The following is a 56,211-nucleotide window of genomic DNA, read 5'->3' as shown; positions in this document are numbered from 1 at the left end:
ATCAGGCTGTTGATGTAGCCCGAGTACCAGGAGGCGTCGGTGAAGATGGTTTGGTAGTTGGCCCAGGTGAAATGCTGGGGCCACAACGAGAAGCTCGACAGGATCTCCTCGTTGGTCTTGAAGCTCATGTTGACCATCCAGTAGATGGGCAGCACGGCGAACAGCAGGTAGGCGACGAGGAACAGCGTGCGCTTGTGGAAACGGCGGTCTTCAGTCATGTCCGGCCTCCCGCAGGGCCGCCCCAAGGGAGGCCGAGCCCCCTCGGGGGGCAGTGAACGAAGGGAGCGTGGGGGTCATTCTCTTGCCCCTTCCTTGTCTGCCGTGCCCACGCGCTGCATCCAGTTGTAGAGGATGAAGCACAGCAGCAGGATGATGAGGAAATAGATCAGCGAGAAGGCCGCCGCCGGCCCCAGGTCGAACTGGCCCACGGCCTTTTGCGTCAGGTACTGCGACAGGAAGGTGGTCGCATTGCCGGGCCCGCCGCCCGTGAGCACGAAGGGCTCGGTATAGATCATGAAGCTGTCCATGAAGCGCAGCAGCACGGCGATCATCAGCACGCCGCGCATCTTGGGCAGCTGGATGTAGCGGAACACCGCGAACTTGCTGGCGCCGTCGATGCGCGCGGCCTGGTAGTAGGCGTCGGGAATGGAGCGCAGGCCCGCGTAGCACAGCAGGGCCACCAGCGGCGTCCAGTGCCAGACATCCATGACCAGCACGGTGAGCCAGGCATGGGTGGCATTGCCCGTGTAGTTGTAGTCCACGCCCAGCGCGTTGAGCGCCGCGCCCAGCAGTCCGATATCGGCGCGGCCGTAGATCTGCCAGATGGTGCCGACCACGTTCCACGGAATCAGCAGCGACAGCGAGACCACGACCAGCACCGCCGAGGCCTTCCAGCCCTGGGCCGGCATGGACAGGGCCAGCGCGATGCCCAGCGGAATCTCCACCAGCAGCACGGCCAGCGAAAAGCCGATCTGGCGCAGCAGGGCCGAGTGCAGTTCCTCGTCGCGCATGACCTGGGCAAACCATTCCGTGCCCACGAACACGCGCCGGTCGGGACTGATGATGTCCTGCACCGAGTAGTTCACCACCGTCATCAGCGGGATGATGGCCGAGAAGGCCACGCAGATGATGACCGGCAGGATCAGCAGCCAGGCCTTCTGGTTGACGGGCTTGATGGTCTGGCTCATGCCTGCAGCTCCTCGTTGACGTAGTAGCAGGTGTGGGGGCCCTGCAATTGCACCCAGACGGTCTGCCCTGCGGCGGGCAGGAAGGCGTCGGCGCCGCAGCGCAGCTTGAGAAGCCGCTCGCCCAGGCGCGCCACCAGCAGCTGGTGCGTGCCCACGTCCTGCACGCGTTCCACCGTGCAGGCCACGGCGCCAGGCGCGTCGGCCGAGGCCAGTGCCAGGTACTCGGGGCGTATGCCCAGGCTCAGGGGCAGGCCGGGCGCCACGCTGGCCAGTGCGGCGGGCAGGGACAGGTACTGGCCCTCGGCCAGCAGCCGGCCGCCGTCCTGCTGCAGCGGCACGAAGTTCATGCCCGGCGAGCCGATGAAGTGGCCGACGAAGGCATGGCTTGGCCGCTCGAAGAGCTGGGCCGGCGTGCCCACCTGCACGGCACGGCCACGCGTCATGACCACGACCTGGTCGGCAAAAGTCAAGGCTTCCACCTGGTCGTGCGTCACATAGATCAGCGTGAGCCGCAGCTCGTGGTGGATCTGCTTGAGCTTGCGGCGCAGCTGCCACTTGAGCTGGGGGTCGATCACCGTGAGCGGCTCGTCGAACAGCACGGCCGAGACATCGGGCCGCACCAGGCCCCGGCCCAGCGAGATCTTCTGCTTGGCGTCGGCCGACAGGCCCGCCGCGCGCTGGTCGAGCTGGCCGCTCATCTCCAGCATCTCGGCGATCTGGCCCACGCGGGCGCGGATGCGGTCGGCAGGCATGCGGCGGTTCTTCAGCGGAAAGGCCAGGTTCTCGGCCACGGTCATGGTGTCGTAGATCACCGGGAACTGGAACACCTGGGCGATGTTGCGCTCCTGGGGCGTGGCGCGCGTCATGTCGCGGCCGTCGAACAGCACCTTGCCCTGCGAGGGGACCAGCAGGCCCGACATGATGTTGAGCATGGTGGTCTTGCCGCAGCCCGAGGGGCCCAGCAGCGCGTAGGCGCCGCCGTCCTCGAAGACCATGCTCAGCGGCAGCAGCGCATAGTCGCTGTCCTGCTGCGGGTTCGGCTTGTAGGAGTGGGCCAGATCGAGTTCTATGCGGGCCATCTCATCGTCCTCCGGGCCGCGCCGGCGCCAGCAGCAGCGCGCCGTCCGTGCCGAACACGTAGGCATGGGCCGGGTCCAGGTGCAGCGTGACCGCGCTGCCCAGGTCCAGGTGGTGCACGCCCGTGACCTGGGCCACCAGCTCGCCCCAGGGCGTGGTGGCATGCACGAAAGTGTCCGACCCCGAGATCTCGGCCAGTTCCACCACGCCTTGCAGCGCCACATCCCCGGGCCGGGCCTGCAGGCGCAGCGCGCTGGCGCGCAGGCCCAGGGTCAGGGGGCCGGCAGCGGCCAGGCCCACCGGCAGCGCCATGGGCAGCCGCGCGCCGCCGGGCAGCTCCAACCCGGTGTCCACGGCCTGCGCGGGCACCAGGTTCATGGGCGGATCGCTGAAGGCCCGCGCCACACGCAGCGAATTGGGTCGGTGGAACACCTCCGCCGTGGGGCCGTACTGCAGCAGCTCCCCCTCGTGCAGCACGGCCGTGTGGCCGCCCAGCAGCAGGGCCTCGCCGGGCTCGGTGGTGGCGTAGACCACGGTGGAGCTGCCGGTGGCGAACAGCTGGGTCAGCTCCTCGCGCAGTTCCTCGCGCAGCTTGTAGTCGAGGTTGACCAGCGGCTCGTCCAGCAGCATCAGCGGAGCGCCCTTGGCCAGCGCCCTCGCCAGGGCCACGCGCTGCTGCTGGCCACCCGACAGCTCGGCCGGATAGCGGTCCAGGAACATCTCTATGTGCAGCCGCTCGGCCAGGGCGCGCACGCGCTGCGCCACGTCGCGATCGCCGCGCAGCTTCAGCGGCGAGGCGATGTTGTCCGCCACCGTGAGCGAGGGATAGTTGATGAACTGCTGGTAGACCATGGCCACATTGCGCTCGCGCACGGGCATGCCGGTCACATCGACGCCATCGACGCGCACCCGGCCTTCGGTGGGCACGTCCAGGCCGGCCATGATGCGCATCAGGCTGGTCTTGCCGGCCTGCGTGGCGCCCAGCAGCACGGTCACCGCGCGGCTTTCCAGTTCCAGGTGCATGGGGTGCAGCCAGGTCTGGCCACCCACACGCTTGCTGATTCTCTCCAACACCAGTTCCACGACTGCCCTCTTTTGGCGAGGCCGCCACCGGGGCAGCATTTGAACAAGGAGAAAGGCGGGCCTCCAAAGCGCGTTTGAAGGCCCGAACGTCTTCATTTTTGTTCTTTCCGGATCGCAGCCCATCAACACATACCCTAGGTGCTGTTCCTTTTTCTTCGTTTTAAAGTTCCCCAGCCCACGGCTGGCCGCGTCAAATGCGCTATAAACCCGTCGCCCGGCCCGATTGACTGCCCGACCATCCACCCGTCCCCCCGATCGCCCCTCCGATGGATTTGCCGTGAACACCAACCCCCGCCAACTACAGCTGCTGGACGAAGTCCGCAGCCGCCAGTCCACCACGGTGGAGCAGCTGGCCGAGATCCTGGGCGTGACGCTTCAGACCGTGCGCCGCGACATTCAGAAGCTGGCAGATGCCGGGCTGATGGTGCGCTTTCACGGCGGCGTGCGCGTGCCCAGCGCCACGGTCGAGAACCTGGGCCACCCCCAGCGCCAGGTGCTGCATGCCGAAGGCAAGTCGCGCATTGCGCGCGCCGTGGCCGAGGCCATTCCCAACGGCTGCTCGCTGATCCTGAACATCGGCACCACCACCGAGGCCGTGGCCCAGGCCCTGCTCAAGCACCGGGGCCTGCGCGTGATCACCAACAACCTCAACGTGGCGGCCATCCTCAGCTCCAACGCGGACTGCGAAGTCATCGTGGCCGGCGGCGTGGTGCGCACGCGCGACCGGGGCATCGTGGGCGAGGCCGCCGTGGATTTCATACGCCAGTTCAAGGTGGACATCGCCCTGATCGGCATCTCGGCCATCGAGCCCGATGGCAGCCTGCGCGACTTCGACATGCGCGAGGTCAAGGTGGCCCAGACCATCATTGCCCAGTCGCGCGAGGTCTGGCTGGCCGCCGACCACAGCAAGTTTCACCGCCAGGCCATGGTGGAGCTGGCACGCCTGGACCAGATCGACCGCCTGTTCACCGATACCGCGCCCCCTGCGCCCTTCGACGCACTGCTTCGCGAAGCCGAGGTGCAATGCGTGGTGGCGCAATAAGTTTTCCGCAGCCGCTGCGCCACCGCCCGCACAGGACACGCGCACCGGCCCTGCTTTTCCTGGATACCGCACCATGACCTATCTGCTTGCCCTGGACCAGGGCACCTCCAGCTCGCGCAGCATCGTCTTCGACACCCAGGGCCGCATCGTGGCCTCTGCCCAGCTGGAGCTGCCGCAGATCTATCCCCGCCCCGGCTGGGTCGAACACGATCCGCGCGAGATCTGGCGCACCCAGCTGGCCACGGCGCGCGAGGCCCTGGCCAAGGCCGGGCTGGCGGCGGCCGACATCCGCGCCCTGGGCATCACCAACCAGCGCGAGACCACCGTGGTCTGGAACCGCGCCACAGGCCAGCCCCTGCACCACGCCATCGTCTGGCAGGACCGCCGCGCCGAGCCGCTGTGCGCCCAGCTGCGCGAGGCCGGCCATGCCGACACCATCCAGCGAAAGACCGGCCTGCTGATCGACGCCTATTTCTCGGGCACCAAGCTGCGCTGGATCCTGGACAACGTCAATGGCGCACGCGCCGCCGCCGAGCGCGGCGAACTGGCCTTCGGCACCGTGGACAGCTGGCTGATCTGGCAGCTCACGGGCGGACACCGCCATGTGACCGATGTCTCCAACGCCAGCCGCACCATGCTGTTCAACGTCCACACCAACCAGTGGGACGACGATCTGCTGGCGCTGCTGGAGATTCCGCGCGCGCTGATGCCCGAGGTGCTGCCTTCCGCCGCCGATTTCGGCCGCACGGCAGCCGAGGTGCTGGGCGGCGAGATCGCCATCGGCGGCGTGGCCGGCGACCAGCAAAGCGCCCTCTTCGGCCAGGCCTGCTTTTCCGCCGGCATGGCCAAGAACACCTATGGCACGGGCTGCTTCATGCTCATGCACACGGGCGGCGTGTTCCAGACCTCCGCCAACGGCCTGCTGACCACCGCTGCGGCACAGCCCAGCGCTGCGCCGGCCTATGCGCTGGAAGGCAGCGTCTTCGTGGGCGGCGCCGTGGTCCAGTGGCTGCGCGACGGGCTGCGCGCCATCGAGCACAGCGGCCAGGTGCAGCAACTGGCCGAGAGCGTGCCCGACTCGGGCGGCGTGATGATGGTGCCGGCCTTCACCGGACTGGGCGCCCCCTACTGGAAGCCCGATGCGCGCGGCACCATCACGGGCCTGACGCGCGGCACCACCATGGCCCACATTGCGCGGGCCGCGCTGGAATCCATCGCCTTCCAGAGCGCCGCCCTGCTGCTGGCCATGAGCCGCGATGCGGTGGCCAGCGGCGGCGCGCCGGTGAGCGAACTGCGCGTGGACGGCGGCGCCTGCGTCAACAACCTGCTCATGCAGTTCCAGGCCGACCTGCTGGGCATTCCTGTCGTGCGCCCGGCCTGCGTGGAGACCACGGCCCTGGGCGCTGCCTACCTGGCGGGCCTGTCCTCGGGCGTGTACCAGAGCACCGAGGAACTGTCGGCGCTGTGGAAGGCCGAGCGCCGCTTCGTGCCCACGCTGGACAAGCACCGCGCCGACGAGCTGATGGCGCGCTGGGAGCATGCGGTGGCCCAGACCGCGCTGGCGGCCTGAGGCTGACTGTCTTGCGCCGGCTTGCCAGCCTGGTTGCTTGCGGCCTGTGGCTGGCAGGCTGTGCCGCGCCACCGCAGGCGCTGCCGGTCCCGCAGCCCACCGCCTGCGCACGCCTGCAATGGCTGGGCAGCACCACGATTGCGCGCGATGAGCCCATCCATGGCGCCACCACCGGCGGCATCTCGGGCCTGGACTACGACACGCAGCGCGGCGACTACGTGGCCATCAGCGATGACCGCTCGGCCCGCGGCCCCGCGCGCTGGATGCGCCTGCGCATAGAGCCGCTGGACGCCGGCCAGCGCGCCGGCCCCAGCCCCTGGCAGGCGCAGGTCACCGAAGTGCACCCGCTGCTGGATACCGAAGGCCACTGGCTGCGCCCGCGCCATGCCGCGCCCGCCACCCAGCCCGTGCCCGACCCCGAAGCCATCCGCCTGCTGCCGGACGGCGGCCTGCTGTGGACCGACGAAGGCGACCCGGGCCGGGGCTTTGGCACCTCGCTGGTGAGGACCGACGCCACGGGCCGCCAGATCGCGCGGTGGTTCTACGCATTCAAGGACAAGGACGGCAGGCCGGGCCTGCGCTCGAACTTCGGCTTCGAGGGGCTGGCCGTCACGCCGGACGGACAGCAGGCCTGGCTGGCCCTGGAGGCGCCGCTGCGCCAGGACGGACCGCGCGCCAGCGCCGCCACGGCAGGCGCGCCCGTGCGCATCAGCCTGGTCAGCCTGGACGACGGCCGGCTGCTGCGCCAGATCGCCTACCAGCCCGATGCCGTGCCGGCCGCCAGCTGGGCCCTGCCCCAGCGCGAGGTCAACGGCATCAGCGAAATCCTGCCGGACGGTCCCGACCATCTGCTGGTACTGGAGCGCTCCTACAGCCCGGGCCACGGCTTTGGCGCGCGGCTGTACCGCATCGGCCTGCAAGCGCCCGATACGCTGGCCATGGACAGCTTCATGCGCAACCCGCCGCAGGTGGCAGCCAAGCAGCTGATTGCGGACCTGTCCACGGTTCAGCGCGGGCGGCTGGACAACATGGAGGCCATGTCCTGGGGCCCGCCGCTGCCCGATGGCACGCGCGTGCTGGTGTTCGCCAGCGACGACAACTTCAACCCGGCGCAGGCCAACCAGATCCTGGTCACCGCCTACCGGCCCTCGACGCCCTGCGCCCCCTGAAGGCGCTTCAGGGCGTGGCCTGCACCTGCTCCTGCGGCAGGTAGATGCGCGTCAGACCGCGCGCAATCGCCTCCACGATCTGCTCGCGCCGCAGGCCGATGTGCTCGGCCATCAGGCGCTCGCTGGCCTGGGCGTCGCGGTCGCTCAAGGCCTGCAGGATTTCCAGGTGCTCGTGCTGGGTGGAGGCGCGCCCCACGTTCTCCATGTCGATCCACCGGATGAAGCGGATGCGCTCGTTCAGGCTCACCAGCATGCGCCGCAGCTCGGCATTGCCAGCCATGTCGGCAATGCGCAGATGGAATCCCTCGTCCAGGTCCACCAGCTGCCGCACCGGCGTGTCGGAGGCCACGCGCTGGCTCTGCTCCAGATAGGCCCGCGCCTCGTCGATCTGGGCATCGGTGGCGCGCTCCACGGCCAAGCGCACGCATTCGCGCTCCACGGCCACGCGGGCCTCGTACAGGTCCAGTGACTCCTTCACGTCCAGCTCGCGCCGCATGTAGCCGCGGCTGGCGGGCAGCAGAAAACCGTCGGCCACCAGCCGCGTCAGTGCCTCGCGCACGGGCGTGCGACTCACGCCCAGGCGCAGCGCCAGTTCGCTCTCGCTCAGGCGCTCGCCCGGTTTGAACTCGTAGGAAATGGCCATGTCACGCAGCGTGCTGTAGACGCTGGAGCCCCGTTCGTGGCGGATGTTGGAGATTTTCATGGCGCCATTGTGCCCTCTGGCGCTTTGGATACTTTTAAGTATACTGAAATGGTTTCTTAAAAACCCCTCAGCCAACCTGCCCGGAGACTCCCGACATGACCACCGCTTTCAATGGCGCCGACGCCATGGTCCGCATGCTTCAGCTCAACGGCGTCAAGCACATCTTCGGCCTGTGCGGCGACACCAGCCTGCCCTTCTACGACGCCATGGCGCGGCTGGACCACGGCATGGACCACATCCTCACGCGGGACGAGCGCAGCGCCGGCTACATGGCCGACGCCTATGCGCGCGTCACCGGCAAGGTGGGCGTGTGCGAAGGCCCCAGCGGCGGCGGCGCCACCTACCTGCTGCCCGGCCTGGCCGAGGCCAACGAATCCTCGGTGCCCGTGCTGGGCATCACCTCGGACGTCTCCGTGGGCGCACGCGGCAAGTTCCCGCTGACCGAACTGGACCAGCAGGCGCTGTACAGGCCGCTGACCAAGTGGAATACCACCATCGACCGCGTGGACCAGATTCCGCATGCCGTGCGCAGCGCCTTTCGCGCCATGACCACGGGCCGGCCGGGCGCCACCCATATCTGTCTGCCCTATGACGTGCAAAAGCACGCACTGGATCCGGCCGATGTCTGGGCCCAGCCCGGCCATGACCGCTATCCCGCCTACCGGTCCGCGCCCGATCCGGCGGCCGTGGCCGAGGCGGCCGACCACCTGGTGGCGGCACGCTCCCCCGTGCTGATCTGCGGCGGCGGCGTGCTCATCGCGGGCGCCGGCGCCGCGCTGGATGCGCTGGCCACCCTGCTCAACGCGCCCGTGTGCTCCAGCGTCAGCGGCCAGGGCAGTCTTGCCGGCAGCCATCCGCTCAATGCCGGCGTGGTGGGCACCAATGGCGGCGTCGAGGCCACGCGCGCCGTGGTGGCGCAGGCCGATCTGGTGATGTTCATCGGCGCCCGGGCCGGCTCCACCACCACCGAGCACTGGCAGATGCCCTCGCGCAAGGTGACGATCGTCCATCTGGACGTGGACGCCATGACCATAGGCACCAACTACCGCACCGACGTAGCCCTGGTGGGCGACGCCCTGCTGGGCCTGCAGGCGCTGCACGCGGCCGTGCAGCAGCGCATCGCCCGCCGCCCCGCCGATGCCGCGGACGGCGCCGCGCTGGCAGCCACCGCGCGCGCCGCCAAGCAGGCCTTCTTCGCGCCGCTGGCCGCCTCGCTGGAGCGCCCCATCAAGCCCGAGCGCGTGGTGGACACGCTCAACCGCCTGCTGCCCGCGCGCGCCATCGTGGTGGCCGACCCCGGCACGCCCTGTCCCTACTTCACGGCCTATTTCGACGCGCCCCAGGCCGGCCGGCACTTCATCACCAACCGCGCGCACGGGGCGCTGGGCTTTGCCATGTCCGCCGGCTTTGGCGCAGCCATCGGCCAGCCCGATTCCGTGGTGGTCGCGGTCATGGGCGACGGCAGTTTCGGCTTCACCTGCGGCGAGCTGGAAACCATCGTGCGCCGCAACGTGCCGCTGAAGATGATCGTGTTCTCCAACAGCGTGTTCGGCTGGATCAAGGCCAGCCAGAAGTCCGGCTACGATGAACGCTACTTCTCCGTCGACTTCAACCGCACCCACCATGCCCGCGTGGCCGAGGCCTTCGGCGTCAAGGCATGGCAGGTGCATGACCCGGCAGACCTCGAAGCCGCGCTCAAGGCCGCGCTGATGCACGACGGCCCGGCGCTGGTGGATGTGATCTCGCAAGAGCTCCAGGACACGGCCGTGCCGGTGAGCCAATGGATGGGTTGACGCCAGCCCCACGCACAGATTCCCGATTTCCTGCCCGCCAATGCGCTTGAAAAGGAGCCTTACCATGCCCCATCCACCCTCACGCCGCCAGCTGCTGCTGGCCATGGCCGCCGCATCCCTGCTGGGGCCGTCCGGCACGGCATCCGCGCAGGGCGCCGCCCCGCTCAAGCTGGTCATCACCTTCCCGCCGGGGGGCAGCACCGACATCGCCGCCCGCATACTGCAGCCGCGCCTGGGTGAGGTGGCCGGGCGCCCGGTGATCGTGGAGAACCGCCCCGGCGCCGCCAGCCAGATCGCCACCCAGTACGTGGCCAAGTCCGCCCCGGACGGCAACACCCTGCTGTTCAGCTTCGACACCCATGCCATCAATCCCATCGCCAAGTCCCGGCTGCCCTACGACACCTTCAAGGACTTCACGGGCGTGTCGCTGGCGCTGCGCTTTCCGCTGGTGATCGGTGCCTCGGCCTCGGTGCCCGCCAGGGACCTGGCCGGCTTCCTGGAGCTGGCGCGCCGCAACCCGGGCAAATACAGCTACGCATCGACCGGCCTGGGGTCCATGAACCACCTGGTGATGGAGGACATCAAGCGCCGCTCGGGCACCTACGTGCTGCATGTGCCCTATGGCGGCGGCGGCCCGGCCGTGCAGGCCGTGCTCGGCAATGTGTCCGACCTCACGCTGCTCAGCTACGCGGCGCTGCGCGGCCAGATTTCGGCGGGCAAGATCAAGCCGCTGGCGGTGACCGGCCTCAAGCGCCTGCCCGAGCTGCCCGACGTGCCCACCGTGGCCGAATCGGGCTTTGCGGGCTTCGAGGCCTATTCGTGGATCGGCGTCTTCGCGCCTTCCGCCACGCCGGCCGCCACGGTGCACAAGCTCACCGAAGACTTCCAGGCCACGCTGAACACGCCCGACATCCGCAGCAAGCTCATGCAGTCGGGCTTCGAAGTCATGGCCACGGACGGACCCGCCCTCGACCGCTGGGTGCGCCAGGAATATGAGCGCTGGGGCCGCTTCGTGCGGGACAACAAGATCCAGCTCGAAGACTGAGAATCCGGACGGCCCCCCCTTACAACACAGGAGCATTCATGGCACTTCCGCTGGACCACATCGTCATCGCCGTGCAGGACCTCGAGGCCGCCGTGGCGGACTACCGCGCGCTGGGCTTCCAGGTCGCCATCGGCGGCCGCCATCCGGGCCGCACCTCGCACAACGCGCTGGTCGTGTTTGCCGATGGCGCCTACCTGGAGATCATTGCCTGGACCGCCCCGGCGCCCGAAGAGCGCTGGTACCGCACGCTGCGCGACCATGGCGAGGGGCTGGTGGACTTCGCCCTGCTGCCCGGCAGCACCTCCCAGGCCCTGGCCGAGGCGCGCGGGCGGGGGCTGGACACCCTGGTCGGCCCCGTGGATGGGGGCCGCGTACGCCCCGACGGCGCGCAACTGCTGTGGCAGACGGCGCGCCACGCCACGCCCGACCTGCCCTTCCTGTGCGGCGACGTCACGCCGCGCGCGCTGCGCGTGCCCGAAGGCAGCGTGCGCGAGCATCCCAACGGCGCGCTGGGCGTGGCCTCGCTGACCGTCGCCGTGCACGATCTGGACGCCAGCCTGGACCGCTACCGGGCGCTGCTGGGCCCGGACCTGCCGCTGCAGAGGCTGGACAACCAGGGCGCACGGCTGGCATTGCCGGGGTTCGACCTGCTGCTGCAAGGCGCGCAGGCACTGGCGACCTCCGACGCACTGCGCCAGCGCCTTGCCACGCGCGGAGAGGGCCCTTGCGCGCTCACCCTGCGCCAGCGGCCCGGCGCCCCGGCACAGCCCCTGGACCTGGCCGCCAGCCATGGCGTGGACATGCGCTGGCACGGTGGGAACACGCTCTAAACTCTTCGTTTTCCTTCTCCACCGCCACCAGCATGAACACCGTTTCCACAGCCTCTCCTGTCATCGCCTTCATCGGTGGCGGCAACATGGCCAGCGCCATCATCGGCGGACTGATCGGCCAGGGCCAATCCGCAGACCGCATCGTCGTCGTCGAACCCTTCGAGGCTGCACGCGATGCGCTGCGCACGAACTTCGGCATCACGGCCCATGCCGATGCCGCGGCCGCCGCCAGCGCGCTGGACGGTGCCGGCATCGTGGTCTGGGCCGTCAAGCCCCAGACCTTCAAGGAAGCCGCCCAGGCCGTGGCGCCGCATACCGCCCAGGCCCTGCACCTGAGCGTGGCCGCCGGCATTCCCACGGACTCCATCGCCCAGTGGCTGGGCACGGGCCGCATCGTGCGCGCCATGCCCAACACGCCTGCCCTGGTGGGCAAGGGCATGACGGGCCTGTTCGCATGCGCCCAGGTCGATGCCGCAGGCAAGAGCGCCATCGAGCAGGTGGTGGCCACCACGGGCCAGTTCGTCTGGGTCGACCAGGAAGCGCACCTGGACGCCGTGACCGCCCTGTCGGGCTCGGGCCCGGCCTATGTCTTCCTGTTCCTCGAAGCCATGACACAGGCTGGCGTGGACATGGGCCTCACGGCCGAGCAGTCCTACCGCCTGGGCGTGGCCACCTTCCAGGGCGCCTCGGAACTGGCCGCCCGCTCCACCGAAAGCGCCGAGGTGCTGCGCCAGCGCGTCACCAGCAAGGGAGGCACCACCCACGCCGCCATCACGCACCTGCAGGCGCAGCAGGTGCCCGAGCATTTCGTGGCCGCCATGCGGGCGGCGGAAACACGGGCCAAGGAGCTGGCCGCCGAATTCGGCCGCTGAGCCAGGCGCAGCGCGCCCCAGGCACCATGCAAAAGGGAGGCACCGGCCTCCCTTCTTTTTTCAGCGCTGAGCCCTCAGCGCAGCGCAAACCCCAGCGCCACACCCGCGAACAGACTGGCACCGATCCAGTGGCTCTTGCTGAATGCCACGAAGCAGCCTTCGCGCGTGCGGTGGCGGATCAGGGTGAAGTGCCAGATCACCTGGGCCGCAGCCACGGCCAGGCCCAGCCAGAAAGGCCAGGCCAGGCCGAAGGGCGCCAACGCCCAGACCGTGAGCAGACCGCAGAGCACGAAGAAACCCATGACGGCCACCACGTCGAAGCGGCCCAGGGTGATGGCCGAGGTCTTCATGCCGATCTTGAGGTCATCGTCGCGGTCCACCATGGCGTATTCGGTGTCATAGGCCAGCACCAGGAACATGTTGGCCAACCACAGAATCCAGGCCGTGGCGGGCACCTGCCCCTGCACGGCGGCGAAGGCGATGACGATGCCGAAATTGAAGGCGATGCCCAGAAACGCCTGGGGCATGGCGAAGAAGCGCTTGGTGAACGGGTAGAGGATGGTGAACAGCACGGCGGGCACGGACCAGGCCACGGCCTCCCAGCGGGTGGTCAGCACCAGGCCCAGCGAGACCAGGGCCAGGGCCGCGCCCAACAGCGCGGCCTCCTTCACCGAGACCAGTCCCGAGGTGATGGGGCGCTGCGTGGTGCGCTTGACGTGGCGGTCGAAGTCGCGGTCGGCGATGTCGTTGATGCAGCAGCCGGCGCTGCGCATCAGCACCGTGCCCAGCACGAAGACCACCAGCAGATGCCAGCCCGGAAACCCGCCCGCCGCCACCCACAGTGCGGCCAGCGTGGGCCAGACCAGGACCAGCCAGCCGGCCGGCCGGTTGAAGCGGACCAAGTCCAGGTAGAGCGACAGTTTGCTGCGCCGGGGCGCAGGCATGGGCGTAGAGGAGGAGGTAGGCATGGCGTCTGGGCGCCGATGGCGGCCGTGGGCCGACCATCGCACGCATCACATTCGAAAATGCCCGCATTGTCGCCGCTGGGCGGGCGGGCTCGGCGGCGCGCCTCAGCCGCGCCTGCCGGCAACGCGGGTTTGCGCCCACTCCACGGCACAGATCACCAGCGCCATCCAGGCCAGGCCCAGCAGCCAGCCAGCCAGCACATCGCTGGCATAGTGCACGCGCAGCACGACGCGGCTGGCCCCCACGCCCAGGGCAACGGCCAGGGCCGCCAGGCCCACGCACCAGCGCCAGGCAGGCCGCAGGTACGGCAGCAGCAGCCAGGCCAGCATCAGATAGAGCACGAAGGTGCCGGCGCTGTGGCCGCTGGGGAAGCTGAAGCCGCCCTCGGGCACCCAGCCGCCCACGGGGCGCGGGCGGCCCACGCTGGTCTTGATGGCGCGTATCCACAGGCCGACTCCCGCCGTGGCCACCACCCAGGCGGCCGCATGCAGCCAGTCGCGGCGCCACAGCAGCAGCGCCAGCACGGCAACAGACAGCGACACCATCCAGCCCACATGGCCCAGCTGGGTGAAGGCGACCACGGGGCGCACCCAGGCATCGGTGGCATGGCCAGCAAGCCACTGGTGCAGGGCATCGTCCAGCACCGGCCAGTCGGTGCAGGAGTCGCAGCCTGCGGGCTGGCCCAGGCCCAGCATGTCGCGCACCATCACGCCCAGGGCCAGCGCGGCCAGCAGGCCCGCCGCAACCAGGCCCTGCCATGCGGCGCGTGGCATCGGCAGGCCTGCATGGCGCAGCCGCGCGGCGGCGGGCAGGCGCAGGTAGAAAAAAAGGCCGCCCAAGGCGGCCAGTACCAGGCACAGGCCGCTCGTGGCGGCGTGTGCGTCAATCCAGGTCCGGAGCATGCGCGGTCATCACTCCCGGGCCGTGGCAGGTGCTTGGGGCATGTGCAGCATCACTCTTCAAGCAGGGCACGCAGCATCCAGGCGGTCTGCTCATGCACGGTCAGGCGTTGGGTCAGCAGGTCGGCCGTGGGCTCGTCGCTGGCTTTGTCGGCCAGCGGGAAGAGGCTGCGCGCCGTGCGTGCCACGGCTTCATGGCCTGCCACCAGGATGCGCACCATCTCCAGGGCCTTGGGCGGATCGTGGGGCACGTCGGCCAGGCTGGTGAGCTTGCCGAAGTCGGCATAGGAGCCCGGTGCGAAATGGCCCAGGGCGCGGATGCGCTCGGCGATGGGATCAACGGCGTTCCACAGTTCCGTGTACTGCCCCATGAACATGGTGTGCAGTGTGTTGAACATCGGGCCCGTGACGTTCCAGTGGAAGTTGTGCGTTGTCAGATAGAGCGTGTAGGTGTCGGCCAGCAGGGCCGACAGGCCCTTGGAGATGGCGGCACGGTCCTTGTCGCTGATGCCGATGTGGATGGCGCTGGAGCGCACGGACACCGGTGCGACATCGGCCGTCGCTGCCTGCACGGTCTTGGCGGCCTGCACGGCCTCTGGCTTCTTTGCACCGGACTTGTCTTTGCTGGCATTTTTGGCCATGGGATCCCTTTCAACTTCGTACGGATGGAATATGCCCCGGGCAGACCGCCCGGAGACCGAAAGCAACGATAACGCAAGCGCGGTGGCCCTGGAGGCACGGCCCGCGCAGCGGTGCAGTCATCAGGACAGGCGTTTGACGCCGGGCAAGGCGCAGGCGTAGACCGCGTTGCGCAGGGCGGCGATGGCCTCGTAGCGCGTGAAGCTGCGGCGCCAGGCCAGGACCACGCGGCGCGTGGGCGGGGCCGAGCCGTCGTCCTCGAGGATGGGCAGGTAGCGGATGTGCGGCTCGTCGGTCTTGCGGCGGCGCGCCGTGGTCTCCAGCGCATCGGCGGGCACGGACAGGCGCGGCACCAGGGTCACGCCCATGCCGGCGGCCACCATGTGCTTGATGGTCTCCAGCGACGAACCTTCGAAGGTGCGGCGAATGCCTTCGGCATTGCTGGCATAGCGTGCGAACTCGGGGCAGACCTGGAGCACATGGTCGCGGAAGCAGTGGCCCGAGCCCAGCAGCAGCATGGTCTCGTTCTTGAGATCGCTGGTGGAGACATGGTCCTTCTGGGCCAGCGCATGGGTGCTGGGCACGGCAGCCATGAAGGGCTCGTCATACAGCGGCGCCAGCGCCAGGCCGGTGTCGGGGAAGGGCTCGGCGACGATGGCGCAGTCGATCTCGCCCGTGCGCAGCATCTCCAGCAGCTTGATGGTGTAGTTCTCCTGCAGCATCAGCGGCATCTGCGGCGTGCGCAGGATGGAGTTGCGCACCAGATCGGGCAGCAGGTAGGGGCCGATGGTGTAGATCACGCCCAGCGTGAGCACGCCCGACAGCGGGTCCTTGCCGCGCTTGGCGATTTCCTTGATCTCGGCGGCCTGCTCCAGCACGCTTTGCGCCTGCCGGATGATCTCCTCTCCCAGCGACGTGACCGACACTTCGCCGGCACTGCGCTCGAAGAGCTTGACATCGAGCTCCTCCTCCAGCTTTTTGATCGCCACGGACAACGTGGGCTGGGACACATAACAGGCTTCGGCGGCGCGGCCAAAATGCTTTTCACGTGCCACGGCCACGATGTATTTGAGTTCGGTAAGTGTCATTGGCGAGCTGTGTCTGGGAGGGAACCTCGGGAAATACGATGGTCTTAGACCTGGAACCTGGGCCGAAACCTTTGTGCAACCAGGCCTTGCGGCCCGGTTGCCGGGGTGCTCCCCTCAAAAGTTCCTGTGCAGACTCTAGGATTTGTCCTATTTCGATTGTGCCAGTCCTCGTCCACGCATGACCACTGCGCGCTCCCCGACCTGCCGGCTTTTTGCATTTATCCACCTAGTGCAGCGGCCGGCGCATCCGGTCGCGCTGCTGCATGAGCTGGTCCATGCCTATCAATGCTGCCAGGCCTATGGCCACGATCACGGTAAAGACGGGAAGGTCCAAAGCGCTGATCACGGCAAAACCTTGCGGCCGAGCATACCGCTGTGTCTCGGAAATGCATACAAAGTCTGCTGCGGCCATGCCCGTGTAATGCATGGAGCATACTGCCGCCCCCATCACGGCAGCCGCCAGCGCCCGCATGCCCAGCGAGCCGGTGCGAAACGACAGCCAAAGAGCGGCGCTGGCCGCCGCCACGGCAATGGTCACGGACAGCACCACGGTGGGAACGGACCAGACGATGAAGCCGGGAAAGCGCATGCCGTACATGCCCAGGTAATGCATGAAGGCCACGCCCAGGCCCAGCAGGGTGCCGGCGCCCAGCACGCGCAACCCGCTTTCGGGCCGCCGCGCGACAAAGGCCAGCGCCACCGAGGTCGCAGCGACGGCAGCCACCAGGGACACCAGGGTTTCGACCATGGAGTAGCCCGAGCCCATGCCCAGGTTCAGCGCCAGCATGCCCGTGAAATGCATGGACCACACGCCTATGCCGCCCAGCGCCGTGCCGGCCGCCAGCAGATTCAGCCAGCTGATTCCCGTGCGCCCGCGGATGCGCTGCGCCGCCGTGAGGGCCACGAAGGAGCCCAGCACGGCAATGCCATAGGACAGGGCCACCAGGCCCATGCGCCAGGAGGTCTCGACGAGTTCATTCGCTTGAACGGCTTCATTCATGTGGACGGCTCCTCATTCTCAGAAAGATGGGACAACACAAGAGTGATCACGGCCGTCCTCCCCGTGGGGAAGCGTGGGGAGGAGTGGCAGGCCATCCCCTCCCGGATGGACCTACCCTGTTTTTTGCGACTCAATGTACCAAAATGTCACAAATACTCAATGCCGTCGCCGCGCGCAGATGTCACCGCCAGGACCGCATGAAGCGCTCCCTACCGACAGCTACAACGCACACGCAAACCTTGCCTGGCGCGGGCTGCAGGCCTGCGGAGCAGGCCGCCACCGGGCAGCGCCCGTGCGCGTAAAAATACGTAACAGAAACATCCCGCAAGCGGGGGCCGGCCCATCAGGCCTTGAGGAATTCGGCCTTGCCGCCCAACCAGCGGTCCACATGCCGCTGGGCCAGTTGCGGGTGCTGCTCCAGCATGCGAGGCGCCAGCTCGCGGGCCCAGTCGAGCAGCATCAGGTCCTGCTCCAGATCGGCAAAGCGCAGCATGGGAGCGCCTGATTGGCGCGCACCCAGGAATTCGCCCGGACCGCGAATCTCCAGGTCGCGCCGCGCGATCTCGAAGCCGTCGTTGGTTTCGGCCATGGCACGCAGCCGGTCCTTGGCCGTCTCGCCCAGGCGGCCGCTGTCTCCCACCGAATACAGCAGCACGCAGGCCGAAGCTGCAGCGCCCCGTCCCACGCGCCCGCGCAGTTGGTGCAGTTGCGACAGGCCAAAGCGCTCCGCATGCTCGATCACCATGAGCGAGGCATTGGGCACATCGACGCCCACTTCGATCACGGTGGTGGAGACCAGCACGCCCATGACGCCGGCCGAGAACAGCTCCATCACCGCCTTCTTCTCGGCCGTGGGCATGCGCGAATGCAGCAGGCCGACCATGACATCGGGCAGCATCTCGCTGAGGTAGGCGTGGGTGGCCGTGGCGTTGGACAGGTCCAGCGCCTCGCTTTCCTCGATCAGCGGACACACCCAGTAGACCTGGCGCCCCTGGGCGACCTGGGCGCCGATGCGTTCGATGACTTCTTCCTTGCGGCTGTCGGCAATGAGCTTGGTGACGATGGGCGTACGCCCAGGCGGCAGCTCGTCGATGGTGGAGACATCCAGGTCGGCGTAGTAGCTCATGGCCAGGGTGCGCGGGATCGGGGTGGCGCTCATCATCAGCAGATGGGGCTCCATGCCCGAGGCTGCGAGTTTCTGGCGCAGCGCCAGCCGCTGGGCCACGCCGAAGCGGTGCTGCTCGTCGATGACGGCCAGCGCCAGGTTCTTGAACTCCACCTGGTCCTGGATGACGGCATGCGTGCCCACCACCAGGGCCGCCTCGCCGCTGCGGACCAGCTCCAGCATGGCGGTGCGCTCCTTCTTCTTCTGCGCGCCGGCCAGCCAGGCCACGCGCTTGCCCAGCGGAGCCAGCAGCGGCTCCAGCCAGCCGACCAGCTTGCCGAAATGCTGCTCGGCCAGGATTTCGGTGGGCGCCATCAGCGCGCACTGCCAGCCGGCCTCGATGCAGGCCACGGCCGACAGCGCCGCCACCACCGTCTTGCCCGATCCCACATCGCCCTGCAGCAGCCGGTGCATGGGCATGCGGCGCTCCATGTCGGCGAGGATCTCGCCCACCACGCGCTGCTGGGCACCGGTCAGGCCAAAGGGCAACTGGTCGAGAAACTGGCGCGCCAGTCCCTGGACGCTGTCCATGGGCAATGCGCGCAGCACGGGCGCCCTGAGCCGCGCGCGCTCGCGCTTGGCCTCGTATTGCGACAGTTGCTGGGCCAGCAGTTCCTCGGCCTTCAGGCGCTGCCAGGCCGGATGCGAATGGTCTTCCAGCGTGGCCAGGGCCACATCGGGCGTGGGATGGTGCAGGAACTGCAGCGCGTCACGCAGGCTGAACAGCGGCGGCAGCCCGCCGTTGCCGTGGAAATGGGCCACGGGCGGGTGCTCTCCTGCGGGCAGCGTATCGGAGAGGTCGGCCCGCAGCATGGCCGTGGCCGCTGCGCGGCGGATATAGGCCTGGGGCAGTCCTGCCGCCACCGGATAGACGGGCGTGAGCGCCGTGGGCAGATCCCCCCCGGCCGCGCGGAACGCGGGGTGCAGCATCTGCCGTCCCCAGAAGCCGCCCTTGACCTCGCCGCGTATGCGCAGCCGCGCGCCCACGGACAGGGTTTTCTGGTGCGAAGGGTAGAAGCTGAAGAAGGTCAGCACGCATTCGGCCGTGCCGTCGTCCACCGTGACCTTGAGCATGCGGCGAGGGCGCAGTTGCACTTCGCTGTGGGTGACCGTGGCCTCGATCTGCACCGTATCGCCTTCGCGCGCATTGCGCAGCGCGGTGATGCGGGTCTCGTCCTCATAGCGCAGCGGCAGGTGCAGCGCCAGGTCGATGTCGCGCACCAGTCCCATTTTCTGCAGCGCCTTCTGCGCGGGACTGGCGGCAGGCCTGGCAGCGGACTGTGCAGGCGTGGCGGCCTTGTCGCCCGAAGTGGCCGAGGCCTTGCCGGCCTTCCTGGCGCCGCCCTTGCCTGCGCCAGCCTTTGCCTTGCCGGCGCGCGCGGCCTTGCCACCAGGGGCGTCGCGCCCCAGGTCGGGAAAGGCAGAGGAGACGTTCAGGGGCATGGGCTTTCCTGTTTCAGAACATGCGCGTTGGCTGGCAGCATAGTGTATGAATATACAGGTGTAGGCAACACGCCACGTTCATGCCGGCCGGCCCTGCCCAAAGCACCCTTGACGCCCCGGGTCTCTGGGGAAGCCGCTACCATGCACGCTGACGTTACGTAGTGTTACCCCGCCACCGAATGCCATGTTGAAGCGTATCAATGTCCAGCATGTCACTCTGGGCATGTTCCTGCACGAGTTCTGCGGCTCCTGGATGGAGCATCCCTTTTGGCGAACCCGTTTCCTGCTTCGCTCCGAGGCCGATCTCCAGCGTCTGCGCGCCACCTCCATCCAGGAGGTCTGGATCGATGTGCGCAAAGGCCTGGACGTGGGCGTGCAGGTGCCCTGCCTGCGCTTCGACCCGCAGGACGAGCTTCGCCACCAGATCCCCGACAACGCCCGCCCTGCGTCCGAGCAGAGCACGGCCCCCATCTCCACCGCCACCGAGCTGCGCCGCGCGGCCCAGACCTGCGCCCAGGCCAGGCAATTGCTGAGCCGCCTGTTCAGCGATGCGCGGCTGGGCCGGCCCGTGGACGCCTCTGCCGCCGGACAGCTGGTGGACGATGTGACGGCCTCCGTGGCACGCAATCCCCATGCGCTGATCGGCCTGGCCCGCCTGAAGACCGCCGACGACTACACCTACATGCACAGTCTGGCCGTGTGCGCGCTGATGGTGGCCCTGGCCAAGCGCATGGGCCTGGACGACCACAGCCTGCGCAAGGCCGGCATGGCCGGCCTCATGCACGATCTGGGCAAGACCGCCATTCCGGTGACCGTGCTCAACAAGCCCGGCCCGCTGGACGACGCCGAATGGGCGCTGATGCGCGCCCATCCACGCCACGGCGAGCAGCTGCTGCGCCCGCTGGGCCTGGACGACGAGGTCATCGATGCCTGCCTGCACCACCATGAAAAGGTGGACGGCAGCGGCTACCCCGACGGGCTGCAGCAGGGCGACATCGGCCTGCTGGCGCGCATGACGGCGATCTGCGACGTCTACGATGCCATCACCTCGGACCGGCCCTACAAGAAGGGCTGGCCGCCTTCGGAGGCGCTGCGTCGCATGGCCGAGTGGAGTCCGCGCCATTTCGACAAGCGGCTGTTCGAGCAGTTCGTGCAGACCGTGGGCATCTACCCGCTGGGCTCGCTGGTGCGCCTGCATTCGCAGCGTCTGGCGGTGGTGGTCGATGCCTCGCCGGCCAGCCTGCTGGCGCCGCGCGTCAAGGTCTTCTATTCGCTGCGCCAGTCCTGCCGCATCACGCCGGAGATCGAGGACCTGTCCGAAAGCCAGGGCAACGACCGCATCATCGCGCGCGAAGACCCTGCGGACTGGGACTTCCCCGATCTGGAATCGCTGTGGCTGGAGTTCGAGCGCCAGCCCCAGGCCGCCATGGCCAGGTGATCACCGGCAATTCCGGGGATGACCCCAGGGTTTGCGACAATTGCCAGCTTCCGTTCAACGAACTTGGAACGGGCCATGTCCGGCCCTCAAGCACTGCATGTCCTCCCTGTCCCGTGTGTTCTCGCTCAGCGATTTCGACTTCGAGCTTCCCGAGAAGCTGATTGCCCAGCATCCTGCCGCCCAGCGCAGTGCCTCGCGCCTGCTCGACGGCCGCGACGATGCCAACCCGCCCGCCGACCGCATCTTCCACGAGCTGCCCGATCTGCTGCAGCCCGGCGACCTGCTGGTGTTCAACGACACGCGCGTGATCAAGGCGCGCATCTTCGGCGAGAAGGCCAGCGGCGGCCGGCTGGAGCTGCTGGTCGAGCGCGTACTGGAAGGCAACGACGTCGTGGCCCACATGCGCGTCAGCAAGAAACCCCTGCCCGGCTCGCGCATCCACCTGTGCGGCGGCAAGAACGGTGGCGGCTTCGACGCCGTGCTGCGTGGCCGCTGGCCCGACGAGAACGGCCCGCTGTTCCACCTGAGCTTTGAAGGCCCGCGCGGCGAGACGCCCCATGAGCTGATGGAGCGCTTCGGCCATCTGCCGCTGCCGCCCTACATCGAGCGCCACCAGGAAACCGGCAACGACCCCGATGCCGCCGAAGACAGCGAGCGCTACCAGACCGTCTTCGCGGCCCGCCCCGGCGCCGTGGCCGCACCCACGGCCGCCCTGCACTTCGACGACGCCGTGCTGGCCCGCCTGGCCGAGCGCGGCATCGAACGCGCCAGCGTCACGCTGCACGTGGGCGCCGGCACCTTCCAGCCCGTGAAGACCGAGAACCTGGCCGACCACCAGATGCACAGCGAGTGGTACGAAATCCCGCTGGCCACCCTGGCCGCGCTGGAACGCTGCCGCCAGCGCGGCGGCCGCATCATCGCCGTGGGCACGACCACGGTGCGCACGCTGGAGTCCTGGGCCCAGACGGGCAACTTCTCAGGCGATACGCGCATCTTCATCACACCGGGCTTCGAGTACCAGGTGGTCGATCTGCTGATCACCAACTTCCACCTGCCCAAGAGCACGCTGATGATGCTGGTCAGCGCCTTCGCCGGCTACGAGCAGGTGATAGCGCTGTACCGCCATGCGATCGCGCAGGAGTACCGCTTCTTCAGCTATGGCGACTCCATGCTGTTGAAGAAGAAAAGCACCCCCTGAGCGGCTTACGCCGCTTCCCCCCCGTTGCACGGCGCCTCTCTACCCGCTTCGCGGGGGAGGGGGGCATACGGGCAGGCGCGGCCGGCTTAGGCCCTTGCTTGGTGTCCCTCGCCTCAGGCCGCGCCAGGTTCAAGCGCCAAGCCCGAAACGCCGCATGTTCAGCCAAAGTAATGGCAAAGCCTGCGGCCCTTGACCTCGTGCACGCTGACGGGGATGCCGTAGAGGCTGCTGAGGACCTCGTCCTGCACGACCTCGGCCGGCGTGCCCGCCACGGCCAGGCGGCCGTCCTTGAGCGCGATGATGTGGTCGGCGTAGCAGGAGGCGAAGTTGATGTCGTGCAGCACCATGACCACGGTCTTGCCGCGTTCGGTGACGGCGCGGCGCAGCAGGCCCATCATGCTGACGGCATGGGCCATGTCCAGGTTGTTCAGCGGCTCGTCCAGCAGGATGAAAGGCGTGTCCTGGCACAGCACCATGGCGATGTAGGCGCGCTGGCGCTGGCCGCCTGACAACTCGTCGAGAAAGCGCTCGGCCAGCGGCGTGAGCTGCAGGTACTCCAGCGCCTCGTCCACATGGCGCACATCCTCGGGGCCCAGCCGGCCCTTGCTGTGCGGAAAGCGGCCGAAGCCCACCAGGTCGCGCACCGTCAGGCGCAGCGTGCTCTGGTTGTCCTGGCGCAGGATGGCCATGATGCGCGCCAGCGCCTCGGTGGGCGTGGTGGCCACGTCGCGGCCAGCCACCAACACCTGGCCTTCCGTGATCGGCATGAGGCGGCTGACCAGGGACAGCAGCGTGGATTTGCCGGCCCCGTTGGGGCCGATGATGGCCGTCAGCGCCCGCTCGGGCACGTTGAAGTTGAGCTCCTGCAGCACGGTCGTGCCGCCATGGCGCTTGAGCAGATCACGCACCTCGATCATTGGGTCCCCTTGCGCATGAGCAGCACGATGAAGACGATTCCACCCAGGAACTCCACCACGATGCTCAGCACGGTATTGAATTGAAAAAGCTGCTCCAGCAGCACCTGGCCGCCCATGAGCAGCACGCAGCCCCAGAGCACGGCCGCAGGCAGCACCCAGGCATGGCGGCGCGTGCCCATGGCGTGATACGCCATGTTGCTGACCAGCAGACCGAAGAAGATGACAGGCCCGACCAGGGCCGTGGACACGGCCACCATGCAGGCCACCACGGCCAGCAGCCGCAGCACGCGGCCATCGTAGTCCAGGCCCAGGCCGATGGCGGCACCGCGCCCCAGCGAGATCACGTCCAGCACGTGGCGCTGGCGCCAGATCCAGGCGCTGCCCAGCGCGATCAGCAGCAGCGACGGCACCAGCAGCTGCAGGTTCACCGCGTTGAAATTGGCGAACATGCGGTCCTGCAGCGCCGTGAACTCATTGGGATCGAGCACGCGCATGGCCAGCCCCGCCAGGCTGCGAAAGAAGATGCCGCCCACCATGCCCACCAGCAGCATCAGGTGCAGGCTGCTGGCATGGCCCACGAAGAGCCAGCGCATCAGCAGCACGCTGAAGCCCACCATCAGCACGATGTTGAGCGCATAGCGCCCGACCTCGCCCATGGCGGACACGCCTGCCGCGCCCAGCATCAGCACCATGGCCGCCTGCACGAACAGGTACAGCGCATCCAGCCCCATCACCGAAGGCGTGAGGATGGTGTTGTGCGACACGGTCTGGAACACCACGGTGGACAGGCCGATGGCGCAGGCCACCAGGGCCATGGTCAGCACCTTGGCGCCCCGGTGCTCCAGCACGAAGGCCCAGTCGGTCCTGACGCCCACGGTCATGAAGGCCAGCAGGCACAGCAGCGCCAGCCCTCCCAGCAGCGCCAGGCGTCGGCCCCGGCCCCAACTGCGCGCAGCCGGATCGGCGCAAGCAACGGATTGCGGCAGGCTGCTCATGCACGGTCCTTGCGGCGGCGCAGGATGAGCGCCAGGAACAAGGCACTGCCCAGCACGCCCAGCACGGTGCCCACGGGGATTTCATGGGGCGCGATCAGCATGCGCCCGACCAGATCGCACAGCAGGGTCAGGCCCGCGCCGATCAGCGCCACCCACAGCACGCTGCGGCGGACGTTGTCACCCAGGACCAGGCGCACCACGTTGGGTACGATCAGTCCCACAAAGGGAAGGCTGCCGGCCGTGACCACCACGGCGGAAGTGGCCACGGCCACCACCACCAGCCCCTGCCAGACCAGGCGCCGGTAGTTCAGGCCCAGATTGGTGGCAAAGCTCTCGCCCAGGCCGGCGACGGTGAAGCGGTCGGCCGCCAGGCAGGCCAGGGCGGTGACACCCAGCGACAACCACAGCAACTCGTAGCGGCCCTGAACCACCAGCGAGAAATCGCCGTTGGACCAGGACTTGAGCGCCTGCATCATGTCGAACTGCAGCGCCACGAAGCTGCCCGCAGCCTCCAGCACGCCGGCCAGCACCAGGCCGACCAGGGGCACCATCCACGACGAACGCAGCCGGATGCGCGAGAGCACGGCCAGGAACAGCGCCGTGCCCAGCAGTGCCGCCACGGCCGAAATTCCCATCTTGGCCATCACCGGCCAGTGCGGCACCCAGAGGAACGCAGCCAGCATGCCCAGGCTGGCCGACTCCACCGTGCCCACGGTGGAAGGCTCCACGAAGTGGTTGCGCGCCAGCATCTGCATGAGCAGTCCGCAGACCGCCATGGACGCGCCGGCCAGCAACAGGGCCAGCGTGCGCGGCACGCGGCTGTACACCAGCACCTGGCTGGCCAGGTCGTCCTCGCTGCGCGACCACAGCACGCTCCAGTGCATGTCGCCCGCGCCCACCATCAGGCTGGCCAGCGACAGCGCCAGCAGCAGGCCCAGCGCGAAAAGCCAGGCAAGGGCCTGGCGAGAGGGGCGTGACATGGGCACGGCGTGCGCGGTGGCGACAGGCGGGCTCAACGCTTTGGCGTCATGTGCGGGCAAAGGCATCCGACAGTTGCTGGATATTGGCCTTCAGCGCGCCCGGCCCGGCGTTGGACAGGGTGTACCAGTTGGCTGCGTTCAGATAGACCACCTGCTTGCCGCGCCAGGCCTTGGTGGCGCGCACCAGCGGGTTGTCCAGCAGTTGCTGGGCGGTCTTGCCATCCTGGCCGATGGCCACGTCGCGGTCGATGACGAACAGCCAGTCGGGATTGGTCTTGAGCAGGAACTCGAAGGAGACCACCTGCCCATGGCGCGCCACCGTCAGGTTGTCGATGGCCGGCTTCACGCCGAACACATCGTGCAGCATGCCGAAGCGCGAGCCCGGACCGTAGGCGCTGAGCTTGCCGCCCGAGGTCAGCAGCACCAGCCCCTTGCCCGCGTTCTGCGCCTTGCCATGCAGCGCGGCGATGGCCTGCTCCACGGCCCGGACCTCGGCCTCGGCCTTGTCCTGCAGGCCGTAGACGGCGCCCAGCGTGCGGATGTTGCGGTAGATATCGGCCATCTGGTGCTGGTCGCTGACGCTCAGGTCCAGCACGGGGGCGAAGCGCGACAGCTCCTTGTACTTGGCCTCGGAGCGGCCGCCCACGATGATGAGGTCGGGCGACAGCGCCTTGACGGCCTCGTAGTCGGGCTCGAACAGGCTGCCGATGCGTGCGTATTTCGCATCGGCATAGCGGGCCAGCAGCGGCGGCATCTTGAACTCGGGCACGCCACGCACCTCGCCGCCCAGCGCCTGCAGCGTGTCCAGCGCCGCCAGCTCGAACACCAGCACGCGCACGGGCTTGAAGGGCACCTGGATCTCGCCCTTGGCGTGCGGCACGGTCACGGTCTTGCCGACCGCTGCCGTCTGCGCATGGGCCATGGACAGTGCCAGAGGCAGCGTGACCAGCATGCCCGCGCCCTGGCCCATCGTCGCCAGGATGTGGCGCCGGGAATGATTTGCATTCAATGTGTTCATTCTTTCAATGATTGCTGTATCGCCAGGAAGTTCAAACATTGGCCTTGGCGGCCTCAGGGAAGTGCGGACGTGCTGTCCGGCATGCGCTCGCAGGCCGGCAGGCCCTGGGCAAAGCGCCCGGGGTTGAGCAGGGCCACCAGGCCGCAGGCCAGCGATCCCTGCCATTGCAGGTAGTCATGGCTGGTTTCATGCTCGGCCTGCGTGACCTCGTAGCCCTTGGCGCGCAGCACGTCGGCCAGGTGGCGGTTGGTTTCCAGGATGCCGTCCTGCCCGCCGCGTGCACGCTCGTAGCGGCCTGCATCCAGATAGAAGCGCACGGGCTGGCGCGGCTCCTGGGCATAGCGGCGCTGCACCCAGCCCGGCACCTCGCCGGCCGGCGACCACCAGAACGATCCCGACATGCTCAGCACGTTGCCGAACCAGCGCGCATTGACCAGGCCCGCATAGGCCGAGGCCAGGCCGCCGAAGCTGGAGCCGCCAATCACCGTGCGCGCCGCAGGCTGGCCCAGGCCCTGCTCCTCCACCCAGGGCATCAGCTCCTCATCCAGAAAGCGCGCGAAGGCGGTGTTGGGCGGCAATTCCCTGCCGCGTGCCTGCGGGCTGGCGTTGTCCACCAGCACCACGGCCGTGGGCGGGATCAGGCCGTCGGCCATGAGGTTGTCGATGAGGGTGGGCGTGGACACCTGCTTTGCATAGGCATTGCCGTCGAACAGCACCAGCAGCGCCTCGGGCGCCTGGCCGCCCGCCGGGCGGTAGGTCCAGACATCGCGGCTGTTGCCCAGCACGCGGCTTCGCAGGCGGTGCTGCACCAGTTGTCCTTGCGCCACGCCCGCGCGCGGCGCCGTCCAGGGCTGGGGTGGGGCCTTGGGCAGCTCCAGCACGGAGGCGCCCTGGAAGACATCGATGAAGCCGCCCTCGGGCGGCTGCGGGAAGGTCTTGGGATTGAGCGGATCGCGCTGCGCCGTGGCCAGCAGGGCGCGGCGCTGCTCCATGGCCGAGCCTTCGATCAGCGGCACATCGGGCGCCAGCCGGTAGCTGAGCCTGGCGTTGTCCGCCATGCGGAAGCTGGCCCACCAGACATCGCTGCCGGGCAGATGCTGCAGCGGATCATGGTTGCCGGCCGGGCTGCCGAACAGGCGCACGCCCTGCATGCCCGCACGCGGCTGGCCGCGCCATAGGAAGGTGACCAGGGAGTGCCCCTCGGACAGAGGCTCGACCATGGGTGTTCCTTCCTCCTGCACGCGCCGCCAGAAGGCGTCGGCAGCCACACCAGCACCCGCGCCGCGCTGGATTGCCTGCGCCAGAGCCCGCAGCCGCGGGCTTTGCAGTGCCGGAGGCTCGGAGGTGGCCGAGGCCTTGTTGCCGGCAGGCGCCAGGCTGGAGGTCAGCCGCAGCGCGAAGCGCCCCGCTTCTTGCGCCTCACCGCCGGAACCGGGGTCAGCCAGGGCCACACGCCTGGCCACCAGCCGCTGCCGTCCGGCTCCCTCCGTGACCCACATCAGCGACTGCGCGCCGCCATCGGCTCGCGCCAGGCGGCGCAGGTGCCGGCCCTGGACATCCTCCAGGTCCAGGGCCACGCCCTGCCCCTCGAATTCACCCTGGACCACATGGCCGGCGGGCAGATCGACGCGCCAGGACTCGCGCCCACCGGCAGCCAGGACCCCTGTGGCCGCCTGGCCCGGCGCCAGCGTGCCCGGCCGTGCGGCCAGGGCCTGCCGCGATGCGGCTGCCGTCATGTCTTCACCGGCATGGACGGCTGCGCCCAGCAGGCACAGCAGCGAGGCGGCCACGCACAGGCCTTGTCGTGCAGCTTGCGCCATGGCGTCAGAAGTCCACCGTGGCCGAGACACGCACCGTGCGCGGGCCGCCCGTGGTGGCGAAGTTGTCATTGAAACTGCCGGCCCAGTAGGACTTGTCGAAAAGGTTCTCCACCGTGGCGCGGAAGGTGACGGGTTTGGCCGCGATGCGGGTGGCATAGCGCGCGCCCACGTCCACGCGGGTCCAGCTGGGCATCTTCAGCGTGTTGGCCGAATTCACCCATTGCGCGCCCGTGTAGATCAGGCGGCCGGTGAGCGTGGCGCCCGGCAGCGCGGGCACATCCCACTCGCCGCCCAGGTTGGCCGTCCAGCGCGGCACGCCGTAGACGCCGTAGCCGTCGCGCGCGCCGCCCTGGGTCTTGCTCTGGATGGCCTGCGTATAGGCCAGGCCGCCCAGCACGCGCGTGCCGCGCAGCGGCTCGCCGAACACATTCCACTCCAGGCCCCGGTTGCGCTGCTCGCCATCCATCAGCAGGCGGTTGGTCGCAGTCTCCACCACGGACGAAGGCCGCTCGATCTGAAACAGCGAGACCGTCTGCGTGAAATCACCCGTGCGCCACTTGGCGCCGATCTCGAACTGCTTGGTCTTGTAAGGCGCGAACACTTCGCCGGCATTGGCGTAGGTGGCGCCGACGATGGAGCCCGCGCTCAGGCCCTGCACATGGTTGGCGTACAGCGAGACCGTATCGCCCCAGGGCTTGACCACCAGGCCCAGCGCGGGCGAGATGGCATGTTCGTCATAGCGCGCCATCTTCTGGTTCACGCGCTGCAGGCGCGCGCCCACGGTGAGCTGTACGGTGTCGCCACCCCAGCTCAGCGTGTCGGCCAGGGCCAGGCTGCTGAGCACGTCGTCGCGCTCCTGCTTGATGGCGCCGTAGGGGCCGGCCAGCGTGATGGGCGCAGGGTCGTAGATGTTGGTGATGTAGCTGGCGCTGGTGGCCACGGCCGCGCGGCCGCCCTTCTGGTTCATCCAGTTCACGGAGGCGACCAGCAGATGGTTCACGCTGCCCGTGCGCAGGCGCCCGCGCACGCCGAACTCGGCCGCCATGCTGTCGGTGTAGCCGTACTGGTTGTAGGTCTGACCCACGGCCGAGCCGTCGCCCTGGGCGCGCAGCACCACGCGCGTGCCGTTGAGCATGCCGTCATAGGAATGCTTGCCGCTGCCCACCGAGCCGAACAGCGTCCAGTCCGCCCCCAGGTCCACCGAGCCGCGCAGCATCAGCGCATCGCTTTGCTGCTGGGCACGTATGCCCGGGAAGAGATTGGTCTTGGCGTCGGGCGCTGCAATCACCTGCTTGAGGTTCTGCATGCTGACCATCATCGGGCTGCCGTCACGGATGTTGGAGCGGTAGCTGTAGGCATCCAGGCCCAGCGTGAAACCGTCGCCCTGGTAGTCGAGCGCCAGTGCGCCCAGGCCATGGCGGCGGTTCTGGCCGTCGATCTCGGTATCGCCGCCCGAGGTGCTGCCGTTGATGCGTATGCCCAGGCGGCGTTCCGGGCCGAAGCGGCGCGACACATCGGCCTGCAGGCCCAGCTGCGAGGAGCTGCTGAACATGGTGGTCACGCGCGTGAGGTCCCGGGCCAGCGGACGCTTGGTCACCAGGTTGATGGTGCCGCCCACGGCGCCGCCCGGCGTCATGCCGCTCAGCAGCGCACCCGGGCCCTTGAGCACTTCCACGCGCTCGATCATCTCGGTGGGCACATGGCCATCGGGCGCCAGGCCGTACAGGCCGTTGAAGCCCAGTTCCGAGGCATTCACACCCAGGCCGCGGATGGTGAAGTTCTCGTAGGCGTGGCCGGTGTTGGTGGTGAAGCGCACGGAGGGGTCGTTTTCCAGCACCGACATCAGCGTGGTCGCGTGCTGGTCGGCAATGCCTTCGGCCGTGTAGGAGGTGATGTTGAACGGCGTATCCATCACATCGCGCTGGCCCAGCACGCCCAGGCCCGCGCCCTTGGCCACCTGGCCGCCCGGCGCCACGGTGGGCAGTGCCTGGGGATCGGTGGTGCTGCGCACCGTGATCTCGCCCAGTTCGGCGTCGGCCGCCCAGGAGGCGGCGGGCAAAGCGGCAGCGGCAACCATGGCGCAGACACGGGCGATGGTGCCCAGGCCGTGGAACGGTGAAACGGGGGCGAAGGGGCTGACAGCGCCTGCGCGCGGCAGGCCGGTGCGGGAACGAGAGGACATCCGGGAGGGCTTTCAAGGCGGAAGAAAATGCGCCGCATCCAGGCCCGCAGCCCGTCGGGACACAGGCCGGATACGGCATCTGCCCGAATTATAGAAAATGAGAATTATTCTTATTTGAGAAAACAACGACAACGCACCGCGCGCAAACATGGGCGCACGGTCCGCAAACAATCCCGGGGAAAACAGTGGGGGCCAGGCAACAGGCCGCCGGACGCCACGACGGCGCAGACCGCTAGAAGGTGTCGCCGCGTTCCATGGCACGGCGGTGGCGCTGCACGAATTCCTGGTAGGTGTCGATGCCGCGCAGCTGCAAGATGGCATTGCGCACGGCCGCCTCCACCAGCACGGCGATGTTGCGGCCCGCCACCACCTGGATCACCACCTTGCGCACGGGCACGCCGAGCACATCCTGCGTCAGCGGCTCGGCTGGCAGCCGCTCGTATTCGCGCTCCATGGTTTCCTTGCGCACCAGGTGCACGATGAGCTTGAGACGCATCTTGCGGCGCACGGCCGTCTCGCCAAAGATGGCGCGGATATCGAGCAGGCCGATGCCGCGCACCTCCAGCAGGTTCTGCAGCAGCTCGGGGCACTTGCCTTCGATCGTGGTCTGGTTGATGCGGTACAGGTCCACGGCATCGTCGGCCACCAGGCCGTTGCCGCGCGTCACCAGCTCCAGCCCCAGCTCGCTCTTGCCCAGGCCCGATTCGCCCGTGATCAGCACGCCCATGCCCAGGATGTCCATGAACACGCCATGCATGGTCGTGCGGTCGGCGAAATGCTTGGCCAGGTAGGCACGCAGCACATCGATCACGAAGGCCGACTGCTCGCGCGTGGCGAACATGGGAATGTGGGCGCGCTCGCACATGGACAGCAGCGCCTCGGGCGCCGTCTGACCATCGGCCAGCACCAGCACGGGCGGCTCCAGCGTGACGATGCGTGCCACGCGGCGCTGGCAGTCCTGCGGCGTGGCGTTGGTCAGATAGGCGATCTCACGCTCGCCCAGCACCTGCAGCCGGTAGGGATGGATGTAGTTCAGGTAGCCGACGAGATCGGCGCCCGAGCGCGCCGAGCGCACGGCCATCTCGTCGAAGCGGCGCTCCGAGGCCCCCAGGCCCGCCACCCACTCCCAGCGCAGGCTGGAGCGGAACTCCTCGAAAAGGACGTCGGCGCTGATGGCACTGGGTCTCATGGCAAGGCCCGTGAAAAGGGGAAGACGAAAGTCTAGACCAGCGGAGCGGCGGAAGACTGCCAGCCGGCAATCATTCCATGCAGCCGGGCCGCATCGCCGCAGGACTTCAGCCGCTCGCGCAGCTGGCTGTCGCTGAGCAGTTCGGCGATTTCAGAAAGGATTTCCAGATGCTTTTGCGTCGCCGCTTCGGGCACCAGCAAAAAGATCAGCAGGCCCACGGGCTGCTCATCGGGCGCATCGAAGCCAATGGGATGGTCCAGCTGGAACACGGCTGCCATCGGAGCGGTCAGCCCCTTGATGCGACCGTGGGGAATGGCCACGCCATGGCCCAGCCCCGTCGAGCCCAGGCGTTCACGCGCGAAGAGGCTGTCGGTGATGAGTGCGCGGGACAGGCCATGCAGGCTCTCGAATAGCAGACCTGCTTCTTCGAAAGCGCGCTTTTTGCTGGTGACGTCGACGCTCACGAGCACTTGAGCGGCGGGCAGGATGGAGGCAAGACGGTTCATGGTTCGGGAAACAATTATGCACCGCAGTGCCGGAAACCGTGGGGAAACCCTGACCCCCATCAAAAACCGCCCCGAAGGGCGGTGGTCGTGCGTGGCACATCAGCCACAAAAACGCAGGTATTGTAAGCGCCCGCACAGGGCCGGCGCCTTACCTGTCACCCGACTGACGCCAGGGTCAGTCCAGCATCATCGAGCCGCTTGGCCGTGCCGTAGCGGCTGCCCTGCTGGCGGGTCTTGTAGCGCACCACGAGGCGGTCCAGCTTGTCAGCCAGCGCGTCGACGGCGGCATAAAGGTCGAAGTGAGAGGTTCCGACAAAGAGATCCTGGCCCTTGACGCGCAGCGTGCAACCGGCACGTTGGCGCTTTTCCTTCTCCTTCTGGTTATGAACGGTCAGCAAGACCTTGACATCCACCACCTGGTCAAAGTGTCGAAGAATGCGTTCGAGCTTGGCCATGACGTAACTGCGCAGCGAGGGAGTGACCTCCAGGTGATGCCCACTAATCGTCAGATTCATATCTAAACACTCCTTGCTCTGGATGGAAACAGCCCGGTCCACCGGGGGACGATCCGCCGGGACAGGTGCTTGCAGGCCGGAATGCGCATTCGTTTGCTTGCGAATCCACTATGCGCCCGGGTCGGGTCAAAAGCAACGCCGCAAGCCGATAGCGCAGGACGGTGCAGGGCCTTGGAGGCGGGTTTTGCGCGCCATGCGATTGGGCGCACAATCGGCGGGTTTGCCAGGCTGCGCCCCTGGGGTGGGGGTGGCCACAGGCCGTCCGTCACCGTGAGGCGCCGTTGGGTAGAATCGCGCTCCTGCGCGTGCCGCTTGCAGCCCTCCGGCCCCTGCAGCCTCTTTGCCAGATTGCCCCTTGCCTCACATGACCACCCAGTCCCGTCCCTCCGCCCTGCACACTTCCAACATTGCCTCGCTGCCGCTGCTCGCGCGCGGCAAGGTGCGCGACAACTATGCCGTGGGCGATGACCGCATCCTGATGGTGGCCTCGGACCGCCTCTCGGCCTTTGACGTGATCATGGGCGAGCCCATCCCCGGCAAGGGCGAGCTGCTGACGCAGATGGCGCTGTTCTGGTTCGACAAGCTCGGCCACATCTGCCCCAACCACCTGACCGGCGAAGCGCCCGAATCCGTGGTCACGCCCGCCGAAGTGCCCCAGGTCACGGGCCGCTCCATGCTGGTCAAGCGCCTCAAGCCCGTGCTGATCGAGGCCGTGGTGCGCGGCTACCTGGCCGGCAGCGGCTGGAAGGAATACCAGGAATCGCGCTCGGTCTGCGGCGTTCCCCTGCCCGAAGGCCTGACCAACGCCGCCAAGCTGCCCGAGCCCATCTACACGCCGGCCGCCAAGGCCGAGATGGGCGACCATGACGAGAACATCACCTACGAGCGCACGGTGGAGATGGTCGGCGAGAAGCTGGCCTCCCAGATCCGCGATACAGCCATCCGCATCTACAAGGAAGCCGCCGCCATCGCCCTCGAAAAGGGCATGATCATTGCCGACACCAAGTTCGAATTCGGCCTGGACGAAAACGGCGAACTGGTGCTGATGGACGAGGTGCTCACGCCCGACAGCTCGCGCTACTGGCCCGTGGAAGGCTATGCCCAGGCGCTGGCCAAGGGCGAGAACCCGCCCAGCTACGACAAGCAGTTCGTGCGCGACTGGCTGGAGCAGGCCCAGGTCAACGGCAAGCCCTGGGACAAGAGCGCCCCGGCGCCCCGCCTGCCCCAGGAGGTGACCGAGAAGACGGCCGCCAAGTACCGCGAAGCGCTGCAGCGCCTGACGGCCTGAGCTGCAGCCTGCCTGTCCCCGCAAAAGAGAGCTTCGGCTCTCTTTTTCATTGCGAGGGCCCGTTTCTGCAGCCGGTCACGCCGGCGTCACCGACACTGCCACAATGCTTGTTCCCTCTGACTTTTTTCGAAGGAGCAAGCACATGGCCGGCAAGAAGATTCTGATGATCTGCGGAGACTACTGCGAGGACTACGAAACCATGGTCCCGTTCCAGGCCCTGCAGGCCGTGGGACACACGGTGCACGCGGTCTGCCCAGACAAGAAGGCGGGGGACCACATCAAGACGGCCATCCATGATTTCGAGGGCGCCCAGACCTACAGCGAAAAGCCCGGCCACAACTTCACGCTCAACGCCAGCTTCGCCGACATCAAGCCCGAGCAGTACGACGCCCTGGTGATCCCCGGCGGACGCGGCCCTGAATACCTGCGCAACTACGATGCCGTGCGCGCCGCCGTGCGCCACTTCTTCGACAACAACAAGCCCGTGGCCGCCGTCTGCCATGGCGCCCAGCTGCTGGCCGGCGCCGGCGTGCTCAAGGGGCGCACCTGCTCGGCCTACCCGGCCTGCCGTGCCGAGGTCGAACTGGCCGGCGGCACCTACGCCGACATCGGCGTGGACCAGGCGCACACCGAAGGCAACCTGGTCAGCGCCCCCGCCTGGCCGGCCCATCCGGCCTGGATCGCACAGTTCCTGTCCCTGCTGGGCACGCGCATCAGCCACGGCTGAGCACGCAGCCGCCGTTGGCGCCGGGCGGATCAGCCGCCCCAGCGCACCAGCACGATGCCGCCGAACACCAGGGCCGAGGCCAGCATGCGCACGCGGCCCGGGCGCTCGCGCATCAGCCAGGCGGCAATCCAGCCTGCAAACAGCACGCTGCTTTCACGCAGTGCAGACACCAGCCCCATGGGCGCCTGCGACAGCGCCCAGGTCGCCATCCAGCTGGCGCTCAGCTGCATGGCGGCGGCCAGGGCGCACAGGCGCCAGGTGCGTGCATCGGCGCGCAGCACGGAAGGACCGCGCCGCCAGGCAACGATCAGCACCGTGGCCAGGCCATCGCCCAGCGTGAGCAGGGCCGCATAGAGCAGCGCGGAACCGGATGCGCGCGCACCCAGCCCGTCGATGACCGTGTAGCAGGCAATCATGGCGCCCGTGGCCAGCGCATAGCCGCTGCCGCCATAACCGCTGGCCGCACCGCTGCGCAACGACAGCGCCAGCACGCCCAGCGACAGGCACAGCACGCCGGCCAGCCCGGTCGCGCCCGGCCACTCACCGGCCAGCAGCGCCGCGCCCAGCGTCACGAACAGCGGCGCACTGCCGCGTGCCACCGGGTAGACCACGCCGAACTCGCCATGCTGGTAGGCCCGCGGCAGCACGAAGTGGTAGACGGTGTGCACGGCCACCGAGGCCGCCAGCCACCACCACACCGATGCATCCCACAGCGCCGCCGCACGCCAGTCCAGCCAGGGCAGCACCAGCAGAGACCACAGGCTGGCCAGCCCCGTGGTCAGCGCCATGGCGACCATCTTGTCGCCGCCCAGCTTGATGGCGCTGTTCCATCCCGCATTCATCAGCGCGGCCCCCAGGGCCGCGGCCAGCACCGCGTTGCTCAATTCCATTCCATGGCCTCGTTCCTGATACGGGACGGGATGATGGATTCGCACCCAGATTAGATAAAGTCGAATCTTCGGAACCTTATCTTCAGGAAACCTGATGCGACGCCTGAACCTCGACCAGCTCCAGACCCTGGTGGCCGTGGCCGACCTGGGTACCCTGGCCGCCGCGGCCCAGGCCCTGCACCTGTCGCCGCCTGCCGTCAGCCTGCACATCCAGGAGCTGGAAGCGCGCCTGGACACACCGCTGCTGGTGCGCGGCAAGCGCCAGGCGCAGCTGACGCCTGCGGGCGAACTGCTGGCCGAAGGCGGACGCCGCCTGCTGGCAGACAGCGAATCCCTGCTGCGCCAGGTGCGCAAGCGTGCCGAGGGCTTTGGCGCCAGCGTGCGCATAGGCGCCTCGGCCGGCGTCTGCCCCCTGCTGCTGCCCGAACTGCTGCAATGGCTGGCCGAGCACGCACCGAGCGTGGAGCTGCGCCTGGAAGTCGTGAGCTCGGCCCAGGCCATGCAGCGCCTGGCGGCCGGCAGCCTGGACCTGGCCCTGGTCGGCCTGCCCCAGCCCGTGGCTGCGGGGCTCGAGGTGCTGGCCTGGCGCAACGACCCCATGGAGCTGTTCGCGCCGCCGCAGATGCCGCTGCCCGACCAGATCACGCCCGAATGGCTCAACGCCCAGCCCTGGATAGGCTTTGCCGCCGGCACCCAGATGCACCGCCTGCTGTCGCAATGGTTTGCACAGGCCGGCCTGCTGCCCCAGCCGCGCATGGAGATGAGTTATCCCGAAGGCATACGCGCCCTGGTCGCCGCAGGCCACGGTCCCACCGTCCTGCCACGCGAGGAGCCCATGGACGCCGTCAGCCGCACCCTTCAGCAGCGCGGGCTGAGTCCCGCCCTGACACGCCCGCTGGGTCTGGCCTGCCGCAGCGCCGCACAACAAGACCCGGCCGTGCAGGCCGTGGTGCGCGGGTTGATGCGATTTGCCGACACTCTTTGATCGCGGCAGCCCAGCCCTCGAAATCCCATAGTCGGGGCCTATGACATCGGACAAAATGCCTCCCCACATCATTGAGAGGGAGTGCAATGCTAGTTGGAATCGATCTGGGCACCACCAATAGCCTGATCAGCGTTTATCGCGATGGCAAGACCGAACTCATACCCAATTCGCTGGGCCATTTCCTGACTCCGTCGGCCATCAGCATTTCGGACGATGGTGCCATTCTGGTGGGCCTGGCGGCCCGGGAACGTGTTACCACGCATCCCCAACAATCGGCCATGGCGTTCAAACGCTGGATGGGCACGGACCACACGGTTGTGCTGGGGCCCAAGCGTCTGCGCGCCGAGGAGTTGAGCGCGCTGGTCATTGGCGCACTGGTGGCGGATGCGCAAGCCTATCTGGGCGAACCCGTGACCGAGGCAGTCATTACCGTGCCGGCCTATTTCAACGATGTGCAGCGCAAAGCCACGCAGGCGGCTGGCCAATTGGCAGGTATCAAGGTGGAACGGCTGCTCAACGAGCCCACGGCAGCCGGCCTCGCCTATGGCCTGCAGGAAAGGCCGGATCACTCGACCTTTCTGGTGTTCGATCTGGGCGGCGGCACCTTTGACGTTTCCGTGCTCGAGTACTTCGAAGGCGTGGTGGAAGTGCGCGCCAGCGCCGGGGACACGCGCCTGGGCGGCGAGGACTTCGCGCAGGTATTGGTAGATTGGTTCATTGAGCAGACGCCTGCCCTGCGCAGCGTTCCGCGGGAGACCCTGTCTTCGGACGGGGGGCTCTGGCATGCCGCTGAACAGGCCAAACGCGACCTCAGCGAGAGCGAGTCGACTGAAATGCGGTTTACCTACCAGGAGACGCCGCATGCATTGACGCTCAGCCGTGCCGACTATGAAAACCGCTGCGCAGACCTGCTGCAGCGACTGCGCAGGCCGCTGGAACGCGCCATGCTCGATGCGCAATTGGACATCGCCAATCTGGACGAAGTGGTACTGGTCGGGGGCGCCAGCCGCATGCCCATGGTCCGCCAGTTGGTCACGCGCCTGTTCGGCCGACTGCCGCTGCGCACCATCCATCCCGATGAAACGATTGCACACGGCGCAGCCATTCAGGCCGGCCTCAAATCACGCAATGCCGCACTCAGCGAAATCGTGTTGACCGATGTGATGCCCTATTCGCTGGGAGTCGTGAGTTCGGAAAATATCGATGGACGGCATTACAGCGACCGCTTTTCACCCATCATCGAACGCAATACGCCGGTGCCGGTATCGCGTGTCCAGACCTACAGCACCGTTCAGGATGGACAGACGCGCATCGTCATCGACGTGCGCCAGGGCGAGTCACCCATTGGCACAGAGAACCTGAAACTCGGCGATCTGGAGGTCGAGATACCGGCGAAGGGACGCGGCGAGATCAGCATCAATATCCGCTTCACCTATGACGTCAATGGTCTGCTCGAAGTGGAAGGGCATATTCCGGCAACCGGCCAGACCACCAGCACGCTGATCAAGCGCAGCGATCATGTCCTGAGCGACGAGCAGATCCAGGAGGCCCTGCTCAAGCTGCGCGCACTCAAGATCCATCCGCGCGACAAACAGGAAAACGCTTATCTGGTCGCCCGGGCCAAGCGGCTGTACGAAGACAGGCTGGGCCCTGCGCGACAGGACATAGGTCACGCGCTGGCGCGTTTCGAAGCCATTCTCGACAGCCAGGACGAGCAGCAGATCCGCCAGTGGCGCGGCGAGTTCAGGAAGTACCTGGACAGCATCGACAAGGGCTTCGTGCTATGAGCTTCTGGCAAGTACTGGGCATTGAAGCCACGACCGACCTGCCGGCCATCAAGAAGGCCTACGCATCCAGGCTCAAGCACACGCGGCCCGATGACGATGCGGCCGCCTATCAATCACTGCGCGAGGCCTATGACCTGGCCCTGCAGCACGCCAGGCGACCGGCCACGGGCGATACGCAGATGCCGAGCATGGCTGCAGTTGAGCAGGTATCCAGTGCCAGGTCTGCGCAGCAGGAACAAGAGCCTGCACCGCTGTCGGAGCCGGTCCCGGGCCCCGGGACTCAACCTCTGCCCGGCAACACGGACGCAGCAGAACCCCAGGCACAGGAAGCCGCCTTCATCCCGCCCAGGGATCTGGCGCACGAAACGCTCAACTACCTCAAACAGGCAGGGCCTGATGCACTGCTGAACGGCTGGCCCAATCTGCGGCGGGAGCTGGACAAGCTGCCCCTGTCACAGCGTCCTGACGCCTGCAACTGGTTTGCGCAGTTGGTGATCGAGGTGCCCGAGCTTCCGCCGGCATTTGCGCGCGCCCTGTCGGAGTATTTCGCCTGGGAGACGGATTTCCGCGCCTGGCAATGGATGGGGCATGCCCGCGCCACCGCCTTGCGGGAGCAACTGGACCAACTGGAATCCCGTTTCTACCCCGATCCTGCCTTCAGGCAGTACTACGGCCAAATCGCGCTGTTCGGGCAACTGGTGCAGCAGCTTGCAAAGTGGCGCATCTACCTGCTGGCGATGCTCGCCCCCAGCCGGCTTGCCCGCCTATGGAACGAACTCAGCCCGGGGCAGCGCTATGCGCTCGGCGTCCCGAAGCCGCCGCTGCATTCACTTGCCGACCACGCCATGGAAATGGGCTGCGCCTTCCGGACTGCCCTGGTGGTCTTTCTCTCGTCCGTGCTGATGTCCTGGAGCGAATATGCCCATGAGCCCTGGTGGGTCCGACTCATGGCGGTGCTCCTCATCGGGTATGGCACGTTCGTGATGGCCGGCTACGCCTACCGCGGGGTGCTGCACGTCAAGCACGCCCAGCACGCGGCACTGTGGAAGGGGCGACTCAGCCGCAACAGGATGCTGGCGATGGTCTGGACTGCCGTGGCGCTCATGGTGACGGCGACGGCCATTTTCGGCATATGGGAGGCCCGCATGTGGCCCGTGCTCTTCACCTCGGTGGACAGCACGCCGCTGCTCTTCGTGGCCGTGATGCTGGTGCTGGTTGCCTACTGGCTGGCGCTGCTGCCCGCCAGCCCGGCTGGCAAGGCCTTGCCGCCTCTGCTGCTGTGGTGCGCCCTGGCCGTGCAGGCCCTGCCATGGTTCAAGGGCATGCCCTGGACCGGAGCCCTGGTCGGCGCAACCTGGTTTCTGGTCTGTGCCATCGCGTACACGCTGCACGGTGACCGCATGGAGCAGGCATGGCATGGATTCAGGCAGTCGGTCGTTCTGCGCAAGCAGCAGCGGCGCAGTTCGAGCCTGCAGGAAATACTCGTACTCTCGCTGGCATTGCTGCGCCGCACAATCGCACTGCCCTACCGGCTGATGGTGCTGGGCTCGGAACAATCCCCCCATTTCTTGGCTGCTGTACTTTGCATGTCGATGGTGGCCATCGTCCCCGAATATCGTGCGTGGCAGATCCCTCTGACGGCCTGTGCCATGGCCGCTGTATCCCTGTTCAGCAGTCTCTGCTTCGACAACGCAGCGACCGCCCTGATACCCGACCAGCCGAAGTCCGCTTGGCGCGGCTGGCTCGGCTTGGCGATGCTGGGCCTGTGGCTGATCTGGGCCGGGATGTACTGGCGCGATCCCGCTGCGATCCACGCACTCCTTGGCGGTGCGCCGCACAAGGAGGCCGCGGGGTCACCTTTCCTGGACGCCATCGTCTTTTATCTGGTGCCGCTGCTGCCCGTGTTTCTCAACCAGGGCTGGTTCCAGTTCCAGAGGATCAAGCCTGCGAACACCTGAATCGCAGGCTCAGGCGGGCAGCAGCCCGTCTCCTGCCAGCCCGGCCTCCTGCAGCACCCACGCACGCAGGGCCTCGATGGCCGGCTGGCCCTGGCTGCGCCGGGGGTAGAGCAGGTGGTAGGCATAGGCCGGGCCCAGGCCCACGGCGATGTCGAACAGGCGCACCAGGCGGCCGCGGGCCAGGTCTTCGGCCACCAGGTCCTGCTCGACCAGGCCCACGGCGCCGCCGTCCAGCACGGCCTGCACGACATGGCTGGAGTCGGTGAATGCGATGCAGCGGCCTGCGTCCAGGCCCTCCACGCCGGCCGCTGCCATCCACATCGGCCAGTTCGGCCAGACCTGGCCGTCCACCATGCAGTCCACGTGGCACAGCGTGTGGCCCAGCAGGTCGGCGGGGCTGGCCAGCGGCGGGCCGGACTGCAGCAGGGCCGGGCTGCAGACGGGGATGACCCTGGCGTCGAACAGGCGCACCGCCAGGGTGTGCGGATCACGGCCGGTGCCGAAGCGGATGGCGGCGTCGATGTCATCGGCGTCGAAGTCGCGCACCTCGTCGCTGATGTCGAAGCTCAGTTCGATCTGCGGATGCGCGGCGCGAAAGCGCGGCAGCCGGGGCAGCAGCCACTGCGTGGCAAAGCGCGCGCCCAGCGACAGGCGCAGCCGCGTCTCGCCCCGGGCCAGCTGGCGCGCCCGGCCGGTGGCGCGCCGCAGCAGGCCCAGCGCCTCGGCCGTGGCCTCCAGCAGCACGCTGCCTGCGGGCGTGAGCTGCATGCTGCGGCTGTTGCGCGTGAAGAGGACGAGGCCCAGCTGTTCCTCCATCTCCTTGATCTGGTGGCTGACCGCCGCCGGGGTCAGCCCCAGTTCGTCGGCCGCACGCGTGAAGTTCAAGTGGCGCCCTGCGGCCGAGGAGCCGGTTGCACCCTGAGCCCTCGCCATGAAAAAAGGGAGCCGCAAGGCTCCCGTCTCTTCACCGGCGCGCGGCCGGACTCAGTTCAGCGCCATGCTGAGCTTGCGGCGGTAGCCGTTGACCAGCTGCGTGGCCTCGTCCTGCTCGGCCGCGCCCTTGCCCAGCAACTCGATGCCGCCGCTGCTCTTGCCGGGGATGGCGTCCTGCTTCTTGGGCTTCGGGGGTGTGAGCAGCTCCAGGATGCCCACATAGAGCTTGCGCGCGGCCTGGCCGTTCCATTCCTTGTCGCGCATGATGATTTCCAGCAGCTCGTCCATGCTGGCTGCCCACTGGCCTTCGGCGGCCAGGGCCTGGGCCTTGCCGAAGCGGGTGTCGAAGTCGCGCTTGTTCTGTGCGATGACGGCATCGAACTGGGCAAACTCCCAGTTGCCGCGATCGTCGTTGTGCACGAAGAGCATGCACTGCAGCCATTGGTTGAGCGCCTCGAAGCGCGTGGGCTGGGGAATGCGCTTGAGCGGCTCGGTCAGCAGGGCGCCGGCCTCTTCGTAGCCGCCCGTGGCGATCAGCAGGCGCACGTAGTCGAAGCGCGCATCGTCGTTGGCCGGGTCGGCGGCCAGGGCGTCGGCCAGCTTTTGCAGGGCGGCCTGCGTGTCGCCGGCTTCCAGCAGCTGGTGGGCCTCGTCGGCTTCGGCCTCGGCCACCAGCTCGCCTTCGGAGGGCAGGTGCTTGTCCAGGAACTCGCGCAGCTTGCCTTCGGGCTGGGCGCCCATGAAGCCGTCCACGGGCCGGCCGCCCATCATCAGGATGCAGGTCGGGATGGAGCGGATGCCGAACATGCCGGCCAGCTGCTGCTCCTGGTCGGAATCGATCTTGACCAGCTTGAAGCGGCCTTCGTAGGCCACTTCCAGCTTTTCCAGGATGGGGCCCAGCGTCTTGCACGGGCCGCACCAGGGCGCCCAGAAGTCGACGAGCACCGGCACCTGCATGGAGGCGGCGACGACTTCGGCTTCGAAATTCTCAATGGTGACATCAATCATGTGATCAGACCCTGTGGCAAGGCGCGCGGCCAGGGCGCGCGAACTGTGGCGGTTCGGAGTTCGGCGGCCGGATGCCTCCGATGCGGACCGTGTGATTCTCCAGCAATTCCATGGCGTGGGCGCCATGGACGGCAACCACCCCAGCTGGGAGCCGGCTGCGTGCATTTCAAGCCGCCCGGCCGGGGACGAGGCGCGGCAGCGCTGGGCTATATTGGCGCGCTGAGCCGCCATTGCGGCCTGCCATCAACACAATGAGGGAGGGCTCGCCTTGATCAAGGTTTCGCAGCTGGTGTTCGAGTACCCGGGCCACCGCGCGCTGGACGGCGTCAGCGTCCATATCGCCGCAGGCACCGTCACGGCCCTGGTGGGGCCCAACGGCGCCGGAAAATCCACGCTGATGCGCTGCATCGCCGGGCTGGACCAGCCGCTGTCGGGCCAGGTCGAGGTGCATGGCATTGCCGTGCAGGAGCAGCCCCGCGAAGTGCACCGGCACCTGGGCTATCTGTCGGATTTCTTCGGCCTCTATGACCGCCTGAGCGTGCGGCGCTGCCTGCAGTACGCAGCCCTGTCCATGGGCGTGCCCACGTCCGAGGCGCCGCAGCGCGTGGCGCACGTGGCCGGGCAGCTGGGCCTGGCCGACCTGCTGGAGCGCCTTCCCACCGAGCTGTCTCGCGGCCAGCGCCAGCGCGTGGCCATCGGCCAGGCCATCGTCCACCAGCCGCGCGTGCTGCTGCTGGACGAGCCGGCCAGCGGCCTGGACCCCGAGGCACGCGCCAGCCTGTCCCGGCTGATGCGTGCGCTGCAGGCCCAGGGCATGACCCTGATCGTCTCCAGCCACATCCTCAGCGAACTGGACGAGTACTGCACCCACATCCTGAGCCTGCGCGGCGGCCGCGTGGAAAGCCACGAGGCCCTGCACGGCGGCATCAAGGCACCTGCCGCCGGCGACGATGCCCCGCTGGCACTGTACGCGCTGGAGCTGGCGCCGCCCCCGGGTGCCTCGGCCGGGTCGCTGGCACGGCGGCTGCATCTGGTCCTTCCCGACACCCCTGTGCCGCCGCCCGATGACCAGGGCCTGGTGCACCTGCAGCTGTGGCTGCCCACCCTGCCGCGCGAGCGCGCCGATCTGCTGGCCCGCCTGGTCGGTACCGGCCTGCCCGTGGCCAGCCTGGCCCCGGTGCGCGAGCGCCTGCAGGACCGCTATGCGCGCGGCCTGCAGAACGCAGCACCCCCCACGCCTGCGGAGCAGCCATGACGCACAACCCCGAATTCCAGCGCCAGCTCTGGCTCAACTGGCGGCCGTCCCAGCTGGGCTGGAGCCTGCTGCTCACCGCCTTGCTGCTGGCCACGCCAATGGCCCTGGTCCAGCCCGACCGCCGCCTGCACACGCTGCTGATCGCCGCCCTGGTCGGCATGTGGATCGCCGCGGCCGGCCTGGGCAGCGTGCTGGCCGGACGCGGCCTCAACGAGGAAGCGCGCCAGCACACCTGGGACTGGCAGCGCCTGTCGGCCCTGACGCCCTGGCAGATGGCCTGGGGCAAGCTGCTGGGCGCCCCGCTGCCGGCCTGGCTGTACATGCTGTGGTGCGCGCTGGCCGTGCTGGCCACCTCGGCAGGCCAGCCGGGCGGGCTGGCCTGGGGCGTGCACGCCGTGCTGCAGGCCGCGCTGTGGGGCCTGGCCCTGCAGGCCTGGAGCATGCACTCCGTGCTCATGGGCTGGGGGCCGAAGGAGCAACCCGCGCGCCGCATCCGCTTCGTGCTGGTGCCGCTGCTGTTCGTGATGGTGCTGCCCGGCCCCATCCTGGGCCGGTTGACCGAGCAGCTGGGCCGCGAGGAAGGCCGCCCTGTGCTGTGGTGGTCCTTACCGCTGCACGGGCGCGGCGCCATCTACCTGTTCGGCGCCATCGCGCTGGGGCTGGGCCTGCTGGCCCTGTGGCGGCTGCTGTGCACGCGGCTGGATGTGCGCACCCTGCCCTGGGCCTGGCCGCTGGGCCTGTGCGTGGCGGGCCTGGCCTTTGGCGGCATGCACCTCGATGCAATGCAGTTGCAGGGCCCCGGCCCGGCCTCTTTCTTCGCTTGGACCACCGGGCTGGCGCTGGCGGGCACGGCCTATGTCTGCCTGCACGGCATGGACGAGGGCCTGCGCAGCTGGCGACAGGTGCAGTGGTGCGTGTTGCAGGGGCGCTGGCGTGGCGCGCTCGAGGCCCTGCCGCTGTGGCCTGTGAGCTGGCTGCTGGCCGTGCTGGCCTGTGCGCTGTGGCTGCTGTGGCCCGCAGGCGGCCAGCCCATCCTGCCCGGCACAGCCCAGTTGGCGGCACTGGCAACGGCGCAGTTGCTGCGTGATGCCGCGCTGGCCACGGGCTTTTCCCTGCTGGCCGGGCGCATCAAGTCGCCGCTGGCCGCGTTCGCCGTCACCTGGCTGCTGGTCAACATCGTGCTGCCGCTGCTGGCCTTTGGCCTGGCCGGGGCCGATGCCGCCATGCTGGCCCAGCCGCTGGCAGCCGGCCTGACCAAGCCCGTCACCAGCGGCATGTGGCTGTCGCTGGCCGCGCAGGTGGCGGTGGCCCTGGCCTGGCTGGCCCATGTGTTTCGCCAGCGTGTGCTGGGTTTTGCGCGCGAGCAGCACACGGCTGTGCGGTGATTTGCAGGGGGATGCGGGCCGATCCGGACTAAAAAAGTAAAATCGCGGGTTCCACTAGGCCGGGCCGCAGGCGCCCTCACGACATGAACTCCATCCAGATCGGTGTGGTCATGGGCTCCAGCAGCGACTGGGAGACCATGCAGCACGCAGTTGCCATTCTTCAGCAATTTGGCATCGCCCATGAAGCCCAGGTCGTCTCGGCCCACCGCATGCCCGACGACATGTTCGCCTATGCCGAGGCCGCCGCAGGCCGGGGCCTGAAGGCCATCATCGCGGGCGCCGGCGGCGCCGCCCACCTGCCCGGCATGATCGCCGCCAAGACCGTGGTGCCCGTGCTCGGCGTGCCGGTGGCCAGCCGCCACCTGCAGGGCGTGGACTCGCTGCACTCCATCGTGCAGATGCCCAAGGGCGTGCCCGTGGCCACCTTTGCCATCGGCGCGGCCGGCGCGGCCAATGCGGCCCTGTTCGCCGTGGCCCTGCTGGCCAATGAGGACCCGGCCCTGCGGGCGAAGCTCGAAGCCTTCCGCGCCGAGCAGACCGCCGCCGCGCGTGCCATGACGCTTCCCTCGGTGGCCGCATGAGCGCCGCTGAAGTGATCCTGCCCGGCGCCACCCTGGGCGTTCTGGGCGGCGGCCAGCTCGGCCGCATGTTCGTGCAGTCGGCCCAGGCCATGGGCTATTTCACGGCCGTGCTCGACGCCGACCCGACCAGCCCCGCGGGCCTGGTAAGCCACCACCACATACGCACCGCCTACGAGGACCCGCAGGGCCTGGCCGAGCTGGCGCGCCTGTCGGCCGCCGTCACCACCGAATTCGAGAACGTGCCCGCCGCGGCGCTGAACCTGCTGGCCGCCCAGCGGCCGGTCTCGCCGGCCGGCTCGTCCGTGGCCATTGCCCAGGACCGCGCCCAGGAGAAGGCCCACTTCGTGCGCTGCGGCGTGCCCTGCGCGCCCTACGCGGTGATCGAGACGCCGGCCCAGCTGGCCGCCGTGCACGCCAGCCTGCTGCCCGGCATCCTCAAGACCGCGCGCATGGGCTACGACGGCAAGGGCCAGGTGCGCGTGAAGAACGCCGCCGAGCTGGCCACCGCCTGGGAGCAACTGGGCCGCGTGGCCTGCGTGCTGGAAAAAATGCTGCCGCTGGCCCATGAATGCTCGGTCATCGTGGCGCGCGGCCGTGACGGCTCCATGGTCAACCTGCCCGTGCAGCGCAACCTGCACCGCGAGGGCATCCTCTCCGTCACCGAGGTCTACGAAGGCAACCTGCCACAGGCCCAGGTCGAGCAGGCGCTGGCCGCCGCACGTTCCGTGGCCGACGGCCTGGACTACGTGGGCGTGCTCTGCGTCGAATTCTTCGTGCTGCAGGACGGCATGCTCGTGGTCAACGAGATCGCGCCGCGCCCGCACAACAGCGGCCACTACAGCCAGAACGCCTGCGATGTCTCGCAGTTCGAGCTGCAGGTGCGCTGCATGACCGGCCTGCCGCTGACGCAGCCGCGCCAGCACAGCCCGTCCATCATGCTGAACCTGCTGGGAGACCTGTGGTTCAAGGACGGCGAACAGGCCAAGGCGCCGGCCTGGGACCAGGTCCTGGCCCTGCCCGGCTGCCACCTGCACCTGTACGGCAAGCACGACGCCAAGCGCGGCCGCAAGATGGGCCACCTGAACGTCACCGGCCCCTCGCCCGAGGCCGTGCGCTCCACCGCCCTGCAGGCCGCTGCCATCCTGGGTATAGAGCCGTTCTGAAGGCCCGCGCGATGATTCTTGATGGAACGCTGGCGGCCTCTGTCCAGGCCGCCGCACAGGCGCTGCAGCGCGGCGAACTGCTGGGCCTGCCCACGGAAACCGTCTACGGCCTCGCGGCCGATGCCGACAACGACGCGGCCGTCGCGCAGATCTTCACCGCCAAGGGCCGGCCGCCCAACCATCCGCTCATCGTGCATGTGGCCGACAGCGGCGCCATCACGCGCTACGCACGTGAAGTGCCGCTGTTCGCGCAGCAGCTGATCGACGCCTTCTGGCCCGGCCCGCTGACCCTCATCCTGCCGCGCCTGCCCCAGGCCGCCCGGGCCTCGACCGGCGGCCAGGACAGCGTGGGCCTGCGCTGCCCCTCCCACCCCGTCGCCCATGCCGTGCTGGCCGCCTGCCAGCAGTTGCAGCCGCCCGTCTGGGGCGTGTCGGCGCCCAGCGCCAACAAGTTCGGCCGCGTCAGCCCCACCACGGCGGCCCATGTGGCCGACGAGTTTGGTGACGCGCTGCTGGTGCTGGACGGCGGCGCCTGCGAAGTGGGGATTGAATCGACCATCGTGGACTGCACGCGCGGCGTGCCCGTGCTGCTGCGCCCCGGCGCCATCACGCGCGACGACATCGAGCGCGCCTGCGGCCAGCGTCCCCTGTCCAAGGACGAGCTGCTGGAGAACACGCCACGCGCCTCCGGCACGCTGCTGGCCCACTACGCGCCCAACGCCAAGGTCCGGCTCATGGATGCAAGGCAGCTGCAGGCCGGGCTGGACGTGCTGGGCGCCGACGCCAGGAACCTGGCCGTCTACCACCGCGCACCGCTGCGCACCGCCTCGCGCGCCGTCACGCTGCGCGCCATGCCCGCCGACGCCGCCGCCACCGCACGCGAGCTGTTCGGCGCCCTGCGCGACTTCGACGAGATCGGCGCCCAGCTGATCTGGATCGAGACCCCGCCCGACACGCCGGACTGGGAAGGCGTGCGCGACCGGCTGCTGCGCGCGGCGGCTGCGGGGTAGAAGAGGTCCCCCCGGGACTGCAGTGCCGCATGGGGCTCAACCCGCGCGCCTGTCCAACGGCGTGCGGCGCAGGAACAGGCGCAGTTCCAGGCCTTTGAATGGCAGGAGTTGCTAGAATCGCGCTACACAATCCCTTCGCGGTGTCATTCAGTTGGCTCAGGCTTAGGGCGAAAAGGCCACCGCAAGGTGGTCTTTTCATTGGTGGCTTGGACATTGACCAGAACAACCATCTACATCGACGGCTACAACCTCTACTACTCGCGGCTCAAGGGCACGCCGTACAAGTGGCTGGACATTGCTGCGCTGTTTCGTGATCGCATCCTGCTGCCGCAAGACCCTGGCGCAGAGGTTGTCGCCATCAAGTACTTCACGGCCCCCGTCAAAGCCTCGTACGCCCGGCATGGCGAGGCATCGGTCCAGGCACAGACCCAGTACCTTCGCGCCCTGCGGGCACGAGACCCTGGCCTGATCCAGATCGTCAACGGCTTCCACGTCTTCGAACCCACATCCCTGCCGAGCTACCAAGCGGGCGCCAACCCGAGCAAGAACAACGTGTCGCGCGTCTGGATGATCGAAGAAAAGCAGACCGACGTGAACCTTGCGCTGCACGCCTACCGTGATGCAGTACGTGGCGAATGCGACCAGTTGGTGATCTGCTCCAACGACAGTGACGTGGAACCCGCACTGCGCATGCTGCGCGAGGACGTGCCCGCCGCCAGGCTGGGGCTGGTCATGCCATTGCGCGACAGGACCGCAGCAGACGGCAAAGTGCCCAACAAGCGCTTGACGGCGTTGGCGCACTGGGTTCGCCATCACATCAGGGACGACGAGCTGGCGCAATCGCAGTTGCCGCTGAACGTGCAGACGCGGAAAAAACCAGCCGGCAAGCCTGCGCATTGGTGAACCCCCACAAAGCGGCCCTGGGCGGAACGCTGCCGCCTAGGACCTCTTCCCCGAAGGCTCGTACGCCAGCTCCATCCGGTAGGCCAGCGCCAGGAACAGCGACTGCGCCAGGGTCAGCGTGCTGGTCAGGGAGCGAAAGCCGAAGGTGGCTGCGTCCTGGGCCAGCAGGGTGACGGTGGCGCGGGATGCCAGGGGGCTGAGCTGGCTGTCGGTCAGCGCCAGCAGGCGCGCGCCGCGTGCCAGGGCCGCGTCCACCACCTCCAGCGTTTCGGGCGCATAGGGCTCGAAGGAGACGGCCAGCATCACGTCGCCGGGCGCCAGCGCGCGCAGCTCGCCCTTTTGCATGGCGCCCAGGCCATGCAGCCAGTGCACGGGCTTTTCGGTGTGCTGCAGCGCATAGGCCAGGTAGGCGCCCACGGGGAAGGCCCGGCGCGAGGCGGCCAGCCACAGCGAGGGGGCACCCAGCATGAGGTCCACCGCCGCCTCGAACTGCTCGGGCGGCAGGCCGCGCTGCAGGGCCTGCAGGCTTTCGATGCTACCTTCGATGACCTCGTGCGCCAGACGCGCGCCGCTGCGCGGTTCGTTGCCCGAGGCGATCAGGCCCCGGATGCGGTCCTGGTAGTCATGCTGGGCCGAGAGCTGGCGCGCCGCATCGGCGCGGAACAGCGCCTGCAGTTCCGAGTACCCCGAGAACCCGAAATGCTTGGCAAAGCGCACCACGGCAGAAGGCTGCACACCGCACTGTTCGGCCGTGGCCTGGATGCCGTCGAAGGCCAGGCGGTCGCCCTGCATCTCCACATGCCGGCCTATGGCCTTGAGCTGGCGGCTCAGCGCCTCGAAGCCCTGGCGCAGCACGTCCAGGAAGGCAGCGCGGTCGGCGTAGGGGCCGCAGGCCGCAGTGGCGCCCGCATCGGCTGGTGTTTTTCTATTTTTCATATTTGTGGAAAATATTTTCTATTTCGATCTATGATCGCACGAACGCAACGATTATGGGGAGGCCCGCACGCCCCGGGCCCCTCGCAACGCACGGGCCTATGACCATGAGCATGCTGAACTTTCCCTCCGACCGTCCGCTGGACGTGGCCTGCCTGGGCCGTCTGGCCGTGGACCTGTACGCGCAGCAGATCGGCTGCAGCCTGGAGGAGGCCGGCAGCTTTGCCAAGTACCTGGGCGGCTCCTCCGGCAACATGGCCTTCGGCACGGCGCGCCTGGGGCTGCGCTCGGCCATGATTTCGCGCGTGGGCAATGAGCACAACGGCCGCTTCCTGGTCGAGACGCTGCAGCGCGAGGGCTGCGACACCAGCCAGGTGCAGGTCGATGCCCGGCGCCTGACCGGCATGGTGCTGCTGGGCATCAAGGACCAGGAGACCTTCCCCCTGCTGTTCGCCCGCGAGGACTGCGCCGACATGGCGCTGGACGCCGCAGCCATCAGCGAGGAATTCCTGGCCCGCTGCCGCTGCCTGGCCATCACGGGCACCCACCTGAGCGCGCCCGGCGTGCTGGCCGCCAGCCGCAGGGCGCTGGAGATCGCAGGCCGCCACGGACTGGTGCGCGTGCTGGACATCGACTACCGGCCCGTGCTGTGGGGCCTGACCGGACGGGGCGACGGCGAGACACGCTATGTCGCCAGCGCCGAGGTCAGCCGCAGGCTGCAGGCCGAGCTGGGCCCGTTCGAACTCATCATCGGCACCGAAGAGGAATGGCTGATCGCCGGCGGCGTGGAGGGTGACCTGATCGCCAGCCTGCGCCGCGTGCGCGAATGCAGCCGCGCCGTCTTCGTGGTCAAGCGCGGGCCGCTGGGCTGCTCGCTGATCGAAGGCGCGGTGCCCGATGCCATCGACCAGGCGCCCACGGTGCCGGGCGAACGCGTGGAAGTGCTCAATGTGCTGGGCGCGGGCGATGCCTTTGCCTCCGGCCTTCTGTCGGGGCTGCTGCGCGGCAAGAGCCTGGAGGCATCTGCGGCGATTGCCAACGCCTGCGGCGCCATCGTGGTCTCGCGCCATGGCTGCGCGCCGGCCATGCCCACGCAGGCCGAGCTGGCGCACTGGTTCTCGGGCCACCGCCATCCGCGTCCCGACCAGGACCCCGAGCTGTCCCACCTGCACCGCGTCAGCCGCGCGCGGCCGCAGTGGCCCGCGCTGTGCGTGCTGGCCTATGACCACCGCAGCCAGTTCGACGATCTGGCGCGCGAGGCCGGCGCAGCGCCCGCGCGGCTGCGCCCGCTCAAGCGGCTGATCAACGAGGTGGTCGCCCAGGTCGAGCGCGACCCGGGCAATGCGGGCCGCATGGGCGTGCTGATCGACGGCCGGCACGACCTGGGCGAGGCCGCGCTGCACGACGCCACGGGACGCGGCTGGTGGATAGGCCGGCCCATCGAGCGGCCGGGCTCGCGCCCGCTGCGCTTCGACGGCACGGACTCGCTGGCTTCCGAGCTGCTGCACTGGCCGCAAAGCCATACCGTCAAATGCCTGGTCTTCTACCACCCCGACGACACGCCCGCACTGCGCGCCGAGCAGGATGCCTGGCTGCAGCAGGTCTGGACCGCCACGCGCGCCAGCGGCCATGAGCTGCTGCTGGAAGTGATCCCGCCAAAGGACACGCTGGCGCCCGACGACCGGGGCGAGGCCGTGCTGCGTGCCATACGCCACTTCTACGACCTGGGCCTCAGGCCCGAATGGTGGAAGGTCGGCACCATGGCGCGCGAAAACTGGGAGGCGCTGGACGCCCTGGTGAACGAACGCGACCCCTGGTGCCGGGGCGCCGTGATCCTGGGCCTGTCCCAGCCCGTGGAGCAACTGGTGCAGGGCTTTGCCCAGGCGCGGGCACCCGTGGTCAAGGGTTTCATGATCGGCCGCAGCGTCTGGGCCGGACCCGCGCTGCAGTGGCTGCGCAACGAGCTGGACGATGCCGGCCTGCGCGATGCCGTCGCCGCCAACTTCCGTGCGCTGATCGCGGGCTGGGATGCCAGCCGCGTGGACGCGCGCCAGGACATCACCGAAGGAGCTGCGGCATGAGCCTGCTCGTCAAGGCCGCGCCCGGCCGCATCGTCACCGACATCACGCCCGCCAGCGCGGGCTGGAAGCACATCCACTTCAAGGCCCTGAGGCTGCAGGCGGGCGAGGTGGAGGCGCTGTCCACCGGCCCGCTCGAATACTGCATCACCGTGCTCACCGGCCAGGTGGACGTGCAGGTCGGCAGCCAGGCGTTCAGCGCCCTGGGCAGCCGCGCCAGCGTGTTCGAGGAGAGTGCGCCCACGGCCGTCTACGTGCCGCCCGGCCAAAGCCTGCGCATCACGGCGCGCAGCCCGGCCGACGTTGCCTTGAGCGCCGCACCCGCCACGGGCCGCCACGCCACGCGCGTGATCGCCCCCGAAAGCATGCGCCGCAGCGTGCGCGGCCAGGGCAGCAACACGCGCCATGTCTGCGACATCCTGCCCGAGACCGAGGCGGCCGAGTCCCTGCTGGTGGTCGAGGTCATCACGCCCGCAGGCAACTCGTCCAGCTATCCGCCGCACAAGCACGACAGCGCCGACCCCGCCGCGCCGGACGCCGAGACCGTGCTGGAGGAAACCTACTTCCATCTGCTAAACCCCAGCCAGGGCTTTGCCTTCCAGCGCGTCTACACCGATGACCGCAGCATCGACGAAGCCATGGCCGTGGAGCATCGCGACACCGTGATGGTGCCGCGCGGCTACCACCCCTGTGTGGCCCCGCACGGCTACGACCTCTACTACCTCAACACCATGGCCGGGCCCGAGCGGCGCTGGGCCTTTCGCAACGACCCCGCGCATGAATGGATGCTGCGGCCGCGCTGACGCACGGCGCAACAGACACCCATAAAAACCACCGGAGACAAAAAAATGCTGTTCAACCCAATGGCCCTGCACCGCAAGGCCTGGCTTTCCTGCGCCCTGCTGACGCTGGGCATGGGCACCGCCCAGGCGCAATCCGCCCCAGCCCCGTCCTCCCAGAGTGCGCCAGCCTGGCCCACCCAGCCCGTCAAATGGGTGGTGCCCTACGCACCGGGCGGCACCACCGACGTGATCGCGCGCCAGCTGGCCGTGCAGATGGGCAAGGACCTGGGCCAGCCCGTGGTGGTGGACAACCGTCCCGGCGCGGCCAGCATCATCGGCGCCACGCTGATCGCACGCGCCCCGGCCGATGGCTACACGCTGGGCACGGCCGACTCGGGCACGCTGGCCTTCAACCCCGCCATGTATGCGCGCCTGAGCTATGACGCGGGCAAGGACTTCAGCTACATCGGCGGCCTGGGCCGCATGCCGCTGGTGCTGGCCGTGCATCCGTCCTTCCCTGCGAAGAACGTGCAGGAATTCCTGGCCATGGCGCGCAAGGAGCCGGGCGGCATCTCCTCGGCCTCGTCGGGGCCGGGCTCGCCGCTGCACGTGGCGCTGGAGCTGTTCAAGCAGCGCACGGGCACCCAGATCCTGCACGTGGCCTACAAGGGCTCGGCCCCGGCGCTGCAGGACCTCATGGCCGGCCAGATCCAGTCCATGTTCGTGGACCTGCCGCCCAGCATCTCGGCCATCCGCGCGGGCAAGCTGCGCGTGCTGGCCGTGGCCACGCCCCAGCGCCTGCCCATCCTGCCCGACGTACCCACCATGGCCGAGGCCGGCGTGCCCGGTTTCGAAGCCTATGCCTGGCAGGGCTTCGTCGGCCCCGCCCACCTGAGCCCTGCGCTCACCGAGCGCCTGAACAAGAGCCTGGCCACCGCCCTGCGCCACCCCGAGACGCGTGCCAAGCTCGAAGAGATCGGCATACAGCCCATGGAGATGACGCCGCAGCAGTTCGCAGGCTTCGTGCGCTCGGAACAGGCGCTGTGGAGCGGCGTGATCAAGGCGGCCCAGATCAAAATGGATTGAAGCGCAGCAGCGACAAAAGACACTTAGAACAGATTCCGGAGACAACATGACCACCGCATCCCGCCGCCATTTCATCCGCTCACTCGGCGCCCTGGCCGCAGCGCCCGTCCTGCCCGCCGTGGCACAAGCGCCTGCCGGCGCCTGGCCCCAGCGCCCCATCGAACTCATCGTGCCCTTCGCTGCAGGCGGCGGCACCGACGTGCTGGCACGCGCGCTGGCCGAGGTGGCGCGCAAGCACCTGCCGCAGGACCTGATCGTGCTCAACCGCGCAGGCGCCAGCGGCGCCGTGGGCTGGACCGAGCTGGCCAATGCCCGGCCGGACGGCTACAAGATCGGCATCATCACCGTCGAGTTGACCATGATCCCGCACATGGGGCTGACCAAGATCAGCTCCGACGCCCTGCTGCCCGTGGCCCGCCTGAACGCCGACCCCGCCACCATCGCCGTGCGTGCCGACTCGCCCTATCGCAGCATCGAAGAACTGATCGCCGCCGCGCGCAAGGACGAGGCAGCGGTGCGCATCGGCAATGCCGGCCCGGGCTCGCTGGGCCACCTGGCCGCCGCCGCGCTGCAGGACAAGGCGGGCGTGAAGTTCAACCACGCGCCCTACCGCGGCGCCAACCCCGCCGTGCTCGACCTGCTGGGCGGCCACATCGAGGCCGTGGCCGTCACGCCCGTGGAGGTGGCCACCTATGTGGCGGCCGGCAAGATCCGCCCGCTGGCCATCATGGCCGAGCAGCGCATACAGGCCGGCTGGGAAGCCGTGCCCACGCTCAAGGAGCGCGGCATCGACCTGCTCATCGGCGGCTGGCGCGGCCTGGCCGTGCCCCGCAATACGCCCGACGCCGTGGTCCAGACCCTGCGCAAGGCCATGGCCCTGACCCTCAAGGACCCCGTCCTGCGCGAAACCATGGCCAAGCAGAACATGGGCGAGGGCTACCTGGACCAGCCCGAATTCAAGGCCGTGATCGACCGCGACAACGCGGTGTTCAAGCAATTGGTGGACAAGCTGGGGATCAAGGCCTGAGGGCTCGCCCTCAGCGGATGAACCCCGCCGCAAACGACTCCCGCAGAAAGTCCACGAACACCGCCACCGCGCGCGGGACGTGGCTGGCGTAGGGGCGGATGGCGAACAGCTGTTCGCCGAAGGCGTCGACGGGCCGCCAGCCGGGCAGGACTTCGCTCAGGTGGCCGGAGGCCAGGCCCGATTGCGCGCTGAAGTCCGGAACCAGGGCGATGCCCAGGCCGGCCAGTGCCGCGTCGCGCAGGATTTCGCTGTTGTTGGCGGCAAAGCCGCCGGTCACGGGAACGACGACGCGCACGCCGTCCACGCCGGCGTCGCGGGGAACGAAGCTCCAGGCCGGGGCACCCTGGGTGCGCGGATAGTGCAGGCAGTGGTGCGCGGCCAGGTCCTGCGGCGTGGACGGGGTGCCGTGCGCGGCCAGGTAGTCCGCGCTGGCCACGAGCAGCGAGCGCGTGGGCGCCAGCGCCCAGGCCACATGGGTTTCGGGCGGCGCCGTGACGTGGCGTATGGCCAGATCAAACCCTTCCAGCGCCAGCGAGCGTATCTGGTCCGACAGGTCCAGCTCCAGCCGGATCTGCGGATGTGCGCGCAGGAAGGCCGGCAGGCGCGGCATGAGTTGCTGGCGCGAAAAGGCCAGCGGCGCCGTCACGCGCAGCAGGCCGCGCGGTGCGGCAGCCAGGTCGCGCACGCCGGAGAAGCTGTGGGCAATGTGCTCGAAGGCACCGCGCGTGTCGTCCACCAGGCGCTGGCCCGCTTCGGTCAGGCGCACGCTGCGCGTGGTGCGGGTGACCAGGGCGATGCCGGCTGCACGCTCCAGTTCGGCCACGCGCTGGCTCATGGCCGCCTTGCTCACGCCCAGGCGCGCGGCGGCCGAGGTGAAGCTGCCCTGCTGCTCCAGTACGACCAGCCAGTGCAGGTGGCTCCACAAGGCCTCGGCCTTGGCATCGGGTTTTTCATTTGCCATGCATGGATTGTTCAGCAAATCGAACAATCAATTCAAGCGCAGCGCCTAGGCAGGCAGAAAGCGCACTTCTAGACTGCCTGGCATGAACACCGCAAACACCTCCTTCGCTTCCATCGTCCACTACGTCAACGGCCAGCGCACGGCAGGTGCCAGCGACCGCGGGCAGGACGTGACCAACCCGGCCACCGGCCAGGTCACGGGCCGCGTGGCCCTGGCCTCGCGCGCCGATGTCGATGCCGCCGTGGCGGCGGCCAAGGCGGCCTTCCCGAAGTGGGCCGATACGCCGCCCATCCGCCGTGCACGCGTGCTGCTGCGCTTCCTGGAGTTGCTCAACCAGCACAAGGACGAGCTGGCCCATGCGATCACGGCCGAGCACGGCAAGGTCTTCACCGATGCGCAGGGCGAAGTCAGCCGCGGCATCGACATCGTGGAATTCGCCTGCGGCATTCCGCAGCTGCTCAAGGGCGATTTCACCGACCAGGTCTCCACCGGCATCGACAACTGGACGCTGCGCCAGCCCCTGGGCGTGGTCACGGGCATCACGCCCTTCAATTTCCCGGTGATGGTGCCGATGTGGATGTTCCCGGTGGCCATTGCGGCGGGCAATACCTTCGTGCTCAAGCCCAGCCCCATCGATCCCACACCGTCGCTGCTGATCGCCGACCTGCTCAAGCAGGCGGGCTTGCCTGACGGCGTGTTCAACGTGGTGCAGGGCGACAAGGAGGCGGTGGACGCGCTGATCGAGCATCCCGACGTGAAGGCCGTGAGCTTCGTGGGCTCCACGCCCATTGCCAACTACATCTACGAGACGGGCGCGCGCCACGGCAAGCGCGTGCAGGCCCTGGGCGGCGCCAAGAACCACATGGTGGTCATGCCCGATGCCGATATCGAGCAGGCCGTGGACGCGCTGATCGGCGCCGGCTACGGCTCGGCCGGCGAGCGCTGCATGGCCATCAGCGTGGCCGTGCTGGTGGGCGACGTGGCCGACCAGCTGCTGCCGCGCCTGATCGAGCGCACCAAGGCGCTGAAGGTGCTGGACGGCGAGGACCTGGCCGCGGAAATGGGCCCCATCGTGACCCGCGCCGCGCACGAGCGCATCAGCGGCTACATCGACCTGGGCGTCAAGGAAGGCGCGCAGCTGC

At 68.4% G+C, this 56,211-nt stretch carries 49 protein-coding genes and 1 pseudogene (2 of these 50 running past the window's edge); 25 read left to right on the top strand and 25 right to left on the bottom strand.

Translation table 11 applies throughout. The features are described from left to right. From ACF8ME_RS16330 to ACF8ME_RS16315, 4 genes are all read right to left on the bottom strand, one after another. Positions 1-218, bottom strand: partial view of a carbohydrate ABC transporter permease gene (locus tag ACF8ME_RS16330; RefSeq protein WP_013804448.1) — the beginning only. 598 nt of this gene lie to the left of the window's left edge; 218 of the gene's 816 nt are visible here — the first part of the coding sequence; the start codon lies at positions 216-218; the stop codon falls past the left edge of the window. A gap of 75 nt (positions 219-293) precedes the next feature. Beyond that, positions 294-1,187 carry a carbohydrate ABC transporter permease gene (locus tag ACF8ME_RS16325; RefSeq protein WP_034363482.1) on the bottom strand — a complete coding sequence of 298 codons (894 nt, stop codon included), beginning with the start codon at positions 1,185-1,187 and terminating at the stop codon, positions 294-296. Continuing rightward, positions 1,184-2,266 carry an ABC transporter ATP-binding protein gene (locus tag ACF8ME_RS16320; protein WP_016449167.1) on the bottom strand — a complete coding sequence of 361 codons (1,083 nt, stop codon included), beginning with the start codon at positions 2,264-2,266 and terminating at the stop codon, positions 1,184-1,186. Before ACF8ME_RS16320 ends, ACF8ME_RS16325 begins: the two co-directional genes overlap by 4 nt. 1 nt (position 2,267) lies before the next feature. Continuing rightward, positions 2,268-3,347, bottom strand: a complete 1,080-nt coding sequence (locus tag ACF8ME_RS16315) for an ABC transporter ATP-binding protein (RefSeq protein ID WP_034363480.1) — start codon at positions 3,345-3,347, stop codon at positions 2,268-2,270. A gap of 277 nt (positions 3,348-3,624) precedes the next feature. On the opposite strand from ACF8ME_RS16315, the gene ACF8ME_RS16310 reads away from it, so the two are divergent. From ACF8ME_RS16310 to ACF8ME_RS16300, 3 genes are all read left to right on the top strand, one after another. Further along, positions 3,625-4,389 carry a DeoR/GlpR family DNA-binding transcription regulator gene (locus ACF8ME_RS16310; RefSeq protein WP_016452008.1) on the top strand — a complete coding sequence of 255 codons (765 nt, stop codon included), beginning with the start codon at positions 3,625-3,627 and terminating at the stop codon, positions 4,387-4,389. 73 nt (positions 4,390-4,462) lie between these two features. Next, positions 4,463-5,959 carry a glycerol kinase GlpK gene (gene glpK / locus ACF8ME_RS16305; protein WP_392417401.1) on the top strand — a complete coding sequence of 499 codons (1,497 nt, stop codon included), beginning with the start codon at positions 4,463-4,465 and terminating at the stop codon, positions 5,957-5,959. A gap of 11 nt (positions 5,960-5,970) precedes the next feature. Then, entirely contained in the window at positions 5,971-7,128 is a 1,158-nt protein-coding gene (locus ACF8ME_RS16300) for an esterase-like activity of phytase family protein (RefSeq protein WP_392417399.1), read from the top strand. 7 nt (positions 7,129-7,135) lie between these two features. Here ACF8ME_RS16300 and ACF8ME_RS16295 read toward each other — a convergent pair whose 3' ends face one another. Continuing rightward, positions 7,136-7,831: a GntR family transcriptional regulator gene (locus ACF8ME_RS16295; RefSeq protein ID WP_016449162.1), complete on the bottom strand. Its 696-nt coding sequence runs from the start codon at positions 7,829-7,831 to the stop codon at positions 7,136-7,138. Positions 7,832-7,926: 95 nt separating this feature from the next. Here ACF8ME_RS16295 and ACF8ME_RS16290 point away from each other — a divergent pair, with 95 nt between their 5' ends. The 4 genes from ACF8ME_RS16290 (at position 7,927) to proC (ending at position 12,371) form a co-directional block, all read left to right on the top strand. Continuing rightward, positions 7,927-9,624 carry a thiamine pyrophosphate-binding protein gene (locus tag ACF8ME_RS16290; protein ID WP_392417397.1) on the top strand — a complete coding sequence of 566 codons (1,698 nt, stop codon included), beginning with the start codon at positions 7,927-7,929 and terminating at the stop codon, positions 9,622-9,624. Positions 9,625-9,688: 64 nt separating this feature from the next. Continuing rightward, positions 9,689-10,669 carry a tripartite tricarboxylate transporter substrate binding protein gene (locus ACF8ME_RS16285; RefSeq protein ID WP_392417394.1) on the top strand — a complete coding sequence of 327 codons (981 nt, stop codon included), beginning with the start codon at positions 9,689-9,691 and terminating at the stop codon, positions 10,667-10,669. Between the two features lie 38 nt (positions 10,670-10,707). Continuing rightward, a complete protein-coding gene (locus ACF8ME_RS16280; RefSeq protein ID WP_392417393.1) occupies positions 10,708-11,499 on the top strand; it encodes a VOC family protein in 792 nt (263 codons plus the stop codon). 32 nt (positions 11,500-11,531) lie between these two features. Then, the gene (gene proC, locus ACF8ME_RS16275; RefSeq protein ID WP_392417391.1) at positions 11,532-12,371 is read left to right on the top strand and encodes a pyrroline-5-carboxylate reductase; all 840 of its coding nucleotides are present in this window, start codon (positions 11,532-11,534) and stop codon (positions 12,369-12,371) included. Positions 12,372-12,445: 74 nt separating this feature from the next. Here the strand turns inward: proC and ubiA are convergent, their stop codons facing one another. The 6 genes from ubiA to recG all read right to left on the bottom strand — a co-directional run bounded on the left by ubiA (position 12,446) and on the right by recG (position 19,571). Beyond that, the gene (gene ubiA, locus ACF8ME_RS16270) at positions 12,446-13,315 is read right to left on the bottom strand and encodes a 4-hydroxybenzoate octaprenyltransferase (protein ID WP_016449157.1); all 870 of its coding nucleotides are present in this window, start codon (positions 13,313-13,315) and stop codon (positions 12,446-12,448) included. 126 nt (positions 13,316-13,441) lie between these two features. Then, positions 13,442-14,239 (bottom strand): phosphatase PAP2 family protein, encoded by a 798-nt coding sequence (locus tag ACF8ME_RS16265; RefSeq protein WP_016449156.1) that lies wholly within the window; start codon positions 14,237-14,239, stop codon positions 13,442-13,444. A 50-nt stretch (positions 14,240-14,289) separates the two neighbouring features. Next, a complete protein-coding gene (locus ACF8ME_RS16260) occupies positions 14,290-14,877 on the bottom strand; it encodes a Dps family protein (RefSeq protein WP_016449155.1) in 588 nt (195 codons plus the stop codon). A gap of 120 nt (positions 14,878-14,997) precedes the next feature. After that, on the bottom strand, positions 14,998-15,963 hold the full coding sequence (locus ACF8ME_RS16255) for a LysR substrate-binding domain-containing protein (RefSeq protein ID WP_016449154.1): 966 nt from the start codon (positions 15,961-15,963) through the stop codon (positions 14,998-15,000). Positions 15,964-16,189: 226 nt separating this feature from the next. Continuing rightward, entirely contained in the window at positions 16,190-16,963 is a 774-nt protein-coding gene (locus ACF8ME_RS16250; RefSeq protein WP_392417390.1) for an MHYT domain-containing protein, read from the bottom strand. Between the two features lie 343 nt (positions 16,964-17,306). Further along, a complete protein-coding gene (gene recG, locus ACF8ME_RS16245) occupies positions 17,307-19,571 on the bottom strand; it encodes an ATP-dependent DNA helicase RecG (RefSeq protein WP_392417389.1) in 2,265 nt (754 codons plus the stop codon). 184 nt (positions 19,572-19,755) lie between these two features. On the opposite strand from recG, the gene ACF8ME_RS16240 reads away from it, so the two are divergent. Then, the gene (locus tag ACF8ME_RS16240) at positions 19,756-21,009 is read left to right on the top strand and encodes an HD-GYP domain-containing protein (RefSeq protein ID WP_016449151.1); all 1,254 of its coding nucleotides are present in this window, start codon (positions 19,756-19,758) and stop codon (positions 21,007-21,009) included. A 97-nt stretch (positions 21,010-21,106) separates the two neighbouring features. Continuing rightward, positions 21,107-22,207, top strand: a complete 1,101-nt coding sequence (queA, locus tag ACF8ME_RS16235) for a tRNA preQ1(34) S-adenosylmethionine ribosyltransferase-isomerase QueA (protein WP_392417388.1) — start codon at positions 21,107-21,109, stop codon at positions 22,205-22,207. A 158-nt stretch (positions 22,208-22,365) separates the two neighbouring features. Here queA and ACF8ME_RS16230 read toward each other — a convergent pair whose 3' ends face one another. The 9 genes from ACF8ME_RS16230 to hpf form a co-directional block, all read right to left on the bottom strand. Beyond that, positions 22,366-23,124, bottom strand: coding sequence for an ABC transporter ATP-binding protein (locus ACF8ME_RS16230; RefSeq protein WP_016449149.1), 759 nt, complete (start codon positions 23,122-23,124; stop codon positions 22,366-22,368). Next, a complete protein-coding gene (locus ACF8ME_RS16225) occupies positions 23,121-24,119 on the bottom strand; it encodes an iron chelate uptake ABC transporter family permease subunit (protein WP_392417386.1) in 999 nt (332 codons plus the stop codon). The genes ACF8ME_RS16230 and ACF8ME_RS16225 overlap by 4 nt, the downstream gene beginning before the upstream one ends. Continuing rightward, a complete protein-coding gene (locus ACF8ME_RS16220) occupies positions 24,116-25,099 on the bottom strand; it encodes an ABC transporter permease (RefSeq protein ID WP_392417384.1) in 984 nt (327 codons plus the stop codon). The genes ACF8ME_RS16225 and ACF8ME_RS16220 overlap by 4 nt, the downstream gene beginning before the upstream one ends. Before the next feature lie 46 nt (positions 25,100-25,145). Beyond that, entirely contained in the window at positions 25,146-26,156 is a 1,011-nt protein-coding gene (locus ACF8ME_RS16215; RefSeq protein ID WP_026062662.1) for a siderophore ABC transporter substrate-binding protein, read from the bottom strand. 14 nt (positions 26,157-26,170) lie between these two features. Further along, a complete protein-coding gene (gene fes / locus ACF8ME_RS16210) occupies positions 26,171-27,937 on the bottom strand; it encodes an enterochelin esterase (protein ID WP_392417382.1) in 1,767 nt (588 codons plus the stop codon). 4 nt (positions 27,938-27,941) lie between these two features. Next, on the bottom strand, positions 27,942-30,119 hold the full coding sequence (locus ACF8ME_RS16205) for a TonB-dependent receptor (RefSeq protein WP_392417380.1): 2,178 nt from the start codon (positions 30,117-30,119) through the stop codon (positions 27,942-27,944). A 232-nt stretch (positions 30,120-30,351) separates the two neighbouring features. Then, positions 30,352-31,308: an HPr(Ser) kinase/phosphatase gene (gene hprK, locus ACF8ME_RS16200; RefSeq protein WP_016449143.1), complete on the bottom strand. Its 957-nt coding sequence runs from the start codon at positions 31,306-31,308 to the stop codon at positions 30,352-30,354. 32 nt (positions 31,309-31,340) lie between these two features. Continuing rightward, on the bottom strand, positions 31,341-31,814 hold the full coding sequence (locus tag ACF8ME_RS16195) for a PTS sugar transporter subunit IIA (RefSeq protein WP_016452020.1): 474 nt from the start codon (positions 31,812-31,814) through the stop codon (positions 31,341-31,343). 155 nt (positions 31,815-31,969) lie between these two features. Beyond that, on the bottom strand, positions 31,970-32,329 hold the full coding sequence (hpf, locus tag ACF8ME_RS16190) for a ribosome hibernation-promoting factor, HPF/YfiA family (protein WP_392417378.1): 360 nt from the start codon (positions 32,327-32,329) through the stop codon (positions 31,970-31,972). Between the two features lie 364 nt (positions 32,330-32,693). Here hpf and ACF8ME_RS16185 point away from each other — a divergent pair, with 364 nt between their 5' ends. Beyond that, entirely contained in the window at positions 32,694-33,617 is a 924-nt protein-coding gene (locus tag ACF8ME_RS16185) for a phosphoribosylaminoimidazolesuccinocarboxamide synthase (RefSeq protein WP_016449140.1), read from the top strand. 142 nt (positions 33,618-33,759) lie between these two features. After that, a complete protein-coding gene (locus ACF8ME_RS16180; protein WP_016449139.1) occupies positions 33,760-34,344 on the top strand; it encodes a DJ-1/PfpI family protein in 585 nt (194 codons plus the stop codon). A gap of 29 nt (positions 34,345-34,373) precedes the next feature. Here ACF8ME_RS16180 and ACF8ME_RS16175 read toward each other — a convergent pair whose 3' ends face one another. Next, on the bottom strand, positions 34,374-35,234 hold the full coding sequence (locus ACF8ME_RS16175; protein ID WP_043789144.1) for a DMT family transporter: 861 nt from the start codon (positions 35,232-35,234) through the stop codon (positions 34,374-34,376). Between the two features lie 94 nt (positions 35,235-35,328). Between ACF8ME_RS16175 and ACF8ME_RS16170 the strand changes: the two genes are divergently transcribed. The 3 genes from ACF8ME_RS16170 to ACF8ME_RS16160 all read left to right on the top strand — a co-directional run bounded on the left by ACF8ME_RS16170 (position 35,329) and on the right by ACF8ME_RS16160 (position 39,964). Continuing rightward, positions 35,329-36,219: a LysR family transcriptional regulator gene (locus ACF8ME_RS16170; protein WP_392417375.1), complete on the top strand. Its 891-nt coding sequence runs from the start codon at positions 35,329-35,331 to the stop codon at positions 36,217-36,219. An 86-nt stretch (positions 36,220-36,305) separates the two neighbouring features. Next, the gene (locus ACF8ME_RS16165; protein WP_392417374.1) at positions 36,306-38,006 is read left to right on the top strand and encodes a molecular chaperone HscC; all 1,701 of its coding nucleotides are present in this window, start codon (positions 36,306-36,308) and stop codon (positions 38,004-38,006) included. After that, positions 37,949-39,964, top strand: a complete 2,016-nt coding sequence (locus tag ACF8ME_RS16160; protein ID WP_392417373.1) for a J domain-containing protein — start codon at positions 37,949-37,951, stop codon at positions 39,962-39,964. Before ACF8ME_RS16165 ends, ACF8ME_RS16160 begins: the two co-directional genes overlap by 58 nt. A 9-nt stretch (positions 39,965-39,973) precedes the next feature. On the opposite strand, the gene ACF8ME_RS16155 is transcribed toward ACF8ME_RS16160, so the two are convergent. Together ACF8ME_RS16155 and trxA are read right to left on the bottom strand one after the other, a co-directional pair. Next, positions 39,974-40,897 carry a LysR substrate-binding domain-containing protein gene (locus ACF8ME_RS16155; RefSeq protein ID WP_392417371.1) on the bottom strand — a complete coding sequence of 308 codons (924 nt, stop codon included), beginning with the start codon at positions 40,895-40,897 and terminating at the stop codon, positions 39,974-39,976. Between the two features lie 51 nt (positions 40,898-40,948). Then, a complete protein-coding gene (gene trxA / locus ACF8ME_RS16150) occupies positions 40,949-41,905 on the bottom strand; it encodes a thioredoxin (RefSeq protein ID WP_392417369.1) in 957 nt (318 codons plus the stop codon). Positions 41,906-42,239: 334 nt separating this feature from the next. On the opposite strand from trxA, the pseudogene ACF8ME_RS16145 reads away from it, so the two are divergent. The 6 genes and pseudogenes from ACF8ME_RS16145 to ACF8ME_RS16120 form a co-directional block, all read left to right on the top strand. Next, positions 42,240-43,160: pseudogene (locus ACF8ME_RS16145) on the top strand (ABC transporter ATP-binding protein); the annotation flags it as partial. Further along, positions 43,157-44,545, top strand: a complete 1,389-nt coding sequence (locus tag ACF8ME_RS16140) for a hypothetical protein (RefSeq protein ID WP_392417367.1) — start codon at positions 43,157-43,159, stop codon at positions 44,543-44,545. The pseudogene ACF8ME_RS16145 and the gene ACF8ME_RS16140, both read left to right, overlap by 4 nt. An 83-nt stretch (positions 44,546-44,628) precedes the next feature. Further along, the gene (gene purE, locus ACF8ME_RS16135; protein ID WP_016449129.1) at positions 44,629-45,126 is read left to right on the top strand and encodes a 5-(carboxyamino)imidazole ribonucleotide mutase; all 498 of its coding nucleotides are present in this window, start codon (positions 44,629-44,631) and stop codon (positions 45,124-45,126) included. After that, positions 45,123-46,289 (top strand): 5-(carboxyamino)imidazole ribonucleotide synthase, encoded by a 1,167-nt coding sequence (locus ACF8ME_RS16130; protein WP_392417365.1) that lies wholly within the window; start codon positions 45,123-45,125, stop codon positions 46,287-46,289. Before purE ends, ACF8ME_RS16130 begins: the two co-directional genes overlap by 4 nt. A gap of 11 nt (positions 46,290-46,300) precedes the next feature. Further along, positions 46,301-47,299 carry an L-threonylcarbamoyladenylate synthase gene (locus ACF8ME_RS16125; protein ID WP_074920838.1) on the top strand — a complete coding sequence of 333 codons (999 nt, stop codon included), beginning with the start codon at positions 46,301-46,303 and terminating at the stop codon, positions 47,297-47,299. Between the two features lie 213 nt (positions 47,300-47,512). Continuing rightward, positions 47,513-48,202 carry an NYN domain-containing protein gene (locus ACF8ME_RS16120; RefSeq protein WP_227468504.1) on the top strand — a complete coding sequence of 230 codons (690 nt, stop codon included), beginning with the start codon at positions 47,513-47,515 and terminating at the stop codon, positions 48,200-48,202. Positions 48,203-48,238: 36 nt separating this feature from the next. Here the strand turns inward: ACF8ME_RS16120 and ACF8ME_RS16115 are convergent, their stop codons facing one another. Continuing rightward, positions 48,239-49,138 (bottom strand): MurR/RpiR family transcriptional regulator, encoded by a 900-nt coding sequence (locus ACF8ME_RS16115; protein ID WP_392417362.1) that lies wholly within the window; start codon positions 49,136-49,138, stop codon positions 48,239-48,241. A gap of 104 nt (positions 49,139-49,242) precedes the next feature. Here ACF8ME_RS16115 and iolC point away from each other — a divergent pair, with 104 nt between their 5' ends. Genes iolC through ACF8ME_RS16095 form a run of 4 tightly spaced genes read left to right on the top strand, consistent with a single transcriptional unit; the run spans position 49,243 to position 54,108 of the window. Then, positions 49,243-51,216 (top strand): 5-dehydro-2-deoxygluconokinase, encoded by a 1,974-nt coding sequence (iolC, locus tag ACF8ME_RS16110; RefSeq protein ID WP_392417360.1) that lies wholly within the window; start codon positions 49,243-49,245, stop codon positions 51,214-51,216. Continuing rightward, complete coding sequence (gene iolB, locus ACF8ME_RS16105) at positions 51,213-52,016, top strand: 5-deoxy-glucuronate isomerase (protein WP_016452033.1); 804 nt, start codon at positions 51,213-51,215, stop codon at positions 52,014-52,016. The genes iolC and iolB overlap by 4 nt, the downstream gene beginning before the upstream one ends. Positions 52,017-52,061: 45 nt before the next feature. Next, positions 52,062-53,081, top strand: coding sequence for a tripartite tricarboxylate transporter substrate binding protein (locus ACF8ME_RS16100; RefSeq protein ID WP_267178266.1), 1,020 nt, complete (start codon positions 52,062-52,064; stop codon positions 53,079-53,081). A 46-nt stretch (positions 53,082-53,127) separates the two neighbouring features. Further along, the gene (locus ACF8ME_RS16095; RefSeq protein WP_016452035.1) at positions 53,128-54,108 is read left to right on the top strand and encodes a tripartite tricarboxylate transporter substrate binding protein; all 981 of its coding nucleotides are present in this window, start codon (positions 53,128-53,130) and stop codon (positions 54,106-54,108) included. Between the two features lie 10 nt (positions 54,109-54,118). On the opposite strand, the gene ACF8ME_RS16090 is transcribed toward ACF8ME_RS16095, so the two are convergent. After that, positions 54,119-55,069, bottom strand: coding sequence for a LysR family transcriptional regulator (locus ACF8ME_RS16090; protein WP_016449120.1), 951 nt, complete (start codon positions 55,067-55,069; stop codon positions 54,119-54,121). 82 nt (positions 55,070-55,151) lie between these two features. Between ACF8ME_RS16090 and ACF8ME_RS16085 the strand changes: the two genes are divergently transcribed. Beyond that, positions 55,152-56,211 carry the 5' portion of a CoA-acylating methylmalonate-semialdehyde dehydrogenase gene (locus ACF8ME_RS16085; protein ID WP_016449119.1) on the top strand. 479 nt of this gene lie beyond the right edge of the window, so only the first 1,060 of its 1,539 coding nucleotides appear in the window; its start codon is at positions 55,152-55,154; its stop codon lies beyond the right edge, outside the window.

The sequence above is a fragment of the Delftia sp. WSY_7 genome, from assembly GCF_043104845.1.
GTDB lineage: Bacteria > Pseudomonadota > Gammaproteobacteria > Burkholderiales > Burkholderiaceae_C > Comamonas > Comamonas tsuruhatensis.
The sequence above is the reverse complement of the archived record's forward strand: the minus strand, read 5'-3'. Positions and strand labels throughout refer to the sequence as shown.

Bases quoted from the DNA above. Each gene is read 5' to 3' on its own strand.
- ACF8ME_RS16325 (WP_034363482.1), bottom strand. From the start codon at position 1,187: ATGAGCCAGACCATCAAGCCCGTCAACCAGAAGGCCTGGCTGCTGATC.
- ACF8ME_RS16320 (WP_016449167.1), bottom strand. From the start codon at position 2,266: ATGGCCCGCATAGAACTCGATCTGGCCCACTCCTACAAGCCGAACCCG.
- glpK (WP_392417401.1), top strand. From the start codon at position 4,463: ATGACCTATCTGCTTGCCCTGGACCAGGGCACCTCCAGCTCGCGCAGC.
- ACF8ME_RS16295 (WP_016449162.1), bottom strand. From the start codon at position 7,831: ATGAAAATCTCCAACATCCGCCACGAACGGGGCTCCAGCGTCTACAGC.
- ACF8ME_RS16290 (WP_392417397.1), top strand. From the start codon at position 7,927: ATGACCACCGCTTTCAATGGCGCCGACGCCATGGTCCGCATGCTTCAG.
- ACF8ME_RS16285 (WP_392417394.1), top strand. From the start codon at position 9,689: ATGCCCCATCCACCCTCACGCCGCCAGCTGCTGCTGGCCATGGCCGCC.
- ACF8ME_RS16280 (WP_392417393.1), top strand. From the start codon at position 10,708: ATGGCACTTCCGCTGGACCACATCGTCATCGCCGTGCAGGACCTCGAG.
- proC (WP_392417391.1), top strand. From the start codon at position 11,532: ATGAACACCGTTTCCACAGCCTCTCCTGTCATCGCCTTCATCGGTGGC.
- ubiA (WP_016449157.1), bottom strand. From the start codon at position 13,315: ATGCCTGCGCCCCGGCGCAGCAAACTGTCGCTCTACCTGGACTTGGTC.
- ACF8ME_RS16265 (WP_016449156.1), bottom strand. From the start codon at position 14,239: ATGCTCCGGACCTGGATTGACGCACACGCCGCCACGAGCGGCCTGTGC.
- ACF8ME_RS16260 (WP_016449155.1), bottom strand. From the start codon at position 14,877: ATGGCCAAAAATGCCAGCAAAGACAAGTCCGGTGCAAAGAAGCCAGAG.
- ACF8ME_RS16255 (WP_016449154.1), bottom strand. From the start codon at position 15,963: ATGACACTTACCGAACTCAAATACATCGTGGCCGTGGCACGTGAAAAG.
- ACF8ME_RS16250 (WP_392417390.1), bottom strand. From the start codon at position 16,963: ATGAATGAAGCCGTTCAAGCGAATGAACTCGTCGAGACCTCCTGGCGC.
- recG (WP_392417389.1), bottom strand. From the start codon at position 19,571: ATGCCCCTGAACGTCTCCTCTGCCTTTCCCGACCTGGGGCGCGACGCC.
- ACF8ME_RS16240 (WP_016449151.1), top strand. From the start codon at position 19,756: ATGTTGAAGCGTATCAATGTCCAGCATGTCACTCTGGGCATGTTCCTG.
- queA (WP_392417388.1), top strand. From the start codon at position 21,107: ATGTCCTCCCTGTCCCGTGTGTTCTCGCTCAGCGATTTCGACTTCGAG.
- ACF8ME_RS16230 (WP_016449149.1), bottom strand. From the start codon at position 23,124: ATGATCGAGGTGCGTGATCTGCTCAAGCGCCATGGCGGCACGACCGTG.
- ACF8ME_RS16225 (WP_392417386.1), bottom strand. From the start codon at position 24,119: ATGAGCAGCCTGCCGCAATCCGTTGCTTGCGCCGATCCGGCTGCGCGC.
- ACF8ME_RS16220 (WP_392417384.1), bottom strand. From the start codon at position 25,099: ATGTCACGCCCCTCTCGCCAGGCCCTTGCCTGGCTTTTCGCGCTGGGC.
- ACF8ME_RS16215 (WP_026062662.1), bottom strand. From the start codon at position 26,156: ATGTTTGAACTTCCTGGCGATACAGCAATCATTGAAAGAATGAACACA.
- fes (WP_392417382.1), bottom strand. From the start codon at position 27,937: ATGGCGCAAGCTGCACGACAAGGCCTGTGCGTGGCCGCCTCGCTGCTG.
- ACF8ME_RS16205 (WP_392417380.1), bottom strand. From the start codon at position 30,119: ATGTCCTCTCGTTCCCGCACCGGCCTGCCGCGCGCAGGCGCTGTCAGC.
- hprK (WP_016449143.1), bottom strand. From the start codon at position 31,308: ATGAGACCCAGTGCCATCAGCGCCGACGTCCTTTTCGAGGAGTTCCGC.
- ACF8ME_RS16195 (WP_016452020.1), bottom strand. From the start codon at position 31,814: ATGAACCGTCTTGCCTCCATCCTGCCCGCCGCTCAAGTGCTCGTGAGC.
- hpf (WP_392417378.1), bottom strand. From the start codon at position 32,329: ATGAATCTGACGATTAGTGGGCATCACCTGGAGGTCACTCCCTCGCTG.
- ACF8ME_RS16185 (WP_016449140.1), top strand. From the start codon at position 32,694: ATGACCACCCAGTCCCGTCCCTCCGCCCTGCACACTTCCAACATTGCC.
- ACF8ME_RS16180 (WP_016449139.1), top strand. From the start codon at position 33,760: ATGGCCGGCAAGAAGATTCTGATGATCTGCGGAGACTACTGCGAGGAC.
- ACF8ME_RS16175 (WP_043789144.1), bottom strand. From the start codon at position 35,234: ATGGAATTGAGCAACGCGGTGCTGGCCGCGGCCCTGGGGGCCGCGCTG.
- ACF8ME_RS16170 (WP_392417375.1), top strand. From the start codon at position 35,329: ATGCGACGCCTGAACCTCGACCAGCTCCAGACCCTGGTGGCCGTGGCC.
- ACF8ME_RS16165 (WP_392417374.1), top strand. From the start codon at position 36,306: ATGCTAGTTGGAATCGATCTGGGCACCACCAATAGCCTGATCAGCGTT.
- ACF8ME_RS16155 (WP_392417371.1), bottom strand. From the start codon at position 40,897: ATGGCGAGGGCTCAGGGTGCAACCGGCTCCTCGGCCGCAGGGCGCCAC.
- trxA (WP_392417369.1), bottom strand. From the start codon at position 41,905: ATGATTGATGTCACCATTGAGAATTTCGAAGCCGAAGTCGTCGCCGCC.
- ACF8ME_RS16140 (WP_392417367.1), top strand. From the start codon at position 43,157: ATGACGCACAACCCCGAATTCCAGCGCCAGCTCTGGCTCAACTGGCGG.
- purE (WP_016449129.1), top strand. From the start codon at position 44,629: ATGAACTCCATCCAGATCGGTGTGGTCATGGGCTCCAGCAGCGACTGG.
- ACF8ME_RS16130 (WP_392417365.1), top strand. From the start codon at position 45,123: ATGAGCGCCGCTGAAGTGATCCTGCCCGGCGCCACCCTGGGCGTTCTG.
- ACF8ME_RS16125 (WP_074920838.1), top strand. From the start codon at position 46,301: ATGATTCTTGATGGAACGCTGGCGGCCTCTGTCCAGGCCGCCGCACAG.
- ACF8ME_RS16115 (WP_392417362.1), bottom strand. From the start codon at position 49,138: ATGAAAAATAGAAAAACACCAGCCGATGCGGGCGCCACTGCGGCCTGC.
- iolC (WP_392417360.1), top strand. From the start codon at position 49,243: ATGAGCATGCTGAACTTTCCCTCCGACCGTCCGCTGGACGTGGCCTGC.
- iolB (WP_016452033.1), top strand. From the start codon at position 51,213: ATGAGCCTGCTCGTCAAGGCCGCGCCCGGCCGCATCGTCACCGACATC.
- ACF8ME_RS16100 (WP_267178266.1), top strand. From the start codon at position 52,062: ATGCTGTTCAACCCAATGGCCCTGCACCGCAAGGCCTGGCTTTCCTGC.
- ACF8ME_RS16095 (WP_016452035.1), top strand. From the start codon at position 53,128: ATGACCACCGCATCCCGCCGCCATTTCATCCGCTCACTCGGCGCCCTG.
- ACF8ME_RS16090 (WP_016449120.1), bottom strand. From the start codon at position 55,069: ATGGCAAATGAAAAACCCGATGCCAAGGCCGAGGCCTTGTGGAGCCAC.